Raw genomic sequence first — 57073 nt, 5'->3', positions numbered from 1 at the left:
CCTCGATTGAGGCCGTTTGAGATAAATGATAGACCATATGCAATCGCCGAGCTTGCGGATTGCACCTGACAAAATACAAGGAAAATCAATTTATTGATTTTCGGCTGATCGCCACAAAGAAGGAAAAACCACGCTTTTTCCTTCTTTGTCAGCAGCCTTAAACGGCCTCGATTGAGGCCGTTTGGTTTTATGGCCGGCTATTATTGTGAAAATCGCGCCAGCGAGAAGGGAGCCAGATCAAACTCCGTCGTTTCGCCTTGCGCAAATTGCGTCGCAATTTCGCCTAGTACCGGGGCAAACTTGAAACCGTGACCGCTTAACCCGGTAATGAGTAATGTATTGTCGTGACCGGGAAGCGTATCGATGATGAAGTCTTCATCGACCGTATTATCGTAAGTGCAGGAGGCGCCGTGCAGGCAGCCGCCAATCCCGGGTAGCACGTTGCGCAGGAAGTTGAACGACTCCGAGCCATCGCTGGCCACCGCGCCAAACGGTTTCCGCTCTTCCGGTTCGGAAATCAGCTGGCCGCCGTTATGCTTGCCGATCTTCAATTCGTTGTCTTCTGCCGGGAAGCCATAATACTGATCGCCATTCGGCAGTTCGCCGGTGAAAGCAGGGAAGTTGTTTTTCGCGCTATAGCGACCATCGGCCTGGAACCAGGCGAAGACTTTACGTACCGGTTGAATGGGCAGTTCCGGCAATAATTTTGTTACCCAGGTTCCGGCGCTGATCAGCAGTTTTTTGCCGCTGTAGCTACCATCGGCGGTATCGATGGTCACGCCGTCGGTGTGATGGTGAATTGCGGTAACCGGGCAGTTGAACAGTTGGGCGCAGCCCGCTTCGCGCGCCAGGCGAATCCAGGTTTCTACCGCCAGCTCGCTGCGTAACACGCCGGAAGCCGGTTCAAAAATAGCCCGGTAATCTTGCGGAATACGAATCTCCGGCCAACGTTTCATGACCGCCTCAGCATCCAACTCTTCCACGTTAAGCTCGAACTGACGCGCGCTGTGAGCCACGTTATTGAGAAAATCGGAGCTCGCGGGGCCAAGGTTAATAACCCCGGTTTTTTCGAATACGGCCTCGCCGCTACTTTGCGCAAATTCGTCCCAGAGCTGCTGGGCGCGTAGCACCAACGGCACGTATCTTTCGCCCTCGCCATAGGCGTGACGAATCAGCCGCGTACTGCCATGGTGGCTGCCTTCCTGGTGCGGCGGTTTGTGGGCATCGGTCATCAGGACATTCAGACCGGCGCGACGGGCGTAATAGCCGGCGGCAGCGCCAACGGAGCCACTACCGATAATGATGAGGTCGTATTGCATGGTGAGTTCCGGGTTATTGTTTTATTAGCAGGGTAATTAACATCAGCCGGATGTACAAGCGCGAAAAATAATTCAGGCACCCGCAGGTGCCTGTTCAGTGAATATTTAGACATCATCGGTGATACTAATGTCTGCGATACTCATTTTCCTGGTAATCGCCAGATTCTATCTTCGCTATTCCTGCTTCCAGAATAGAAATAAACTGACGTGCGACATCCGTCGTTAGCCATAGCGTCTGGCCAATTTCTGCTTCTTTATTGCTTTCTTGCGTGGGGTTTTGGTAGTGCAGGCGCAACATCAGCGCATCGTAGCTATCAACGGTGCTGATGTCCCATCCGACGAGGGGATGGGTCTGGATGACTTCATTATTCTTTTCCATCATAACCCCTTATTCATATGTTAAAAGACAACAATTCTCGAGGTTTAATGCTTGTTTTCTGAAGCACGTTAATTATATCAGCAGTTAAGTACAAACTCGAGAAAATAAATAATTAGAGACAAATTTTGCTCTGATTGGCGGTTTTTTGCGCGAGTTTCGTCCTGGGTCTCATTATTTTTTAAGGAATTTATCAGGATATTAAGGAAAGTCTTAGTTATAAGCGGAGATAAAAAAGCCGGGGCGACCCGGCAAAAAAAAGCACAATGAGGGAGCAAATTGATTTTGCGTAAGCAAACCCGGAGGCTTAGTCGTGGATAAACCAGTCGTCGGCGCTTTCCCAGGTTTCCTGCAGGATTTCGCTAATCCGGTCTTTGTCTTCTTTCAAACCACCGATGACCGACAAATTATTGCCGGCGGCATAACGTACCGTGACCTGGTTTTCACGTTCCGGATAGTGTTGAGCGATACGTTTAGATAGTTCGTTATTCAGCGCTTCCAGCGCGCCGCTGGGTAAGGCTGTGGTTTTGGCAATTGACACTTCGATGCGCATAATGGCCCCCTGGGTAATATACTGTTTATTTATACAGTAACGCTTGCGCATTTACAACAGGGGGCAAAAAACTTTATTTTTTCATCGTCCAACGCACGGTTTCACCGGCCAGGAACGGCACCAACGTATCGCCTGGAAGGGCGATGCTTTCGGCAACGGTGCTTTCTTCGCGTACCAGTTCAACGTAGCTTTCATTCACCGGCAGGCCGTAGAAACGCGGGCCATTCAGCGAGCAGAAAGCCTCAAAATGCGCCAGCGCGTTCATCTCTTCAAAGACGGTGGCGTAGCTGCCGAGCGCGGTTGGGGCATTGAAACAGCCCGCACAGCCGCAGCTGGCCTCTTTACGGTGGCGCGCGTGCGGGGCGGAGTCGGTGCCGAGGAAGGCGCGGCTGAACCCGCTGGCGACCAGTTCACGCAGCGCCTGCTGGTGGACATTGCGCTTGAGGATCGGCAGGCAGTATAGATGCGGACGAATACCGCCAACCAGCATATGATTGCGGTTAAACATCAGATGCTGCGGCGTGATGGTGGCGGCCAGCAGTTCGTTGCCGTCGCGCACGTATTCAGCGGCATCTTTGGTGGTGATATGTTCGAAGACCACTTTTAACCCCGGCAGCCGTTTGCGCAGCGGTTCCATCACCGTCTCGATAAAGCGCGCTTCGCGATCGAAGATATCAATATCAGCGTGGGTAACTTCGCCGTGCACCAGTAGCGGCATGCCCAGTTTTTCCATCCGTTCCAGCACCGGCATAATGGCATCGGTGCTGGTCACGCCGTGACTGGAGTTGGTGGTGGCGTTTGCCGGGTAGAGTTTGGCTGCGGTAAATACGCCTTCATGGAATCCGCGTTCCAGTTCGTTCGGGTCGAGCGTGTCGGTCAGGTAGCAGGTCATCAGCGGAGTGAAATCATGCCCGGCGGGAATCGCATCGATGATGCGCTGGCGATAAGCAATGGCAGCAGCGACGGTCGTTACCGGCGGTACCAGATTCGGCATCACGATCGCCCGGCCATAAAACTCACTGGTGTAAGGCACGACGGTTTTTAACATATCATCATCGCGAAGATGGATATGCCAGTCGTCAGGGCGGCGGATTTTCAATACCTGGGGTTGTGCTGTCATGGAAGGCTCCGGCTAATTGGTTCAGTCATCAGGGCTGTTTTTTGCCGGGCACTAAGGATAAGCGTAAACGTTTTCCTTTGCACTCATTTCCGTAAAAAATTAAGGGCGCTATATTCAGCGCCCTTATCGTTTAGTCAGTGAAGGGGATGATTATCTCGCCCGGTTTCACTTCAATGCCTTTCGCGTATTTCTTCGCTAAGGCCTCGCCGGTGCTGGCATCTTCACGCAGAACGTAGGCCGGTTGCTGGTTGAAATAGCTGCGCAGCGACTGATTCAGATAGGGGATCAGCGTCTGTACCACGGAGGTGAGCTTTTCCGGCTTAACTTTCGCATCGACGACTTCCATTTCACGCAGATAAATCGCGCCTTGATCTTTATTGAACACCGGCAGCGCTTTAAGCTTCAGGTCGATGGTCGCTTTCTGATTGCCAAACAGCGAATTCAGATCCAGATTAGCGGTTCCGCTCAGCGCCACTTTGTTAGGCTCTTCACGACCGATGGCGCTGGTCAGGTTTTGCAGTTCAATATGCGCATCCGCTACGCCAGGCAGGCCGATATCTTTGGCGAAGTGATTACGTTTCTGCAGCGCCTGGTTAATCTCCTGCTCGCTCACCGAGTATTGCGTAAGCTGGTTACATCCGCTCAGAAGGCCGCTGACAATCAGCGCGGCCGCGATCAACATCTTTTTCATTGGGTTCCTTAACGTCATGCCATGGCTAATCCTGACACAAAGCAGCATGGTCTGCTAGCCCCGCTTGTACTAGCGGAAAATGCTGAAAAAAAGGATTACCACTTTGGCCGCGCGTCAGATGCGCGGTTCCAGCATACCGGAAGCCGACCGTTTCTGGCTGAACTGCCACCACAATGCAATGAATGTCGCAAAGCCGATAATGCCCAACATCAACCACGGGAGTTCAGGCTGACTGAGCACTTTACCGGCATCAAACAGCCAGCCGCCGCCGGCGTACCCCAGTGCGCCGCCGAAGGCCAGGCCAAGGCGGCTAAAACCCATATAGCTGCCTCGGGCGCGGGCATCGGCTAGCGAAGCGCCCAACGTTTCGCGCGCAGGCTCGGCAATGATCGAGCCGATATAGAAAATACAGATTAAGGTAAACAGCTGCTGTAGCGTACTGGTTAAGCCAATCGGCAGCATCGCCGCCGTCATCACCAGTAAACCCGCCATCAGGCGATGCTCAAGACGAAAACGTTTTTCGCTCCAGCGGGCGATGGGGTACAGCAGGGTCAGGGAAATTGTCGCCTCAATGGCATACATCCATTTGACCGCCGCCGGAGAACCCGCAATATCGTTAACCATAATCGGCAGCATGAGCATCACCTGTACGGCCAGCATGTAGTAACCGGTCAGGGTCAGCACGTAAGTGACAAAGCGCTTATCGCGTAACACCAGCCCCAACCCTTCGCGGACCGGCGTTTTGACCGTCGAGAGTTTCCAGGCCGGTAGGTACCAGGCGTTAAACGCGGCGCAGGCAATAAAAAGCGCCGCCCCCGCGCTACACACCAGACGGAAATCGTACTGTAATAGCCAGCTGCCTAGCAGGGCGCCGATTACCGCGCCGGCGCTATCCTGCATCATCAGAATAGAGAAGAAGCGACCGCGTTGATGCGGGCGCACCAGCTTGACCACCAGCGCCGCTCGCGGCGGGTCGAACAGTGTGCCGCCGAGACCGGACAAAATGCACGAGAGCCAGAGTACCCAGGGCTCATGGGCGACGGCCATCGCCGCGAAACCGCCGGCGCGCATCAACATCCCGGTGACGATCATCGGTTTAGCGCCAAAACGATCGGCGATCGCCCCACCGAAGATGCCTAAACCTTGTTGCACCAGCTGACGCAGACCGAGGGCAATACCGACCATCAGCGCCGCCCAGCCCATCTGGTCGACAAAACGGATCGATATCAGGGGGAATACGACAAAAAAGCCGAGAACAACCAGCATGTTATCGACTAACAGGAAATATTTACCCAGGCTCCTTGCCTGCGATACGCGGGACATTTCCCCTCCAGGGAAAAAGAAAGATAAGCTTAGATATTCTGCGGGTGCGCCGGTTATTTTCCCAGCATACTGGCGACAATATTTTTTTATCAAAAAGCAAGATCGATTGAGGCTATTCATCGAAAAATGGAGATGGTGCAGAAAATGGTATGTTGCTGTTTTCACACCTTCACTCAGGGAAGGTATAGTGAAAGATATCAGTTTGGGGCAGGGAACAGGAGTGAGGAATGTTTGGCTATCGCAGTAACGTACCCAAGGTGCGTTTGACGACGGACCGGCTGGTGGTGCGGCTGGTTCACGATCGTGACGCCTGGCGTCTGGCCGATTACTACGCGGAAAACAAAGGGTTCCTGAAACCCTGGGAGCCGGTGCGCGATGAAAGCCACTGTTATCCCTCCGGCTGGCAGGCGCGATTGTCGATGATTACGGAATTTCATAAACAAGGTTCGGCATTCTATTTCGCGCTGCTCGATCCTGATGAGAAAGAGATTATTGGGGTAGCGAACTTCTCCAACGTAGTGCGTGGTTCATTCCACGCCTGCTATCTCGGCTATTCCATTGGTGAAAAGTGGCAAGGGCAGGGTCTGATGTTTGAAGCGCTGACCGCGGCGATTCGCTATATGCAGCGTACGCAGCATATCCATCGCATCATGGCCAACTATATGCCGCACAATAAACGCAGCGGTGACTTGCTCGCCCGACTGGGTTTCGAGAAAGAGGGTTACGCTAAGGACTATCTCCTCATTGATGGGCAATGGCGAGATCACGTATTGACGGCATTAACGACCACTGACTGGACCCCGGGGCGCTAAGGAGACAACATGAAATATCAGCTAACCGCGCATGAAGCGCGCATTATTGGTTGCCTGCTGGAGAAGCAAGTGACCACACCCGAACAATATCCGCTGTCGGTGAATGCGGTGGTCACCGCCTGTAACCAGAAAACCAACCGCGAGCCGGTGATGTCGCTGGCGGAAAGCGATGTTCAGGATTTGCTGGATGAACTGGTTAAACGCCACTATCTGCGTACGGTAAGCGGTTTTGGCAACCGAGTGACCAAATATGAACAGCGCTTCTGTAATTCCGAATTTGGCGACCTCAAGTTAACAGCGGCGGAAGTCGCCATCGTCACGACGCTGCTGCTGCGCGGCGCGCAAACGCCAGGCGAGCTGCGCAGCCGCGCGCAGCGGATGTATGAATTCCGCGATATGGCCGAGGTGGAAAGCACGCTCGACAATTTGGCCAGTCGCGAAGACGGCCCGTACGTCGCGCGCCTTCCGCGCGAACCGGGTAAACGCGAAAGCCGCTATATGCACCTGTTCTGTGATGACATGGATTCACTCATTACCGTCGTGGAAGCCGTGTCGCCGCCGAATGACGATCTACAGGCGCGCGTCGAGGCGCTGGAGGCGGAAGTGGCTGAGCTCAAAGTACGTCTTGATTCACTGCTGGCTCACTTAGGAGAGTAATTGTGACGGCAAAATTACGCGTTGGCGTGGTGGGGCTCGGCGGCATTGCGCAAAAGGCATGGTTGCCGGTGCTTGGCGCCGCCGATGGCTGGACGCTGCAGGCCGCCTGGTCGCCGGGGAAAGAGAAAGCGTTACGCATCTGTGAAACCTGGCGCCTACCTTATGCCGAGTCTCTGGATGCGCTGGCGGCGCAATGTGATGCGGTATTTGTCCATACCTCAACCGCTTCACATTATGAAGTGGTGCATCATCTGCTGAATGCAGGAGTTCATGTTTGCGTGGACAAGCCGCTGGCGGACAAGCTCAGCGAAGCCGAATCACTGGTTGAACTGGCGGCGCGTCGGCGTTTAACGTTAATGGTGGGTTTCAATCGCCGTTTTGCGCCGCTGTATCGTGAATTAAAAGCGCATCTCAACGATGCGGCGTCATTGCGTATGGATAAGCATCGTAGCGATAGCGTGGGCAAAGAGCTGCGTTTCACCCTGCTGGATGATTATCTGCATGTTGTCGATACCGCGCTGTGGCTGGCGGGAGATAAGGCGCGGGTGAATGGCGGGGTCCTGCAAACCACTTCTCAAGGGGAAATGCTCTACGCCGAGCATCACTTCAGCGCGGGGCAGCTGCAAATCACGACCAGCATGCATCGTCGCGCCGGAAGCCAGCGTGAGTGGGTACAGGCGGTGACCGATGGCGGGCTGTATGAGGTGAGCGATATGCGCGAGTGGCGTGAAGAGCGGGGCAGCGGTATCCTGCAGCGCCCGGCGCCCGGCTGGCAAACGACGCTTGAGCAGCGCGGATTCGACGGCTGCGCGCGGCACTTCATTGAATGCGTGCAAAATCAGACGGTTCCGGAAACCGCCGGCGAGCAGGCGCTCTTAGCCCAGCGGATCGTGGAAAAGCTCTGGCGTGAAGCGATGAGCGAATAACTGGTTGTAACAACTGACAGTAGTAATTCATTGCGAACCCGGTAGACTATCGCCACTTTCCAGCGCCCGCTTTTGCGGGCGTTTTACTCCATGGGTTGTGGAATAAGACAGTAATGAATCTATTAAAATCATTAGCGGCAGTCAGCTCGATGACCATGTTCTCGCGCGTACTGGGGTTCGCCCGCGATGCTATCGTCGCGCGTATTTTTGGCGCCGGGATGGCGACCGACGCCTTTTTTGTGGCCTTCAAACTGCCAAACCTTTTGCGGCGTATTTTTGCCGAAGGCGCCTTTTCTCAGGCCTTTGTGCCGATCCTCGCTGAATATAAAAGCAAACAGGGCGAAGACGCGACGCGGGTGTTCGTCTCCTATGTTTCCGGGCTATTGACCCTGGTTCTGGCGCTGGTCACGGTGGCGGGGATGCTGGCTGCGCCGTGGGTGATTACCGTTACCGCACCGGGCTTTGCCGATACGCCGGATAAGTTTGCCTTAACCACCCAGCTGCTGCGTATCACCTTCCCCTATATATTGTTGATCTCGCTGGCATCGCTGGTGGGGGCGATCCTTAACACCTGGAACCGCTTCTCGGTTCCCGCCTTTGCGCCGACCTTCCTCAACGTCAGCATGATTGGTTTTGCCCTGTTTGCCGCGCCTTATTTTCATCCGCCAATGCTGGCGATGGCCTGGGCGGTTACGGTTGGCGGTATCCTGCAACTGGCGTATCAACTGCCGCATCTGAAAAAAATCGGTATGCTGGTGCTGCCGCGGGTTAATCTGAAAGATGCCGGGGCGATTCGCGTGGTTAAGCAGATGGGGCCGGCGATCCTCGGCGTCTCCGTCAGCCAGATTTCGCTGATTATCAACACCATTTTCGCCTCCTTCCTGGTCTCAGGTTCGGTCTCCTGGATGTATTATGCCGACCGTCTGATGGAGTTCCCCTCCGGCGTGTTGGGCGTGGCGCTGGGAACTATCCTGTTGCCATCGCTATCAAAAAGTTTCGCCAGCGGCAACCATGATGAATATTGCCGACTGATGGATTGGGGGCTGCGCCTGTGTTTCCTGCTGGCCTTGCCGAGCGCGGTAGCCTTAGGCATTCTCGCTAAGCCGCTGACGGTATCGCTATTCCAGTACGGTAAGTTCAACGCTTTCGATGCGGCGATGACTCAACGCGCGCTGGTGGCTTATTCGGTTGGGCTGATGGGGCTTATCGTGGTGAAGGTGCTGGCGCCGGGCTTTTACTCGCGCCAGGATATCAAGACGCCGGTTAAAATCGCCATTGTTACTCTGATAATGACCCAGGTGATGAACCTGGCGTTTATTGGCCCGTTGAAGCATGCCGGCTTGTCGCTGTCTATTGGTCTGGCCGCTTGTCTGAACGCCGCGCTGCTTTACTGGCAACTGCGTAAGCAGAAAATCTTCACCCCGCAGCCGGGCTGGTTCGTCTTCCTGCTGCGTCTGGTCATCGCGGTGCTGGTCATGGCGGCAGCGCTCGTCGGCGTGATGTATCTGATGCCGGAGTGGTCGCAGGGGACGATGCCGTTCCGCCTGATGCGCCTGATGGTAGTGGTGGTGGCCGGCGTAGTCGCCTATTTCGCAACCTTGCTGCTGCTCGGTTTCCGCCTGAAAGAGTTTGCCCGCCGCACGATTTAAATTCATCGCTACGTCGGGCCTGACTAACCCGTTCCGCTATGCGGAGCGGGTTTTTTTTATCTCACGGCGCGGTCAGCGGCCTGTAGACGGGCATTTTCCAGCAGGCGGATAATCAGAGCAATCGCGCCGCTGCTCACCGCCAGAATCACCACGCCATTCCAGCCAGCCAGCACGTACAGTTTACTTCCCAGCACCGAACCCAGAGCCATACCAATGAAGACCACGGTAAACAGCAAGGCGTTAAGCCTGCCGCGGGCCTGGGGCTCCAGGCTGTAAACCAGATTTTGATGCGCCACCAGACTTGATTGCAGACCAAGGTCAAAACCGATAGCCGATAGTGCAATCAGCGCCAGTTGGCCATGTACCGGCAGGGCGGGCAGCAGCAACATCAGGGCAAAGGAGACGGTGACGAATGCCGCGCCGAGCTGGGTGACTCTCCCCGCGCCAACTTTATCCGCCAGACCGCCTGCCAGCGGTGCCGCCAGGGCGCCTGCCGCGCCCGCGATACCGAAGCCGCCGGCGACCGCGCTACCCATCTGGTAATGTTCGGCGAGCATCACCGCCAGCGTCGACCAGAACGCGCTAAAGGCGATAGATAAAAAGCCCTGGGCGAATGCCGCGCGGCGCAGCGCAGGATAGCGCTGCCACAGATGGGCCATCGACCTCATCAACTGCGGATAGCTGAGGGTAGAGTGGATCTCAAAACGCGGCAGAACACGCCACATTAACAGGCCGATGAAAGCGATACTGACTGCCGCAGCCTGGTACATGACTCGCCAGCCAAATAGCGCGCCGACCAGCCCGCTGACGGTACGCGAAAGTAGGATCCCCAGTAGCAGGCCGGTCATCACCGTACCGACCATTTTCCCCTGTTTGCCCGCCGGCGCAAGAATGGCCGCTGCCGGGACAATATCCTGCGCCATGGTCGCCGCCATGCCGATCAGCAGGCTGACGACCAGCAGCGAGGTCAGTTGTCCGGTCAGGCTGCAGAGCAGTAACAGCGCCGCCAGTACGGCGCTTTTCAGCAGGATAAGCGTTCTGCGATCGTGGCGATCGCCGAGCGGCAGCAGGAATAATATTCCCAATGCATAGCCTGCCTGGGTCAACGTGGGCACTAGCCCCATTCCTTCAACGCTGAGATGCAGGTTGGCGCCGATTAATGGCAGCAGCGGCTGGGCGTAGTAGATGGATGCGACGCTAAAGCCTGCGCCGAGCGCGAGAATAAATATAACCCAGCCGGCCTGGCGGGTGGATAAAGGAAGCGGTGTCATAGTAATGCCCTCGTAAATGCGTTGGCGCTATTGTTCCCCGAAGCGGACTGGCGCGGAAGATAGGGTAGTGGTAAAACGGTTATACGTAGCACGTATAGGCAAAATATAAATGAAGAAACAAGAGCGTATAGATCGGATTGAGCTGATGCGGACGTTTATTCGCATCGTCGAAGCGGGTTCGCTCTCGGCGGCTGCTCTGCAGATGAGTACGACTCAGGCGACCGTTAGCCGACGCTTGCAGTCGCTGGAGACGTTACTCGGCGCAAGGCTTATTCTGCGCACGACCCATGCTATGAAACTAACCGATGACGGCGAGCGCTGCTATCAACATGCGCGGCGGCTGGTGGACAGCTGGCTGGCGCTGGAAGATGATCTACGCATCGAGGAAGACCGGCCGGTTGGCGTGCTGCGGGTGCGGGCGCCGCACGCTTTTGGCCAACAGCAGCTGCTGGGCCCGCTGGTTAGCTTTCTGCAGCGTTATCCTGAGCTTTCCGTTGAGTGGATGCTGAATGATAAAACCGTCGATTTTCTTAGCGATAATATTGATTGCGCGATCCGCGTTGGTGCGGAAGTGGATCCGTCAACCGTCTCGGTACTATTGGCTGTGGTTCCCCGCAGCCTGGTGGTTGCGCCTGAGCTATTGGCGCGCCATCCGGAACTCGGCGAACCGCAGGCGCTTTCCGCGCTGCCCTGGGTCGCTATTAGCACCTTTTACCAGCATGAAGTCACACTACAGCATCAGGTGGGCGGGCAGTTGATGAGTTTCCCGATCGTTCCTTGTCTGAGTACCGATAGCGTCTACGTTGCGCGTAATACCGCTCTGGCGGGGTTGGGAGCGGCAATTGTTTCCAGCTGGGCGGTGGAGGAGGATATTGCGGCAGGCAGGCTGATTGAGCCGTTTGCGCAGTGGCGGGCTTCGCCGCTGCCGGTGCATCTGGTTTATCCCTGGGCGCGCTATTACCCAACGCGGCTGCGCAAGTTTCTCGATTTGATGCGCGAAGTGATGCCGCAGGTGGCGGGGATGCAGCGCCCGGACGAGAAGAAATAAAAAACCGGCCAGTTGGCCGGTTTTTTAGTCGTGCACCGTTACTCTACAGGTTGCGGGCGAGTCGCTTCCGCCGTGGCCTGATGAGTAGCGCTATGGCCGCCTGCGGACCCTTTACCCTCAAAGGCAAACGGTGGGCGAACCCAATCGCTTTGGCGCGGCGCTTCCGGCACGTATTCCGGCGCCGGGGCGCGGGTCATCGGCGCGGTCGCGTGTCGAGTTACGGTGGTTGCCGGTTGCGCTTTTACCACTGGCGCGGCGCTGACGACCGGCGTCGGTTCAACAACCGGCGCGGTTTCTTCAGCTGCGGTAACGGTCGTTTCTTCGACAACAGCGGTTTCTTCTGCGGCAATTGTTGGCTGCACAGTGTCGGTTTCTTCAGTCACCGGAGCTGGCGTGGTCTCAGTTTCTTCGACAACGGCCTCTGCTGGCGCACTGACCTCTGCCTGCGGCGCAACGGTTTCTGCTACAACTGCAGTCTCTTCAACCACTGCCGTTTCTTCGGCAACCGGGGCTTCAACTACGCTTGCTTCTGCGGTCGTTTCGCTGGTCACTGTCGGTGCGACAGTTTCAGCTGCGACGGTTTCCGCAACGACAACCGGAGCGATAGTCTCCGCGACGACTGGCGTGATGATAGGCTCAACGCTGCTGGTTTCCTGCACCGGTAACTCTTCCTGCAGCTGATCCTGCACGCGAGCAATCGGATAACGGATCCACGCTTTACCTGATGCCAGCTCAGGCGACGCGCAGGCGATAGCCAGCGGCATCGGCGACTGGGTCGGATAACGCTCATCGCGGTAACGACGGCGACGTTGGCCGCTTACGCGCAGGTGGCGCGGAGAGCGACGTGAACGACGCGGCATACCGTTAGATTCACGAGCGTCGCCGTTTTCATCCTGCTCAGCGGCAGTTTCAACGACGGCCGGCAGATCGACTTTTGCCAGTTCGGTACGCGGCGTAGTGGATTCCGCCTGCTGCTCGGCAACGGCTTCGACAACCTGCTCGGTTTCTACGGATTCAAAGCGGACTTTCTGCGCCAGCTGACGCGGCTTACGACGCGGCATGCTCTGAACGCGTTCTTCCTGCTCGGTCTCCTGCTGAACTACCGGTTCTTCGCGGGACTGAGATTTTGCTTCCTGCTGTGCCTGGCGCTTGTCATCATTCCGACGACGGTTGCGTTCACGGCGCGGTTGCTGCTGCTCATCGCGAGATTTACTGTTATCAGCCTCATTGCCAGCGGTTTGACGTGATTCGCGCTGTTCAGCGTTCTGCGGCTGTTTCTCACGGCGATTACGGCGGTTTTCCTCACGAGATTCGCGACCTTCCGCGTTTTCTCCGCGATTATCGCGATTGTCACGGTTATCGCGATTATCGCGGTTATCACGACGTTCATTACGATCGCGGCGATTATTAGAACGCGGTTTACGACGCTCTTGCTGACGTTCCGGTTTCTCTTCTGTTTTTTGCTCAGCCTTGACTTCCGCCGGTTTGACTTCTTCTGCGCCAGCAAAAATGTTTTTCAAAGCGCCAAAGAAACGGGACAGCAGGCCAGGCTGGGCAGGCGTTGCTACTTTTGCGGCTGGAGCGGCGGCGGCTTTCGCTGCGACCGGTGCGGCTGCGGTTTCTTCCTGTACCGGTACTGGCGGCGCATCCGGCATCACGAAAGCGGCAAGAGCTGGCTCTTCACGGCGCTTGCGTTCAGCTGGTTCATCGTCGGACGGCATCGCCATCTCTTCTTCGTGTAGTTTCGGCAGCAAGTAGCTCAGGGTTGAGGTCTCTTCGCCTTTACGCACGCGCAGCACGGAGTAGTGCGGGGTTTGCATCTCATCGTTCGGGACGATGATGACGCGAATGTCGCTCTGACGGGTTTCAATCGCGCTGACTGCGGCACGTTTTTCGTTAAGCAGATAGGAAGCGATAGGTACCGGAACGATCGCATGGACTTCTTTGGTGTTCTCTTTCAGTGCTTCTTCTTCAATCAGACGCAGGATAGAGAGCGACAGCGATTCGTTGTCACGCACGGTACCGGTGCCGCTACAGCGTGGGCACACGTGGTGGCTGGACTCGCCCAGCGACGGGCTCAGACGCTGGCGGGACATCTCCAGCAGGCCGAAGCGAGATATGTGGCTGATCTGGATACGCGCGCGGTCCTGACGAACGGCCTCACGCAGGCGGTTTTCAACCGCACGCTGGTGGCGCACCGGAGTCATATCGATGAAGTCGATAACGATCAGGCCGCCAAGGTCGCGCAGACGCAGCTGGCGCGCAATTTCGTCAGCCGCTTCGAGGTTAGTATTGAACGCCGTTTCTTCGATATCGCCGCCGCGGGTCGCGCGAGCGGAGTTGATGTCGATAGCGGTCAGCGCTTCGGTGCTATCGATAACGATAGAGCCGCCGGAAGGCAGGCGAACTTCACGCTGGAACGCGGATTCAATCTGGGATTCGATCTGGTAATGGCTGAACAGCGGGATTTCACCGGTGTACAGTTTGATTTTGCTGCTGAAATCCGGACGACCGAGGGCGGCGATATGCTGGCGCGCCAGCTCAAGCACTTTCGGGTTATCGATCAGGATTTCGCCGATGTCCTGGCGCAGATAGTCGCGGAAGGCACGTACGATAACGTTACTTTCCTGGTGGATCAGGAACGGAGCAGGGCGACTCTCAGCGGCTTTCTGAATCGCTTCCCAGTGCTTCAGGCGGAAGCTCAGATCCCACTGCAGCGCTTCAGCGGATTTGCCGACGCCCGCGGTACGTACGATAAGACCCATGCCGTCCGGCAACTGAAGGCTCGCCAGCGCTTCTTTCAGCTCGGTACGATCGTCACCTTCGATACGGCGCGAAATACCGCCGGCGCGAGGGTTATTCGGCATCAGTACCAGGTAGCTGCCGGCCAGGCTGATGAAGGTCGTCAGCGCAGCGCCTTTATTACCACGCTCTTCTTTATCAATCTGAACAATGACTTCCTGACCTTCACGCAGAACATCCTTAATGTTAGGACGACCATGAGAGCTGTAATTGGCAGGGAAGTATTCGCGGGCAATTTCTTTGAGGGGGAGGAAACCATGACGCTCAGCGCCGTAATCGACAAACGCGGCTTCAAGGCTAGGTTCAATACGAGTGATTTTGCCTTTGTAGATGTTCGCTTTTTTCTGCTCGTGCCCGGGGCTTTCGATATCCAGGTCGTACAGGCGCTGCCCATCAACAAGAGCGACGCGCAACTCTTCCTGCTGAGTTGCGTTGATTAACATTCTTTTCATCGTAACTTACTCATTATTCTTACATTGACGACTAAGCTACGGGCAGAGTAACGCCTTACCGGGTGAAAACCGATGGCCTCGAGTCTGGTTCACGTCGCCAACCTCACGGTTGTCGCGCGCTTAAGAGGCGCAGAGTGTCGGTCGCCTGTGTTTCAAACGGAAACACAGCGCAATTATTCAGGGGAACAGCCTGGGATGTATCACCAGAGAATATTCCATTTATACACTTCATCCTTTAAGTGATTTCGCGTTGGCCGCGCTTGTTCACTTCAATCGATTGCGTGTACAACCGACTGAAGATTCTCTCTTTTGCAGCCTTGACGCACCTCAAACGATGTTGCGTATATTCTCATCGTCTCTCACGTCGCAGGGGTAATGGCTTAACCTGTTCACCTCAATCGGAGGATTCAGATGAACTCCCGGTAGTCCCGGAGTCGTCGCCGTCCTGCCACGCAAAAATCTTATAGAGCCTGTGCCGGTAAGGACTGCAACCCGCAGCCCGCTAACTGTCTGAAAGATCAATACGTCTTACGCCATTGCTGCGTGGATGATCGGTCAGACAAAATTGGTCATTCCGCTAATTTCTTGTTCTAACAAGTGTCAACACGGAAAACGGCTTCATTATTCCATTGCTAACCTTGTTATAGCAAGTTCACTTTTACCTTTTATCACCGGGTTACTCACAGTTTTTTCACCAGCGTCTACAGATTGTTCTAATAACAAACAAAACGCCGATGAAGCATGCGATGAAATCCGGATACTGATAAATATAAGCATATAAAAATGAGTGGCGCTAATGCCCTCGGCTATTTAGAATCGCCGACCATGAAAACTGAGACTCCAACCGTAAAAATGGTTGCCATTTCCGCCGATGAAGCGGGGCAACGTATCGACAACTTTTTGCGTACGCAACTTAAGGGCGTACCGAAGAGCATGATTTATCGCATCCTGCGTAAAGGCGAGGTGCGGGTGAACAAAAAGCGCGTCAAGCCGGAATATAAACTGGAAGACGGCGATGAAGTGCGTATCCCGCCGGTGCGGGTCGCCGAGCGCGAAGAAGAGGCCGTTTCGCCGCATCTACAAAAGGTGGCGGCGTTGTCGGATGTGATCCTCTATGAAGACGATCATATCCTGGTGCTCAACAAGCCTTCCGGCACCGCGGTACACGGCGGCAGCGGTCTGAGCTTCGGCGTGATTGAAGGGCTGCGGGCGCTACGCCCCGAGGCCCGCTTCCTGGAGCTGGTTCACCGTCTTGACCGGGATACCTCCGGCGTTCTGTTGGTGGCGAAAAAACGCTCGGCGCTTCGCTCGCTTCACGAGCAGCTGCGTGAGAAAGGGATGCAGAAGGATTATCTGGCGCTGGTCCGCGGTCAGTGGCAGTCGCACACCAAGGCGGTACAAGCGCCGCTGCTGAAAAATATCCTGCAGAGCGGCGAGCGCATCGTGCGCGTGAGTCAGGAAGGTAAGCCGTCCGAAACGCGCTTTAAAGTGGAAGAGCGTTACGCGTTTGCCACCCTGGTGCGTTGTAGCCCGGTTACCGGGCGTACGCACCAGATTCGCGTTCACACGCAGTATGCGGGACATCCCATCGCTTTTGACGATCGCTATGGCGATCGCGAATTTGACAAGCAGCTTTCAGGGACGGGGTTAAACCGCCTGTTTTTGCATGCCGCAGCGCTGAAGTTCACTCATCCAGGCACCGGTGAAGTAATGCGTATTGAAGCGCCGTTGGATAATCAACTGAAGCACTGCTTGCAGGTTTTGCGCAATAGCAAATAACCACAGCGGCGGATTCATACTCCGCCGCTTTCTTTAATAGCTAGCTAAGCAGGGGGTTAAAGCCTTCCCGGCGCAGCATCTGGCATAGCGCGATCAGCGGTAGCCCCACCAGTGAATTAGGGTCGCGTCCTTCCAGTCGTTCAAATAGCGTGATGCCTAAGCCTTCGCTTTTAAAACTGCCGGCACACTGCAGAGGGTTCTCTTTACGGATATAGGCCTCGATCTCCTGATCGCTTAAATGACGAAAATGGACGTCGAAAGGTTCGCATTCCGTTTGCAGGTGTCCGTTGGCCGAATTATAGAGCGCAAGCCCGGTATAAAAAGTGACAATCGTGCCGCTGGCCTTGCGTAGCTGACGGTAGGCATTTTCTTCAGTGTGCGGTTTACCGGTGATGTCGCCGTCTAAGACACAAACCTGATCGGAACCTATAATAAGGTGTTGAGGGAAGCGGGATGCCAGCGCCTGGGCTTTGGCTTGCGCCAGACGCGTAACCAACTGGCGGGCGGATTCGCCGGGCAGAGGCGTTTCGTTAACCTCCGGCGCCGCGCATTCGAATGGCAGCGAGAGTTTTTCCAGCAGCATTCGCCGCCACGGCGAGGTTGAGGCCAGGAGAAGATTAGACATATTTTTTCATCCACATATAGCGCTTCGCAGAGCATCATTTTAAACTATGCGCCGCAATGTGTGCGAATAAATGGCAAAAGGCAACCTGAGGCTGCCTTTTTCTTTGACTCTATGACATTACAAAGTTAATATGCGCGCCCTATGCAAAAGGTAAAATTACCCCTGACTCTCGATCCGGTTCGCACGGCTCAAAAACGCCTTGATTACGAGGGTATCTACGCCCGTGATCAGGTTGGCCGTGTCGCCGATTCAGTCGTCAGCGTGGACAGTGATGTGGAATGCAGCATGTCGTTCGCTATCGATAACCAGCGTCTCGCCGTTATTACCGGTGATGCGAAGGTGTCGGTAACCCTCGAATGTCAGCGTTGCGGGAAACCGTTCCCTCATCATGTCCACACAACGTATTGTTTCAGCCCTGTCAGAAATGACGAACAGGCAGAAGCACTACCGGAAGCGTATGAGCCGATTGAGGTTAACGAATTCGGTGAAATCGATCTGCAGGCGATGGTTGAGGATGAAATCATTCTTTCCTTGCCGGTAGTTCCGGTGCATGATTCTGAACACTGTGAAGTGTCCGACGCGGACATGGTCTTTGGCGAACTGCCTGAAGAGGCACAAAAACCAAACCCATTTGCCGTATTAGCCAGCTTAAAGCATAAGTAATTGAGGAGTAAGGTCCATGGCCGTACAACAGAATAAACCAACCCGTTCCAAACGTGGCATGCGTCGTTCCCATGACGCTCTGACCGCAGTCACCAGCCTGTCTGTAGACAAAACTTCTGGTGAGAAACACCTGCGTCACCACATCACTGCCGACGGTTTCTACCGCGGTCGCAAGGTAATCGCTAAGTAATCACGCCTTACTCCGTGGATTTCACGTTGCAAGAAAACGTACCTAACGTCCTTGCAACGTGAAAGACAAGAGTAAAAGCGTGGTGAAGCTTAGTGAGGATCTCCCCGGGTAACTGGGGAATAACCGAACCGGGCAGCGACGAGACCTTGACACGTCTAACCCTGGCGTTAGATGTCATGGGGGGCGATTTTGGCCCATCCGTGACAGTGCCTGCAGCACTGCAGGCACTGAACTCTAATTCGCAACTCACTCTTCTTTTAGTCGGCGACCCCGACGCCATCACGCCATTACTTGCCAAAGCTGATTTCGAACAACGTTCGCGATTGCAGATTATTCCTGCACAGTCAGTTATTGCCAGTGATGCGCGACCCGCACAGGCTATCCGCAGTAGTCGCGGAAGCTCGATGCGCCTGGCGCTGGAGCTGGTAAAAGAGGGCCGAGCCGAAGCCTGCGTTAGCGCGGGAAATACCGGCGCGCTGATGGGGCTCGCGAAATTATTGCTCAAGCCCATTGAGGGGATTGAGCGCCCGGCGCTGGTGACGGTACTGCCGCATCAGCAAAAGGGCAAAACGGTGGTGCTGGATTTAGGCGCCAACGTCGATTGCGATAGCACGATGCTGGTGCAGTTCGCGGTGATGGGCGCGGTGTTAGCTGAAGAAGTCGTGGGGATTAAAAATCCGCGCATTGCGCTGTTGAATATCGGCGAAGAAGAGATGAAAGGCCTCAACAGCATCCGTGATGCGTCGGCGATTCTCAAAAAGCTGCCGTCGTTCAACTATATTGGTTACCTTGAAGCTAACGAGTTGCTGACGGGGAAAACGGATGTTCTGGTTTGTGATGGATTCACCGGCAACGTCACATTAAAGACGATGGAAGGTGTTGTCAGAATGTTCCTTTCGCTGCTGAAATCACAGGGAGAGGGAAAAAAAAGGTCGTGGTGGCTGATTTTATTAAAGCGTTGGTTACAAAAAAGCCTAAGCAGGCGATTCAGTCACCTCAACCCCGACCAGTATAATGGCGCCTGTCTGTTAGGATTGCGCGGTTCTGTGATCAAAAGTCATGGCGCTGCCAATCAGCGCGCATTTTGCGTCGCAATAGAGCAGGCAGTGCAGGCGGTGCAGCGGCAAGTTCCACAGCGGATCGCCGCTCGCCTGGAATCGTTATACCCAGCAGGTTTTGAACTGCCAGGGAGCAGCAGCGGTAACGGGAATGCCCGACAGCACACCGGGACCAACGGATACGACTGACGCCCTGCGGTTTTAACAACGCGGGTATATTACCCAAGAGTGACTGAGCGTACATGTATACAAAGATTATTGGCACCGGCAGCTACCTGCCTGAGCAAGTGCGTACTAACGCCGACCTGGAAAAAATGGTTGAAACGACTGACGAGTGGATTGTCACGCGTACAGGTATTCGTGAACGCCGTATTGCCGCAGCGAACGAAACAGTTGCTACGATGGGCTTCGAAGCCGCAAAGAAAGCGCTGGAAATGGCGAATGTCAACCCGGAGCAAATTGGTCTGATCGTTGTTGCGACCACCTCGGGCACACATGCCTTCCCGAGCTCTGCGTGCCAGATTCAATCTATGCTGGGGGTAAAAGGGTGCCCGGCGTTTGACGTCGCAGCCGCCTGCGCGGGCTTTACCTATGCCTTGAGCATCGCCGATCAGTACGTGAAAAACGGCGCCGTCGATTATGCGCTGGTGATCGGCGCTGATGTGCTGGCGCGTACCTGCGATCCAACCGATCGCGGCACGATCATTATCTTCGGCGACGGCGCGGGCGCGGTGGTGCTTGGTGCTTCCGAAGAGCCGGGCATTATCTCTACGCATCTGCACGCCGATGGCCGCTACGGCGACCTGTTAACGCTGCCGAATGCCGATCGCGTTGAGCCGGAAAACCCGATTTATCTGACGATGGCCGGCAACGAAGTGTTTAAAGTCGCGGTCACCGAACTGGCGCATATCGTTGACGAGACGCTGGCGGCCAACAACCTTGAGCGCTCGGCGCTGGATTGGCTGGTCCCGCACCAGGCTAACCTGCGTATCATCAGCGCGACGGCGAAAAAGCTGGGGATGTCGATGGATAACGTGGTGGTCACGCTCGATCGTCACGGTAATACCTCTGCTGCTTCGGTTCCTTGCGCGCTCGACGAAGCCGTGCGCGATGGCCGTATTCAACGCGGCCAGTTGATTCTGCTGGAAGCCTTCGGTGGTGGTTTCACCTGGGGTTCCGCGCTGGTTCGTTTTTAGTATAAGGATTTAAACATGACGCAATTTGCTTTTGTGTTCCCCGGACAGGGCTCTCAGGCTGTAGGTATGCTGGCAGATATGGCCGCGACCTGGCCTGTGATTGAAGAGACCTTCGGCGAAGCTTCCGCAGCGTTGGGTTACGATCTGTGGGCGCTTGCCCAACAGGGCCCGGCAGAAGAACTGAATAAAACCTGGCAAACGCAACCGGCGCTGCTGACCGCCTCCGTCGCGTTATATCGCGTATGGCAGCAGCAGGGCGGTAAAGCGCCAGCGCTGTTAGCCGGTCATAGCCTTGGCGAATACTCTGCGCTGGTCTGCGCAGGCGTTATCAATTTCGCTGATGCCGTTCGTCTGGTTGAACTGCGTGGTAAATTCATGCAGGAAGCGGTACCGGAAGGCACCGGCGCGATGTCTGCAATTATTGGTCTCGACGATGCGTCCATTGCGAAAGCCTGTGAGGAATCTGCGCAAGGGCAGGTGGTTTCGCCGGTGAACTACAATTCTCCGGGCCAGGTGGTTATCGCCGGGCACAAAGAAGCCGTTGAACGTGCTGGCGCCGCGTGTAAAGCCGCAGGCGCCAAACGCGCGTTGCCGCTGCCGGTCAGCGTACCGTCCCACTGCGCGCTGATGAAACCTGCCGCAGAAAAACTGGCGGTTGAACTGCAGAAAATCACTTTTAACGCGCCGACGATTCCGGTCGTGAATAACGTCGACGTGAAGTGTGAAACCGCGCCGGATGCTATCCGCGATGCGCTGATTCGTCAGCTGTACAGCCCGGTTCAGTGGACTAAGACCGTTGAGTTTATGGCATCTCAGGGCGTCGAGCACCTGTATGAAATGGGTCCGGGTAAAGTCCTCACCGGCCTGACCAAACGTATTGTTGACACCCTGACTGCTTCTGCGCTCAACGAGCCGGCTGCGATGTCTGCGGCGCTTGAGCAATAAAAGAGGAATACCATGAGTTTTGAAGGAAAAATCGCGCTGGTTACCGGTGCAAGCCGCGGTATCGGCCGTGCAATCGCTGAAACCCTCGCCGCGCGCGGCGCAAAAGTTATCGGTACTGCCACCAGCGAAAGCGGTGCGCAGGCGATCAGCGACTATTTAGGCGCCAACGGTAAAGGTCTGATGTTGAATGTGACCGACCCGGCATCTATTGAATCTGTTCTGGAAAATGTTCGCGCAGAGTTTGGCGAAGTTGACATCCTGGTCAATAATGCCGGGATTACTCGTGATAACCTGTTAATGCGAATGAAAGATGATGAGTGGAACGATATTATCGAAACCAACCTGTCATCTGTATTCCGTCTGTCAAAAGCGGTAATGCGCGCTATGATGAAAAAGCGTCATGGGCGTATTATCACTATCGGTTCTGTGGTTGGTACCATGGGAAATGCTGGTCAGGCTAACTACGCTGCGGCGAAAGCGGGTCTGATTGGTTTCAGTAAGTCACTGGCACGTGAAGTTGCGTCTCGCGGTATTACTGTAAACGTTGTTGCTCCGGGCTTTATTGAAACGGACATGACGCGTGCGCTGACCGATGAGCAGCGTGCGGGTACGCTGGCTGCAGTTCCTGCGGGGCGCCTTGGCTCCCCAAATGAAATCGCCAGCGCGGTTGCATTCTTAGCCTCTGACGAAGCGGGTTACATCACTGGTGAAACCCTGCACGTCAATGGCGGGATGTATATGGTCTGACCGAGATTTGCGCAAAATGTTCAGGAAGCGCGCAGTCTGCACGCTTGCGGGTACTGTTTTGTGCGAAATCATTTGCGTTATTAGGGCAAACAGCCGCAAAATAGCGTAAAATCGTGGTAAGACCTGCCGGGATTTAGTTGCAAATTTTTCAACATTTTATACACTACGAAAACCATCGCGAAAGCGAGTTTTGATAGGAAATTTAAGAGTATGAGCACTATCGAAGAACGCGTTAAGAAAATTATCGGCGAACAGCTGGGCGTTAAGCAGGAAGAAGTTACCAACAATGCTTCCTTCGTTGAAGACCTGGGCGCTGATTCTCTTGACACCGTTGAGCTGGTAATGGCTCTGGAAGAAGAGTTTGATACTGAGATTCCGGACGAAGAAGCTGAGAAAATCACCACCGTTCAGGCTGCCATTGATTACATCAACGGTCACCAGGCGTAAGTGAACATCTCCAGGCGGTCATTCGACCGCCTGAGTTTTATCTTTTTTTGTCCCACAAGAATCTATTTTCCCTCCCTGGAGGACAACCGTGTCTAAGCGTCGTGTAGTTGTGACCGGACTGGGCATGTTGTCTCCTGTCGGCAATACCGTAGAGTCTACCTGGAAAGCTCTCCTTGCCGGTCAGAGTGGCATCAGCCTGATCGACCATTTCGATACTAGCGCCTATGCAACGAAATTTGCTGGCTTAGTAAAGGATTTTAACTGTGATGATATCATCTCGCGCAAAGAACAGCGCAAGATGGATGCCTTCATTCAATATGGAATTGTCGCTGGCGTTCAGGCCATGCAGGATTCTGGCCTTGAAGTGACGGAAGAAAACGCAACCCGCATCGGCGCCGCTATCGGTTCCGGTATTGGTGGCCTCGGCTTGATCGAAGAAAACCACAGTTCGCTGGTAAATGGCGGACCGCGGAAGATCAGCCCGTTCTTCGTACCGTCCACAATTGTTAACATGGTGGCCGGTCATCTGACCATCATGTTTGGTCTGCGTGGACCGAGTATCTCCATCGCGACCGCGTGTACTTCAGGCGTACATAACATCGGCCACGCGGCGCGTATTATCGCTTACGGCGATGCCGACGCGATGGTTGCCGGTGGTGCAGAGAAGGCGAGTACGCCGCTGGGCGTAGGCGGCTTTGGCGCTGCGCGCGCGCTGTCTACCCGCAATGATAACCCGCAGGCGGCAAGCCGTCCGTGGGATAAAGAGCGTGATGGCTTTGTGCTGGGCGACGGTGCTGGTATGGTCGTGCTGGAAGAGTACGAGCATGCGAAAAAACGCGGCGCGAAAATCTACGCTGAGATCGTCGGTTTTGGTATGAGCAGCGATGCGTACCATATGACGTCTCCACCGGAAGATGGCGCTGGCGCTGCGCTGGCGATGGTTAACGCCATTCGCGATGCGGCGATTGAACCGGGCCAGATTGGCTATGTCAACGCCCACGGTACTTCGACGCCAGCCGGTGATAAAGCAGAAGCCCAGGCGGTGAAATCCGTGTTTGGCGATGCGGCAAGCCGCGTGATGGTGAGCTCCACCAAATCCATGACCGGCCACCTGTTAGGCGCGGCTGGCGCAGTAGAGTCTATCTACTCTATTCTGGCGCTGCGCGATCAGGCGGTTCCGCCGACCATCAACCTGGATAACCCGGATGAAGGTTGCGACCTCGACTTCGTTCCTCATGAAGCGCGTCAGGTTTCCGGTATGGAATACACCCTGTGTAACTCCTTCGGCTTTGGCGGTACTAACGGTTCGATTATCTTCAAAAAAGTATAATCAACCGCTAATGCTGGTTCAGCGTTGACGAAAAGACCCGCCTGGCGGGTCTTTTTTTATTCGGTTTTCTCCGCTTGTTCTCTGCTTTTTATCCTGAGACACTGTGCCACCGGTGAGAGGAGCCCCCTATGTTCTTGATAAATGGTGTCGAGCAGAGTGTACTGGCAGCTAACGACCGTGCTATTCAATTCGGTGATGGCTGTTTTACCACCTCACGAATCATCAACGGTCAGATAGCCTTCTTCAATGCCCATTTGGCCCGTTTGCAGGATACGTGCGAAAAACTCTTTATTCCTTTTACTGCGTGGCAAATGCTGGCCGCAGAGATGCAAGAACTCGCAAAGTCGCATCGTGAAGGCGTCCTCAAGGTGATCATTACGCGTGGTTCAGGAGGTCGGGGATATAGCGCGAGCGGATGCATTCAACCTACCCGCATGATGAGTGTGTCGTCTTTCCCCGCGCATTATGCGCGTTGGCGAGAAGAGGGAATAACTCTGGCGTTAAGCCCGATCCGCCTGGGGCGCAATCCTTCGCTGGCGGGGCTCAAACATCTTAATCGCCTCGAACAAGTCTTAATTCGTTCTCATCTTGAGCAGACGGACGCCGATGAGGCGCTGGTTCTTGACAGCGACGGGTGGCTTACGGAATGCTGTGCCGCGAATGTGTTCTGGCGTAAAGGAAGCCAGGTGTTCACGCCGCGCCTCGATCAGGCGGGCGTTAATGGCATTATGCGCCAGCACTGTATGGCTATGTTGGCACGTTCTTCTTTTGATGTTGTCGAAGTATCCATGCGCCCTGATGTACTGCGCGATGCCGATGAAGTGCTGATTTGCAATGCGCTTATGCCGCTGGTACCGGTTTGTCGTTGGGATGACGTCTGTTGGTCTGAACGCGATCTTTACCATTTTTTAGCCCCATTGTGTGAGCTGCCTGGTTAGTCATGAAGAAAATGTTACGTTTTGTCCTGCTGTTAGTCGTGGTGTTCGGTATTGCCGCAGCGGCAGGTATGTGGAAAGTCCGCCAACTGGCAGATAGTAAGTTGCTTATTAAAGAAGAGACCATCTTCACCCTTGAGCCAGGAACCGGGCGAGTGGTGCTTGGTCAGCAGCTGTATGGCGATAAAATCATTAATCGTCCACGCGTATTCCAGTGGCTGCTGCGCGTCGAACCTGAACTTTCTCATTTCAAAGCGGGTACCTATCGCTTCACACCGCAAATGACGGTGCGCGAGATGCTGCAGCTTTTAGCGAGCGGTAAAGAAGCGCAGTTCCCGCTACGGTTTGTTGAAGGGATGCGCGTTAGCGACTATTTGCGTCAGCTGCGCGATGCGCCGTATGTGAAGCACACTTTAGAAGACGACAGTTACGAAACGGTGGCCAAAGCGCTGGGTCTTGAGCACGCCGATTGGGTTGAAGGTTGGTTATGGCCGGATACCTGGATGTACACCGCCAATACCAGCGATATCGCCATTCTTAAACGCGCGCACCAGAAAATGGTCGCTGCGGTAGCGAAAGCCTGGGAAGGGCGGGCGGATAATCTGCCGTATAAAGATCAAAACCAGTTACTGACCATGGCCTCTATCGTTGAGAAAGAGACCGCGGTTCCTGCCGAGCGCGATCGCGTGGCGTCGGTCTTTATCAACCGTCTACGCATTGGCATGCGTTTGCAGACCGACCCTACCGTAATTTACGGCATGGGAGAGCGCTATAATGGTAAACTGTCGCGTAAAGATCTGGAGACGCCGACCGCTTATAACACCTATGTGATTAGCGGTATGCCGCCAGGGCCAATCGCCGTGCCGGGCGAAGCGTCTCTCAATGCGGCCGCGCATCCGGCGAAAACGCCGTACCTCTATTTTGTTGCCGACGGAAAAGGCGGCCATACGTTCAATACCAATCTGGCCAGCCATAACCGTTCGGTTCAGGACTATTTAAAAGTACTTAAGGAAAAACATGCGCAGTAACTATATCGTCATCGAAGGCCTGGAAGGGGCGGGGAAAACGACCGCACGCAATCTGGTCGTTGAGACACTCGAACAGCTGGGTATCCGCGATATGGTGTTTACCCGTGAGCCGGGCGGTACCATCCTGGCTGAAAAACTGCGCAGCCTGGTGCTGGATATCCAGTCTACCGGCGATGAAGTCATTAACGATAAAGCGGAAGTGCTGATGTTTTACGCCGCCCGCGTACAGCTGGTCGAAACCGTTATCAAGCCAGCGCTGGCCCGCGGTCAATGGGTCATTGGCGACCGTCACGATCTCTCAACTCAGGCCTACCAGGGCGGCGGACGCGGTATCGATCAGCGAATGCTGGCGACGCTACGCGATGCGGTGCTCGGCGATTTCCGCCCTGATTTAACGCTCTACCTTGACGTGACGCCGGAGGTCGGCCTCAAGCGCGCGCGAGCGCGCGGCGATCTGGATCGTATCGAGCAGGAGTCGATGAATTTCTTTAATCGTACCCGCGCGCGCTACCTTGAGCTGGCGGCGCAGGATCCGACTATCCGCACGGTGGATGCGACGCAGCCGCTGGAAGCGGTTGAGCGCGACATTCGCGCGGTTATCACGCAATGGGTTGCGGAGCAGCGCGCATGAAATGGTATCCGTGGTTACGCCCGTCCTTCGAGCAGCTAGTCGCTGGTTATCAGGCAGGACGGGGTCACCATGCGTTATTACTGCAGGCGTTGCCGGGAATGGGGGGCGATGCGCTTATCTACGCATTATGCCGATTCCTGATGTGCCGTCAGCCGGAGGGGCATAAAAGTTGCGGCCATTGCCATAGCTGTCAGCTTATGCAGGCCGGCACCCATCCTGATTACTACACGCTTGTCCCGGAGAAAGGCAAGAGCGCGCTAGGCATCGATGCGGTGCGCGGCATCACTGAAAAACTCTATGAGCGCGCGCGTCTTGGCGGCGCGAAGGTGGTGTGGATCAACGATGCGACGTTGTTAACCGATGCTGCCGCGAATGCTTTGCTGAAGACGCTGGAAGAGCCGCCGGAAAACACCTGGTTTTTCCTGGCCTGTCAGGAGCCAGCGCGCCTGCTTGCGACCTTGCGCAGCCGTTGCTTCTCATATCATCTTGCTCCGCCTTCTGAAGCCTGGGCATTAGGGTGGTTAGAGCGCGAAGTGACAATGTCACAAGATGCTCTACTGGCAGCGCTGCGCCTCAGCGCTAACGCACCCGCGGCAGCGCTGGCGTTACTGCAAGAAGCCAACTGGGCGCCGCGACAACAGCTCTGCCAGGCGCTAGCGAGCGCGTTAACCAGCGGCGACTGGCTGTCATTATTACCGGTTCTGAATCACGAACAGGCTCCGGTGCGCCTGCACTGGCTGGCATCGCTGCTGTTGGATGCGCAAAAAAGGCAGCAGGGCATTTCGCTTCTGAGTAATCCGGATGCCTGGACGCTGGTTAACCAGCTGGCGCAAACACTTTCGGGCCCACGTCTTGAGGCTATCACGCGCGATGTGAGCGCCTGTCGCGAACAGTTGCTGAGCGTGGTCGGCGTCAATCGCGAACTGCTGCTCACCGAGCGCCTTCTGCGCTGGGAACATTACCTGCAACCCGGGGCGGTTCTGCCCGTCTCGCATCTCTGAGAATAAGAATATGTTTTTAGTCGATTCCCACTGCCATCTTGATGGCCTGGATTATCAAACGTTGCATAAAGACGTCGATGATGTTCTGGCGAAAGCCGCCGCGCGTGATGTCAGGTTTTTCCTGGCTGTCGCCACGACGCTGCCGGGATACCGCGGGATGCGTGAATTAATCGGCCAGCGCGATGACGTTGTCTTTTCTTGCGGCGTGCATCCCCTGAACCAGGATGAAGCGTATGACTATGAGGAGCTGCGTACGCTGGCGGCGGAAGAGGGCGTAGTGGCGATGGGGGAAACCGGGCTCGATTACTTCTATACCCCGGAAACCAAACTGCGCCAGCAGGAGTCTTTCCGTCAGCATATTCGCATTGGCCGCGAATTAAATAAACCGGTGATTGTGCATACCCGTGATGCGCGCGCCGACACGCTGGCAATTTTGCAGGAAGAAAACGTGACGGATTGCGGTGGCGTACTACACTGTTTCACAGAGGATAGAGAGACCGCAGGTAAACTGCTCGATATGGGGTTCTATATTTCGTTTTCCGGTATCGTCACGTTCCGTAATGCCGAACAGCTGCGAGATGCAGCGCGTTATGTGCCGCTCGATCGCCTGCTGGTAGAGACCGACTCGCCCTATCTGGCGCCGGTACCGCATCGCGGTAAAGAGAATCAGCCGGCGATGGTGCGTGATGTCGCCGAATACATGGCGGTCTTGAAGGGCGTGTCGCTGGAGCAACTTGCGCAACAAACCACCGAAAACTTTGCCAGCTTGTTCCACATCGACCCTGCCAGACTGCAACCTGCCTGATCTTTCTATTATTTTAAGGCTCGTAATTAATACTCAAAGCGAGTAAAGTTCACCGCCGCGACAGAGGCGGTGAACGCATTTCTGCAACATACAGATACACATTATGTAAATCAGTGTAAATTTTTATATGTTGACTGAATGAAACGTGATAGCCGTCAAACAATCTCCGCGTTAATTATTTTACTCTGTGTAATAAATAAAGGGCGCTTAGATGTCCTGTCCACGGCACGGTTCTCCCCCCGGGCCAATGCGTGAAAACGTAAAAAAGTACCAAATACTCAGGAGCACTCTCAATTATGTTTAAGAATGCATTTGCTAACCTGCAGAAGGTCGGTAAATCGCTGATGCTGCCAGTATCCGTACTGCCTATCGCAGGTATTCTGCTGGGCGTCGGTTCTGCCAACTTCAGCTGGCTGCCTGCCGTGGTTTCCCACGTCATGGCAGAAGCAGGCGGTTCAGTTTTCGCCAATATGCCGCTGATCTTCGCAATCGGTGTTGCGCTTGGCTTCACCAATAACGACGGTGTATCCGCACTGGCTGCAGTCGTAGCTTACGGCATCATGGTGAAAACCATGGCGGTAGTCGCGCCGCTGGTTCTGCATTTACCTGCTGAGGAAATCGCAGCGAAACACCTGGCTGATACCGGCGTGCTTGGCGGTATTATTTCCGGTGCGATTGCAGCCTACATGTTCAACCGCTTCTACCGTATCAAGCTGCCTGAATATCTCGGCTTCTTCGCGGGCAAGCGCTTTGTGCCGATTATCTCTGGTCTCGCCGCTATCTTCACCGGCGTGATCCTATCCTTCATCTGGCCGCCGATCGGTTCCGCCATCCAGACCTTCTCTCAATGGGCGGCTTACCAGAACCCGGTTGTGGCGTTCGGTATCTACGGCTTCATTGAGCGCTGCCTGGTACCGTTTGGTCTGCACCATATCTGGAACGTACCTTTCCAGATGCAGATTGGTGAATACACCAACGCTGCAGGTCAGGTGTTCCACGGCGACATCCCGCGTTACATGGCCGGCGACCCGACTGCGGGTAAACTGTCTGGCGGCTTCCTGTTCAAAATGTACGGCCTGCCGGCTGCAGCTATCGCGATTTGGCACTCTGCTAAACCAGAGAACCGCGCCAAAGTCGGTGGTATCATGATCTCCGCTGCGCTGACCTCGTTCCTGACCGGTATTACCGAGCCGATCGAGTTCTCCTTCATGTTCGTTGCGCCGATCCTGTATATCATTCACGCGATTCTTGCAGGCCTGGCATTCCCGATCTGTATCCTGCTGGGTATGCGTGACGGTACTTCATTCTCTCACGGTCTGATCGACTTTATCGTTCTGTCCGGCAACAGCAGCAAGCTGTGGCTGTTCCCGATTGTCGGTATTTGCTACGCGATCGTGTACTACGTGGTCTTCCGTGTGCTGATTAAAGCGCTGGACCTGAAAACTCCGGGTCGTGAAGATGCCACTGAAGACAGCAAAGGCGCCGCTACCAGTGAAATGGCTCCAGCTCTGATTGCTGCTTTCGGCGGTAAAGAGAACATCACTAACCTCGACGCATGTATTACTCGTCTGCGCGTGAGCGTGGCTGACGTAGCGAAAGTTGATCAGGCTGGTCTGAAAAAACTGGGTGCTGCTGGCGTAGTTGTTGCAGGTTCTGGCGTTCAGGCCATTTTCGGTACCAAGTCCGATAACCTGAAAACTGAAATGGATGAATACATCCGCAACAGCTAAGACGTAGTGTGGGGAGACTAAGGCAGCCAAATGGCTGCCTTTTTTACGTCGGTATTCTGCTCATTGTTGGCAATGGCAGGAAAATGGGGAGAAATGCTTATTCCCTCAGCAGCTAAGTCTATAGTTGAATAAGAAAAACTGCATTCAGGTTGAAAGAGAGGGAGGAAGTCGCTCATACTCTTAGCTGATCCTGTGCATTCGTGTTTATCTGCAGAGGCAGGCCGGAGCACGGTATAAAACTAATAAGGAATCAGTCATGGCAGAAGAAACGATTTTCAGCAAAATCATTCGCCGGGAAATCCCGTCGGATATTGTTTATCAGGATGAGCTGGTCACCGCTTTTCGCGATATCTCTCCGCAGGCGCCGACCCATATTCTGATTATCCCGAATATCCTGATTCCGACCGTGAACGACGTTACGAGCGAGCACGAACTGGCGCTGGGCCGTATGATGACCGTCGCGGCCAGGATTGCCCGTGATGAAGGCCTGGCTGATGACGGCTACCGCCTTATCGTTAACTGCAACCGCCACGGCGGCCAGGAAGTCTACCATATTCATATGCACCTGCTGGGCGGCCGTCCGTTAGGCCCGATGCTGGCGCATAAAGGCTAAACCGATGCGCGCTGCTTATTCAGGCGTTTTGATTCTGGCGGCGCTGCTGGCCGGATGTAGTTCGCGCCCGGAAATTCCGGTTGGCGAACAGCAGACTTTGGTGATGGAATCCAGCGTTCTGGCGGCGGGTATCAGCGCCGATCCACCGTCGGTCACCGCCTCGGAAATTCAGGCCACCGCTACCTCAAGATTATTTAACGAACGGCAACAGCCCATTACTGTGCACTACCGTTTTTTCTGGTATGACGCTCATGGGCTGGAGATGCATCCGTTGGAACCTGCGCGAAGCGTGACGGTTCCCGCCCACTCGTCCGTTGTGCTCTACGGCAGTGCAAATATTCTCGGGGCGCACAAAGCCCGCCTTTATCTTTATCTCTAAGAGGTCATCATAATGATTAAAATGTGTCGCTATGCGTTAATCACTGCACTGGCGATATTCCTGGCAGGCTGTGTGGGACAACGTAATGAACCTGCGCCAGTCGAGGAGGCCAAGCCGAAGCCGGAACAACCTGCGCAGCCGCAGCCGACGGTGCCTGCCGTGCCGACGGTGCCAACGCAGCCGGGTCCAATCGAACACGGCAGCGAGCAGCCTTCACAGCCCTCTCAGCCTGCGCCGCGCGTGCGCCACTACAACTGGGACGGCGCTGTGCAACCGATGATCGGCCAGATGCTGCAGGCGGGCGGCGTGAACGCGGGCAGTATTCTGCTGGTGGATAGCGTCAATAACCGTACCAACGGATCGCTGAACGCGTCTGAAGCGACCTCCGCGCTGCGCAATGCGCTGGCGGGCAACGGCAAGTTTACGCTGGTCTCCCCGCAGCAGCTCTCCGTAGCGAAACAACAATTAGGTCTTTCGCCGCAGGATAGTCTCGGCAGCCGCAGCAAAGCGATGGGAATTGCGCGCACCGTTGGCGCTCAGTACGTGCTGTACTCGAATGCCACCGGTAACGTCAACTCGCCGGAGCTGAAAATGCAACTGATGCTGGTGCAGTCCGGCGAGATTATCTGGTCAGGCAAAGGTGCGGTTCAGCAACAATAAGCTTACGCGCGACGAGCTCTTGTCGCGCTTTTTCCCCCGCTATTCACCTGTCGCCGCGCTGACTGAAAATGGTCTTAGCGGCGGCAGCTGTATTATCAGCGATGGCGTCCGCCGGCTGGTGCTGCGCCAGCCGCACGATCCGCAGGCGCCGCTCAGCCATTTTTTACGCCAGTACCGCGCGCTTCAGCGCCTCCCCGCGACGCTGTCGCCGGCACCGGTATTCTTTTCGCCGTGCTGGATGGTGGTGGAGTATTGCGCAGGGGAGGTGAAAAGCGCGCTGCCGGAGTGCCCTTCACTTACCGGCTTATTGTATCATCTGCATCAACAGCCGCGTTTTGGCTGGCGTGTCGAGCTGGCGCCATTACTTGAATTGTACTGGCAGCAGTGCGATCCGGCCCGGCGTACGATTTTGTGGTTACGCTGGCAGAAACGGTTATTACGCCGGCGAGAACCACAGCCGTTGCGTTTGGCGCCTCTGCATATGGACGTCCACGCCGGCAATATCATTCACCGCGACGACGGCCTGCGCTTGATTGACTGGGAGTATGCCGGAGACGGCGATATCGCGCTTGAACTGGCAGCGGTATGGTGCGATGCCCCTACGCGTTGCCAGCTGCTTAAAGACTATTCACGGCTCGCGCAGCTTGATGAGCGACAGCTGCGGCGGCAAATACAACGCTGGCGACCGTGGGTGCTCATGCTGATGGCGGGATGGTATGAACGGCGCTGGCAGCAGAGCGGCGACCGGCAATTTATTACGCTGGCGGATGCGACATGGCGTCAGTTAGAAACAGAAAACAAAGGATAAGAGAGGTCTGTGTGGGTCCGGTAATGTTGGATGTCGAAGGTTTTGAACTGGATGCGGGAGAGCGTGAGATTCTGGCTCATCCTTTGGTTGGCGGCTTAATTTTGTTTACCCGCAACTACCACGATCCGGCGCAATTGCGTGAACTGGTACGCCAAATCCGCGCGGCCTCGCGGAATCATCTCGTGGTGGCGGTTGATCAAGAAGGCGGGCGCGTGCAGCGTTTCCGCGAAGGTTTTACTCGCCTGCCCGCCGCGCAGTCTTTTGCGGCGCTGTTGGGGATGGAAGAGGGCGGTAAGCTTGCCGTAGAAGCCGGTTGGCTGATGGCCAGTGAAATGATCGCTATGGATATTGATATCAGCTTTGCGCCGGTGCTGGATGTCGGCCATATCAGCGCCGCGATCGGCGAACGCTCCTGGCATGAAGACCCGCAAAAGGCGCTGGCGATGGCTCGCCATTTCATTGACGGTATGCATGCTGCGGGCATGAAAACCACCGGTAAACACTTCCCTGGCCACGGCGCGGTGACGGCGGATTCACACAAAGAGACGCCGATTGATCCGCGTCCGGCGGCGGAAATTCGCGCCAAAGATATGGCGGTGTTCAAAAGTCTGATCGATGAACAACGGCTGGATGCGATTATGCCGGCGCACGTGATTTATCCTGATATCGATCCGCGTCCGGCCAGTGGTTCCGAATACTGGCTGAAGACGGTGTTGCGCGGCGAGCTGGGCTTTGACGGCGTCATCTTCTCTGACGATCTGTCGATGGAAGGAGCGGCGATCATGGGCAGCTATGCTGAACGTGGGCAGGCATCGCTCGATGCCGGTTGCGATATGATCCTGGTCTGCAATAATCGTAAAGGCGCGGTGAGCGTATTGGATAACCTGTCCCCGATCAAAGCAGAGCGTGTTACAAAATTGTATCATAAAGGTTCATTTACCCGTCAGGAACTGCGAGATTCCGCGCGTTGGCAGACGGTCAACGCACAGCTGGAGGCGCTCCATGCGCGCTGGCAAGAAGCGAAGTCTGCGTAATTAACCTGAAGGGCGTTGTTGTCTGGTGAGGATACGATGATTATCTATTTACACGGTTTTGACTCTAACAGCCCCGGTAACCATGAAAAGGTGCTGCAGCTGCAGTTTATCGACCCTGACGTACGGTTGATTAGCTACAGTACGCTCCATCCAAAACATGATATGCAGCATTTGTTGAAGGAAGTCGACAAAATGCTGCAGCTCACTGCCGACGATCGGCCGCTGATATGCGGTGTCGGGTTAGGTGGCTACTGGGCGGAAAGGATTGGTTTTCTCTGTGATATTCGCCAGGCCGTGTTCAACCCGAATCTGTTCCCTCACGAGAACATGGAAGGGAAAATCGACAGGCCGGAAGAGTATCAGGATATCGCCACCAAGTGCGTGAACAACTTCCGTGAAAAAAATCGCGACCGCTGCCTGGTGGTGCTATCACGCCATGATGAGGCGCTGGATAGCCAACGCTCGGCTGACTTGCTGCATCATTATTACGAAATCATTTGGGATGAAGAACAGACGCATAAATTTAAAAGTCTTTCGCCGCACCTGCAGCGAATAAAGGCTTTTAAGACCCTCGGTTAATCCTGTTTTCACTTATTCAGCCCGCGGCGTGCAAACGCCGCGGGCTTTTTCTTGTCCATAATTGACGTTGTTCGTTTAAAAAATATGCGGTAAAACTTGATGCACATCAATTTTGGTATGACCAATGTTCCGTTCATGCTATTCTCGGTGCTGCTGAATGGTTTCATCGCTGCAACCTATTGTTAACTAAGAGCTATTTGGATAACTTTTAATTAACAATTGGTTAATAATTTTAGGGGGTCTTGTGACTACGCCATTGAAAAGAATCGTTATTGTAGGTGGTGGTGCCGGCGGACTGGAACTGGCTACTCAGTTGGGTAGAAAGCTGGGCCGCAACAAAAAAGCGAAAATTACGCTGGTGGACCGCAACCATAGCCACCTGTGGAAGCCGTTGCTGCACGAAGTGGCGACCGGTTCTCTGGATGAAGGCGTTGACGCGCTGAGCTATCTGGCGCACGCGCGCAACCACGGTTTCCAGTTCCAGCTAGGCTCGGTGGTGGATATCAATCGCGAAGGGAAAACCATTACCCTCGCGGAACTGCGTAACGAGAAAGGCGAGCTGTTGGTTGCCGAGCGTAAGCTGCCGTACGACACGCTGGTGATGGCGCTGGGCAGCACCTCCAATGACTTTAATACTCCTGGGGTGAAGGAAAACTGCATTTTCCTTGATAACCCGCACCAGGCGCGCCGTTTCCATCAGGAAATGCTTAACCTGTTCCTCAAGTATTCTGCAAACCTCGGCGCGAACGGTAAGGTCAATATCGCTATCGTCGGCGGAGGGGCCACCGGGGTTGAGCTGTCCGCTGAGCTACATAATGCGGTGAAACAGCTGCATAGCTATGGCTATAAAGGATTGACCAACGAAGCGCTGAACGTGACGCTGGTCGAAGCCGGCGAACGTATTCTTCCGGCGCTGCCGCCGCGTATTTCCGGCGCCGCGCACAATGAGCTGACCAAACTTGGCGTTCGTGTCCTGACCCAGACTATGGTGACCAGCGCAGACGTTAACGGCCTGCATACTAAAGACGGGCAGTTTATTGATGCCGACCTGATGGTGTGGGCAGCGGGCATCAAAGCGCCTGATTTTATGAAAGAGATTGGCGGCCTGGAGACCAACCGCATTAACCAACTGGTGGTTGAGCCAACGCTGCAGACCACCCGTGATCCGGATATTTACGCTATCGGCGATTGCGCCTCCTGCGCTCGTCCGGAAGGCGGCTTTGTACCTCCACGCGCCCAGGCGGCGCACCAGATGGCAACCTGCGCGCTGAATAACATTCTGGCGCAGATGAAAGGCAAAGCGCTGAAACCGTATGTCTACAAAGATCACGGTTCACTGGTGTCGCTGTCGAACTACTCCACCGTTGGCAGCCTGATGGGCAACCTGATGCGCGGCTCGATGATGGTTGAAGGGCGAATTGCGCGCTTCGTGTATATCTCGCTGTATCGCATGCATCAGATTGCGTTACACGGCTATTTCAAAACCGGCCTGATGATGCTGGTGGGGCGTATTAATCGTATTATTCGTCCGCGTCTCAAGCTGCACTAAGCGGCAAGTAATCAGGATAGCGTCATCGCGACGCTATCCTGAAAACACAGCATATCCTTCTGCCTGAATCGCAACTTCCCGTTAGGAATCCTCTGAATCCCCTTGATTTGCCGTAGGTTCCCGCATTTTTCATCCGCTTTCTGATTTGCATACCCCCTGAGCAGAACGCAGAATTGCTAGTAACAGCAATGAAGGAGGAACTCCCGTGAATAAATCAATGTTGGCGGGTATTGGGATTGGCGTTGCCGCCGCGTTGGGCGTCGCCGCCGTTGCCGGTCTCAATGTATTAGATCGTGGCCCGCAATATGCGCAAGTGGTGTCCAGTACGCCAATAAAAGAAAGCATAAAAACGCCGCGTCAGGAGTGCCGTAACGTCACCGTTACCCATCGTCGCCCGGTTCAGGATGAAAACCGTATTGCCGGTTCCGTTCTCGGCGCGGTCGCCGGCGGCGTGATTGGCCATCAGTTTGGCGGCGGTCGCGGTCGTAGCGTGGCAACCGTCGTCGGCGCGCTGGGCGGCGGCTATGCTGGTAACCAAATTCAGGGCTCGATGCAGGAAAACGACACCTATACCACCACCCAGCAGCGCTGTAAGACGGTCTACGACAAGTCGGAAAAAATGCTTGGTTATGACGTCACCTATAAAATCGGCGACCAGCAGGGCAAGATTCGCATGGATCATCAACCGGGGGCGCAAATACCTCTCGATAGCAACGGTCAGCTGATTCTGAATAACAAAGCGTAAAATAGCAGTTTTAAGCGATTAGCCCCTCAATCACTCAGGCTGAGGGGCTTTTTTTATCAGAACGTTAACGCGTAGTTCAGGCCGAAGGTCCGGCCGCGTCCTTTATATTCGTACAGCCCGGCGCTGCCATAGGTTGGGCTATACAACAGCGGCGCACGCTGTCCCCAGATGGTGACGTAATCTTCGTTCAGCAAGTTTTCGATGCTAAAGGTCAGTTTACCCACCGGGAGCAGATAGCTACCGATAAAATCGACGGTGTTGTACCCATCAAGCTTATTGCCACTGGCGTCGCTTAAATCAAATACCTGCTGGCTCTGCACACGCAGCGACCACGGGTCCGGCGCCCAGCCGACCCAGGCGGTGGCTTTCGACGGCGAGGCCAGGGTGACGTCCCACTTCTGCCAACTGCCATCGGTTTTAACTTGCGATTTCAGCACGTTGAAGTTAGCGCCCAGACTCCAGTCGCTATCAGGCACGAAGTAGTCCACCGCGCCTTCCACGCCGTAAATGCGACGTTTATCCGATTGCACATCAATGGTCATGTCGCTGCGGTTAACTACGATGGTTTTGTCTGATGTCGAATAATAAGCGGCAAGCTGCGTGCGCAGGTTGTCGCCGGTGTAGCGCCAGCCCAGCTCCCAGGAGTTAACTTTGATCCCCTGCAGCGGCGAGTCGCCGACGTTAACGCTCGAGATCAGCGGCAGATGGCCGTTAACCGCCGCGCCGTAGCTGCCGATACCATAATATTTTCCCGGATCCGGCAGTTCGACGCCCTGAGAGAAGTTAAACCAGGTCTGCTGGCGTTCGGTAATGTGGGCGACGATCCCGGCATTAAAGAGGAAGTTATCATAATCGGTCTTGCCGCCAGGAATGGCGTCAGCCGACCGGTATTTGCCTTTAGCGACATCCTGCTGCTGCGCGTAGCCGACAAAATCATCGACCCGGTTTTCCGTCCACTGATAACGCACGCCGCCGCTAAGGGTGAAGATGTCGTTCAGGTCGTAACTGCTTTGCAGGAACGGCGCAAGATTGGTGATGCTGTAGCCGGGATAACGGCCGGTGGTATAGGCAGACTGATTATTCAGGCCGCCGGAAGCCATCGCCTTATCCAGATCGAAGAACATCTGGTTGGAATTAAAGGTTTCATGGTCGGCGTCAACGCCCCAGGTCAGATCCCATCCCGTTAGCGGCTGGCTGTTGAAGGTGATCTTAGCGCCGTACTGATCGGTATCCTGCTGTGAGGCGGAAAAACTGCTGATTTTGCCTTTGCTCAAGGCCGGGAAGGGGTAGAAGGTCAGCGACTCATCGCGGTAGTAAATCTGGCTGACCAGATTCTGGCCGAAGAAGTCGGCGTCGGAATATTGCAGGCTGATCAAATGACGCTCGGTGCCGGGCACGCGGTCAGAGTTAAGCCCGTCAGAGGTCCAGGCTTTACTTTCACCAAGCACCGCCGACATATCTTTGCCCAGATTCAGACCATAATCATCGCCCTGGCTTTTATAGTACTGCGTGACCAGCTGGAGCTGGCGCTGGTCATCGATTTCTATGGTTCCGGTGCCCATCACGTCGAGTCGGTCCGAATGTTGTAAGCCGGTTTGCGTATTATCGAGGATCAGCGCGTCATTGTTGGCGTCATACCAGCCGCCGAAGCGTTGATACGCCACTGATAGACGGCCGGAAGCATGATCGGTACCGCCGCTGACGGCCGCCGCCACCCGTTCATCACGATCGTTGCTATTGGCAAAGCCGGTTTTACCACCCAGCTCCAGATCCACCTGGCGTTCCTGTTGGCCCTTTTTCGTGACGATATTAATCAGACCGCCGGTACTGCCGCCGCCGTATAACGATGTGGCGCCGGAAATAACTTCAATATGTTCGATGTTAAACGGATCGATGGCATCAAGCTGGCGGCTATCGGTGCGCGATGAATTGAGGCGCACGCCGTCGATCAGTACCACGATGGCGCGTCCGCGCATGTTCATGCCGTAGTTGGTACGCCCCTGGCTGCTGACATCTATTCCGGGGATTAACTGCGCGAGGACGTCTTTAAACTCTTTACCACCCTGAACCTGTTGCTCAATTTCCTGGCCTTCAATCACCCAGGTGGTTTGCGCCATCTCGGCGACGGTACGGTGGTTACGGTTGGCGCTGACGATGATATCGTCTTCATCGGCGGCCTGCGCGGCAAAGGCAGGCAGGGCGGTGGCCAGCAGCAGGGGATTGAGCAGCCAGAGGCGCTTGTTCATTCGCATTCCTTGATATGAGTTAGTCATTACTGTTGTTATTTTTTTCAGCCACAGGCGCGGCTGTTACAGCGTGAAACATATAGAAAGACAAATGCGAATTTTGCACATATTGATTATCGTTATCAATATCATTTACAACAAATCAACATAATGAAAATATTGAGAAAAGTAAGGGTATTTAGCAGAAGGGGAAAAAACCGGCGAGCGAGGGCCGCCGGTAGGGGATTAAGGTTGCAGGATTTGCGGCCACAGGCGCAGCGTAGTGTCGCTAATTTGTTTCAGGGTGGCGAAATCAGCGCCTTCGCGCGCGCTGATTGACATTCCTTGCAGCACGCAGTTTAAAAACTGCGCCAACTGCAAGACATTGCCCTGCGCAGGGAGTTCGCCGCGCTGCTGGCGCTGCTGTAAAAATTGCGTCAACGTTTGTTCCTGCACCGCGTGCCGCGACTTAATAGTGTTGGCGATATCGGTTGAAGAGGCGGCCAGCGCCGCGGAGGTGTTAATCATAAAACAGCCTGCCGGGGTATCTTTGCTGGTAAAGCAGGTAGCGACAGCGGTGAAATAGTCGCGCAGCGCCTGATCGACGGTTTTTTGGTCATCGAATAGCAGTGCTTCATGTTTCGCGGCAAAGCGGGAGATGTAGCGATCCAGCACCGCGCGGAATAAGCCTTCTTTGTTCACGAACTCGGCGTACAGCGTCGGGGCTTTCGCGCCGGTCGCTTCGACGAGATCGGCAAGCGAAGTTGCTTCATAGCCGTGCTGCCAGAAAAGTGTCATGGCCTTGTCCAGCGCCGCGTCCCTGTCGAACACTTTAGGTCGGCCACGGCTTTTTTTTGCGCAACTTTGAACGTCAGTTGTCATGATGCCGTTGTACCTATGTTGGGTTGTTGAACGGCCATTATAAAAATAAACGTGTCATGCTGCCAGCGGCAGAAGTCCAAAAATAAATAATTCATATATGTATGAAAATTAAGCATTTTATAAATAGTTAAATGATCGTTATAAAAATGAGTTGACCTGTGACATGGATCACATTATCATTTACCTATCGATCGTTAAGTTAATTCTTACGACCCTACTATAAAAATCATCTGCATAGGTATAATAATCATGAAAAACGTCCAAAAACTGGCACTTGCTGCCGTACTGAGCTCACTCTCATTTGCAAGTTTCGCCGCTGTTGAGGTGCAATCCACCCCAGCAGGCCAACATAAAATCGGTACCGTTTCCGCATCCGCCGGCACCAATCTGGGTTCGCTCGAAGATCAGCTGGCGCAGAAAGCCGACGAAATGGGGGCGACCTCTTACCGCATTACTTCGGTAACCGGTCCTAATACCCTGCACGGTACCGCAGTTATCTATAAATAAATGTTGTAACCCCTGTCATGCCACTGACAAAACGCGTTCCTGACCCCCTTCAGCAGAACGCGTGTAGTAAGCAGTAAACGTAGTTCCCTTTGTTATGCCACTCTCGCGACGCGGTCCACACCCCTTCATGGGACCGCGCCCCGCGAAACCTCGTCAGCGAAGCTGGCGATTGCCACAAAAAAACCCGCCGTGCCTGGCGGGTTTTTACTTTCTGCAATTCGCAAATGTATTACAAGGCTTGCTCGGCGGAAAGCTGGTGGTGGGTCACATCGACCGGCATTCCGGAACGCAGCGCCATCGCGCTTTCCATTACCTGCTGATTGGTCTGCGGCGCCTGCTTAAAGTTTTTCATGCTGGCGTTCAGGATGATTGGCAGCGTTTGCGGATCGTCATTGATATGTTCGGAGAGCGGCTGGTGGACTTCCACCAGACGGGTACCGTTTGGTTCTACCGAAACTTTGATAGGTTCGTTGATGATATTCACCCTGGTGCCCGGCGTGATTTTGTTATACAGAGACTTTATATCAGCATCGCGCAGGCGGATACAGCCTGAACTGACGCGCATCCCGATGCCAAAATCGGCGTTGGTGCCGTGCAGTAGATAGACACCGCCGTAGGCTGCAAGACGAATCGCGTGATGTCCCATCGGGTTATTCGGCCCGGCCGGAACCACTGCCGGCAAATCGATCCCCATCGCTTTATAACGCGCGCGAATGTTGGCGGTTGGCGTCCAGGTCGGGTTGGCGCGCTTATCTGAAACGGTAGTGACCATCGTCGGAGTCAGGGTATCGCCGCCAAGCTGGCCGATACCGATCGGGTAAACGGTCACGCTATTCTGTCCCGGTGGATAATAGTACAGACGCAGCTCGGCGATATTGAGCACCAGACCTTCACGGGGGGCGTCAGGCAGCAGTGTCTGCAGCGGGATGGTCAGCACGCTCCCGGCGCGCGGCACATAAGGATCGACACCGGGATTAGCCTGCAGCAGCGCGAGAAAACCAACGTTGTATTTTTTGGCAATCGCTTCCAGCGACCCGCCGTTATCCTGCACTACATGAAACTGATTCTGCCCGACCAGTCGGCTACCGCTCGGCGGTAACGGCCAGGTATTGGCACGGGCGGGAAGGGCCAGCGTCGCCGCGAGAGCGAATGCCGTCAGCCAGGTTGAAACACGCGAGATATTTATCATTACCATAATTCCACAATAAACAAACGGTTATTTTTATAAGATAATCAATGTCAATTATGGCGCGGGAGAGTGTTGGGAAATCCAGGTGGATTGCAAAATGTTTGTAAAGTTTGCTAACTGTGACAGGTAAAGAGATGCGGTTTTGACAACCGCATCTCTTCGTTCTCAAGCGGTAGCGTTTTCTTCCAGCTGACGCATAAACTGGCGTACCCAGTCCATGCGCGTTTTACGCTCATCAAGCTCCTGGAAGAATTTGAGCCTTGTCGGCCCATCCAGCCGGTAATGCTGCGGCTGCTTCTGCAATAGACCGATAAGCCAGACCGGATTAACGTTATTTTTCTCGTTAAACTCGATCACGCCGCCTTTTTCATTGCACTCCAGCTTGCGGATCCCCAGCTTTTGCGCCTGCTGGCGTAGGCGCGTGATATCCAGCAAATTACGCGCCGCATCCGGCAATGTACCAAAGCGATCGATCAGCTCGACTTTGATCTCATCGAGATCGTGTTCGTTTTTGGTGCTGGCGATACGCTTATAGAACGACAGACGGGTGTTAACGTCGGGAATAAAGTCATCCGGCAGCAGCGCCGGCATGCGCAGCTCCACTTCCGTCTGCTGGCTGGTGAGATCTTCCAGCGACGGCTCGCGACCCTCTTTCAGGGCATCGACGGCGTTCTCCAGCAGTTCCATATACAGCGAGAAGCCAATGGTTTCCATCTGTCCGCTCTGACCTTCTCCCAGCAGTTCGCCGGCGCCGCGAATTTCAAGATCGTGGGTCGCGAGGGCAAAACCGGCGCCGAGGTCTTCCAGCGACGCGATAGCTTCCAGGCGTTTCTGCGCGTCGGTAGTCATCGCTTTTGGATGTGGGGTGAGCAGCCAGGCGTAGGCCTGATGGTGCGAACGACCCACGCGGCCGCGCAGCTGGTGCAGCTGGGCAAGGCCGAAGTGATCGGCGCGCTCAATGATGATGGTATTGGCGGTCGGGATATCGATGCCGGTTTCAATGATTGTCGTACAGACCAGCACGTTAAAACGCTGGTGATGGAAATCATTCATCACCCGTTCCAGTTCGCGTTCGCGCATCTGGCCGTGACCGATGGCAATTCGCGCCTCCGGTACCAGTTCAGCCAGACGATCCGCCGCTTTCTGAATATTTTCAACATCGTTATACAGATAGTAAACCTGACCGCCGCGCAGGACTTCACGCAGGATCGCCTCGCGAACCACCAGCGCGTCATATTCGCGGACAAAGGTTTTTACCGCCAGACGGCGAGCTGGCGGGGTGGCGATAATGGACAGATCGCGCATTCCGCTCATCGCCATATTCAGCGTACGCGGAATAGGCGTGGCGGTCAGCGTCAGGATATCGACGTCCGCGCGCATCGCCTTGATGCGTTCTTTATGACGCACCCCGAAGCGGTGTTCTTCATCGACGATAAGCAGACCCAGGTCGCGCAGCTTGACTTCATTTTGCAGCAGCTTATGGGTACCGATCAGAATATCGATTTTACCTTCTGCCGCCTGTTCAAGTATCTGCGCCTGCTCTTTGGCGCTGCGGAAACGGGATAGCATCTCAATACGTACCGGCCAGTTGGCGAAGCGGTCGCGGAAGTTATCGTAGTGCTGCTGGGCGAGCAGGGTGGTAGGCACCAGCACGGCCACCTGTTTGTGGTTTTCGACGGCGAGGAAGGCGGCGCGCATCGCCACTTCGGTTTTCCCGAAGCCAACGTCGCCGCAGACCAGGCGGTCCATTGCCAGCGGCTGGCACATATCGCTGAGAACGGCGTTAATTGCCTGCGCCTGATCCGGCGTGGTTTCGAACGGGAAACCGTCGCAGAATAATTGATACTGCTCGCGGTCATGCTTAAAGGCGAAGCCTTCTTTGGCCGCGCGCTGGGCGTAGATATCCAGCAGTTCGGCGGCCACGTCGCGCACTTTCTCCGCCGCTTTTTGCCTTGCCCGCGCCCAGGCGTCGCCGCCCAGTTTGTGTAGCGGCGCATTTTCTTCCGCGCCGCCGGCGTAGCGGCTAATCAAATGCAGTGACGATACCGGGACGTACAGTTTGGCGTCGTTGGCGTAGGTCAGCATCAGATATTCGCCTTTGATGCCCCCGGCTTCGAGGGTGGTCATCCCTGCATAACGACCCACCCCGTGTTCAAGATGCACCACCGGCTGTCCGATATGCAGTTCCGCCAGGTTGCGAATGAGCGTGTCGGGGTTAATGGTACGGCGGGAATCCTGACGGCGGCGGGCGACGCGTTCGCCCAGCAGATCGCTTTCGCAAATCAGCGCCAGATTTGCCTGGCTGTCGATAAATCCGTGCTCGGCGGCGCCAATCATCAGGAAGCGGCCATTTCCGCTGGCTTCCTGCAGGCGCAATATATGTTTTGGCGCAACTTTGATGCGTGCCAGCATTTCGCTCAGCGCCTCGCGGCGGCCTTCGCTTTCCACTGAGAAAATCACCGGGCCGCTGAAGGATTCAAGGAAGCGACGCAGGTTGTCCAGCGGCGCTTTATTTTGCGCCTGAATCGCCAGCTCGGGCAGGGGTTGATAGCCGAGGTTAGTATGAGCGGCTTTCTCCGCCAGACGTTCAGTTTTTAACTGGACCCGCGGCCATTTTTTCAGCTCGCTAAAAAGCTCGTCGCTGCGCAGCCACAGCTGCTCCGGCGGTAGCAGGGGGCGCATCGGATCGACGCCGCGGTTTTCAAAGCGGGCGCGGGTCTCATTCTGGAAACGCTCGGCGCTGTGCTCCAGATCGCCGGTATTCACAATCAGCGTACTGGGCGGGAAATAGCTAAACAGCGGCGGCAGCGGCTCGTTGAAGAACAGCGGTTGCCAGTATTCGATCCCGGCGGGCAGGGTACCTTTGCTCACCTGCTGGTAGATATGTTCCGGGTCGCGCTTCACGTCAAAGCGATCGCGCCACTGGCTGCGGAACAGTTCGATCGCCGCCTGGTCGGTCGGGAACTCATGCGCCGGCAGCAGATTGATGGCCTCGACTTCTTCCAGAGTACGCTGGCTATCAACATCGAATAACCGCAGGCTGTCTATTTCGTCATCAAAGAAATCGAGGCGATAGGGCTGCTCGCTGCCCATCGGGAAGAGATCGAGCAGGGCGCCGCGGGTCGCGTATTCGCCGTGTTCCATTACCTGATCGACATGGCGGTAACCGGCGCTGTCCAACTGCGTGCGTAGCGCATCGCGCGACAGACGCTGCCCTTTTTTCATTACCAGCGCGTGACCGTGCAGATAATTATGCGGGCAGACCTTCTGCATCAGAGTGCTTACGGGAACGATAAGCACTCCGCGCTGCATGGTCGGCAACTGATATAAAGTCGCAAGGCGCGAAGAGATAATATCCTGATGTGGCGAAAAGCTATCGTAGGGCAGGGTTTCCCAGTCAGCGAGGCCGATCACCATGCTATCGGTAAATTGCCTGATTTCATCATTCAAACGCAGGGCGTTTTGCATGTCGGGCGCAACCAGCACCACCGGGCCATGATGGCGTTCGGCCATTTCGGCTACCAGCGTGGCGCAGGCGGCGCCGGTGAGTTCGCCAAGCTGGCGCTGATCGCCGGCTTTGACCGGCAGAGTATAGCGATATTGTTCAGGCATAACGGTTGTCAGGATCCCTTAGCGCCTATCCCATCAGGCGATTGTTTGTACTGTTTGGCCGCAGTCGGCCAACTCGCTCTACGATGTAGGGGCAAATTGCTGATATTCAATGTCTCTGATTATCCGCAATTGGTCTGATTTCGCCAACCCGATTGGCCTCCTGCGCCATGTTTTCTACAGCGCAAGGCGATTGATAAATATATACACTCTAAATTAACCCTCTGATTTAAAACTATTACTTTGTTATTTTGGCGAAAAAATCTACCGTATCAGCGATTTACGCGTTGGGCTATGCCATATATACTCGAACATCGGCTATCAGCAACCAGATGGATTACATGTACCAACCTGCCGCACTATTTATCGGCCTTCGCTACATGCGCGGGCGCGCAGCCGACCGCTTCGGCCGTTTCGTCTCCTGGCTTTCGACCATCGGCATTACGCTTGGCGTGATGGCGCTGGTGACCGTCCTGTCGGTGATGAACGGTTTTGAGCGTGAGCTGCAAAACAACATCCTGGGGCTGATGCCGCAGGCTATCATTAGCGCCCAGCAGGGCTCTATCAACCCGCAAAAAATGCCGGAAAGCGCCGTTAAGCTGCAGGGCGTGACGCGCGTCGCGCCGCTCACCACCGGTGATGTGGTGCTGCAAAGCGCCCGCAGCGTCGCCGTCGGCGTGATGTTGGGTATCGACCCGGCGCAAAAAGATCCGCTGACGCCTTACCTGGTGAACGTGAAACAAAGCGATCTGCAGGCCGGCAAATATAACGTCATTCTCGGTGAACAGCTGGCCGGCCAGTTGGGGGTTAACCGTGGCGATCAAATTCGCGTGATGGTGCCTTCCGCCAGCCAGTTTACGCCGATGGGCCGTGTCCCGAGCCAGCGTTTGTTTAACGTCATCGGCACCTTTGCCGCTAACAGCGAAGTCGATGGCTATCAAATGCTGACCAACATTGATGACGCCTCCCGCCTGATGCGCTATCCGCTGGGCAATATTACCGGCTGGCGTCTGTGGCTCAGCCAACCGCTGCAGGTTGATACGCTCAGTCAACAGAAGCTGCCCGACGGCACCAAATGGCAGGACTGGCGCGAGCGCAAAGGCGAGTTGTTCCAGGCCGTGCGAATGGAGAAAAATATGATGGGGCTGCTGCTGAGCCTGATCGTCGCCGTCGCCGCTTTCAACATCATTACCTCTCTTGGCATGATGGTGATGGAGAAGCAGGGCGAGGTGGCTATTCTGCAGACCCAGGGGCTGACGCCGCGGCAGATCATGGCCGTCTTTATGGTACAGGGCGCCAGCGCTGGTATTGTCGGCGCGCTGCTTGGCGCGCTGCTCGGCGTGCTGTTGGCCAGCCAGCTGAATAATTTGATGCCGATTATCGGCGCGTTTTTGGACGGCGCGGCCCTGCCGGTGGCGATTGAGCCGCTGCAGGTGATTATTATCGCTCTGGTGGCGATGGCGCTGGCCCTGTTGTCTACGTTGTATCCTTCCTGGCGCGCTGCCGCCACCCAACCCGCTGAGGCTTTACGTTATGAATAAGATCCTGCTGCAATGCGACAACCTGTGCAAACGCTATCAGGAAGGCAACGTGCAAACCGATGTGCTGCACGATGTCAGCTTCAGCATTCAAGAGGGTGAAATGATGGCGATTGTCGGCTCTTCAGGTTCCGGCAAAAGTACGCTACTGCACCTGCTTGGCGGGCTGGATACGCCGACCTCCGGCGATGTTATTTTCTCCGGTCAGCCGATGAGCTCGCTCTCCGCCGCGGCTCGCGCCGATCTGCGTAATCGCGAGCTCGGGTTTATCTATCAGTTCCACCACCTGCTGCCGGACTTTACCGCGCTGGAAAATGTGGCGATGCCGCTGCTGATTGGCAAGAAAAAAGCGGCGGATATCGAACGCCAGGCGAAAGCGATGCTGCAGGCGGTGGGCCTGGAACACCGTAGCCACCATCGTCCGTCTGAGCTTTCCGGCGGCGAGCGCCAGCGCGTGGCGATTGCTCGCGCGCTGGTGAACAAACCGCGGCTGGTACTGGCTGATGAACCGACCGGCAACCTCGACGCCCGCAACGCCGACAGCATTTTTGAGCTGCTGGGCGAGCTCAACGTGGCGCAGCGTACCGCTTTCCTGGTGGTGACTCATGACCTGCAGCTGGCGAAACGGATGAACCGCCAGCTGGAGATGCGCGATGGCCGCCTGACGGCCGACCTGACCCTGATGGGGGCCCAGTAATGGCTTCACCGTTATCGTTACTGATTGCGCTGCGTTTTAGCCGCGGCAGACGCCGCGGCGGCATGGTTTCGCTGATTTCCGTCATCTCTACTATCGGCATCGCATTAGGCGTGGCGGTACTGATCGTCGGCCTGAGCGCGATGAACGGTTTCGAGCGCGAGCTCAATAATCGCATTCTGGCGGTGGTGCCGCACGGCGAAATCGAGCCGGTTAACCAGCCGTGGAATAACTGGAACGAGGCGCTGTCGAAGGTTGAAAAAGTGAAAGGCATCGTCGCCGCTGCGCCCTATATCAACTTTACCGGGCTGGTGGAGAGCGGCAGCAATATGCGCGCTATTCAGGTCAAGGGTGTCGATCCGCAGCAGGAGAGCCGCCTGAGTTCGCTACCAAACTTTGTGCAGAACAACGCCTGGGCCAACTTTAAGGCCGGCGAGCAGCAGGTGATTCTGGGCAAAGGCGTCGCCGATGCGCTGCATGTGAAGCAGGGCGATTGGGTGTCGATCATGATCCCCAATTCAGATTCCGAGCACCAGCTGTTGCAGCCGAAACGCGTCAGGCTACATGTGACCGGGATTCTGCAACTGAGCGGCCAACTGGACCATAGCTTCGCGATGATCCCGATGGCGGACGCCCAGCAGTATCTGGATATGGGCAGCAGCGTGACCGGCATCGCCATTAAAGTCACCGACGTCTTCCACGCCAATACGCTGGTACGCGACGCCGGCGAGGTGACCAACAGCTACGTCTATATCAAGAGCTGGATCGGCACCTACGGCTATATGTACCGTGATATTCAAATGATTCGCGCCATTATGTATCTCGCCATGGTACTGGTTATCGGCGTCGCCTGTTTTAACATCGTCTCGACGCTGGTGATGGCGGTAAAAGATAAAAGCGGCGATATTGCGGTGCTGCGCACGCTTGGCGCGAAAGACGGCTTAATCCGCGCGATTTTCGTATGGTATGGTTTATTGGCCGGTTCGGTCGGGAGCCTGATCGGGGTGGTTATCGGCGTGGTAGCCGCGCTGAAGCTGACATCGATTATCAACGGTATCGAAACGTTGATCGGGCATAAATTCCTTTCCGGCGACATCTATTTTATTGACTTCCTGCCGTCTGAATTGCACTGGCTGGACGTCGTTTATGTGCTGGTGACAGCACTGTTGCTGAGTTTGCTGGCCAGCTGGTATCCCGCCCGCCGCGCCAGTCGTATTGACCCGGCGAGGGTGCTGAGTGGCCAGTAATTTATCGTCGTGGCCCGTCAAACGCCGCATCCCTTAGGCCAGTGCTGTGAAAGCAGATACAGCCCAAAGGATGAGGGGTTGGGGCCAATAAGAGGAATGGCTGAAATGTACTACGGATTTGACATTGGCGGCAGCAAGATAGCGTTGGGCGTATTTGATAACGCCCGACAACTGCAGTGGGAAAAACGCGTCCCCACTCCGACGGAAAGCTATGAGGCTTTCCTGCAGGCGATTGAAGCGCTGGTTCGCGAAGCCGATCGGCGCTTTGGCGTAGAGGGCGCGGTCGGTATCGGTATCCCCGGTATGCCGGAAACCGCGGACGGCAAGCTGTATGCCGCTAACGTTCCCGCCGCCAGCGGCCAACCGCTGCGCGTTGATCTCAGCGCACGCCTGGGGCGTGAAGTTCGTCTTGATAATGACGCCAACTGCTTTGCGTTATCTGAAGCGTGGGATGATGAATTTACCCAATATCCGCTGGTGATGGGGTTAATCCTCGGCACCGGCGTCGGCGGCGGGATCGTGCTTAACGGCAAATCGATAACCGGTCACAGCTACATCACCGGCGAGTTCGGCCATATTCGTCTGCCGGTGGACGCCCTGGAAGTAGTGGGGCGCGATTTTCCGCTAACCCGCTGCGGCTGCGGTCAGCTCGGCTGCATCGAGAACTATCTTTCCGGCCGCGGATTCGCCTGGCTGTATCAGCATTTTTATCATCAATCCTTAACTTCTCCAGAGATCGTCGATCTGTGGCTGCAGGGTGATGCGCAGGCGCGGGAGCACGTCGAACGTTACCTCGATCTACTGGCCGTTTGTCTGGGCAATATCCTCACCATTGTCGATCCGGATCTGCTGGTGTTAGGTGGCGGATTATCTAATTTTACTGCTATAACCGAAGGGCTGGCGCAGCGCCTGCCGCGTCATTTGCTTCCGGTCGCCCGGGTGCCGCGCATTGAGCGCGCGCGTCACGGCGACGCCGGAGGTATGCGCGGTGCGGCCTTCCTTCATTTGACTCATTAATTACAGGGGTAGCTATGCTGTCGCGCCGCTTACATCGCTTAAGCCGTTTCCGCCGTAAAAAACGCCAGTTGCGCGATCGCTTACGGCAACGTGTCTTCTTCGGCGAAGACAAAACGCCGCCGCAGGCAATAGACAAACCGCGGGTGGTGGTGTTAACCGGCGCCGGTATTTCGGCGGAGTCGGGGATTAAAACCTTCCGCGCCGCCGATGGCCTGTGGGAAGAGCACCGGGTGGAAGATGTGGCGACGCCGGAAGGTTTTGCCCGTGACCCGGCGCTGGTGCAGGCGTTTTATAACGCCCGCCGCCGCCAGTTGCAGAGCGCGGAAATCGCGCCCAATGCCGCGCATCTGGCGCTGGCGAGGCTGGAAGAGGCGCTGGGCGATCGTTTTCTGCTGGTGACGCAGAACATCGATAATCTGCACGAGCGCGCGGGTAACCGCCGGGTTATCCATATGCACGGCGAGTTACTGAAAGTGCGCTGTTCGTGGAGCGGACAGGTGCTGGAGTGGACCGGCGACGTGACGGCGGATGACAAATGCCACTGCTGCCAGTTCCCGGCGGCGCTGCGCCCGCACGTGGTATGGTTCGGCGAGATGCCGCTGGGCATGGATGAGATCTACAGCGGGTTGGCCGAGGCCGATATCTTTATCGCGATTGGGACTTCCGGTCACGTCTACCCGGCGGCTGGGTTCGTCCATGAAGCCCGCCTGCACGGCGCGCATACCGTCGAGCTTAACCTTGAACCAAGCCAGGTCGGCAGCGAATTCGCCGAAAAGCATTATGGGCTGGCGAGTGAAGTGGTGCCTGAGTTTATTGACAAGCTGCTGCAGGAAAACAGATTATAGAAGGAACGTAGTGTAAAAGCGTGCAGAGGCGTTAGTTTAACCACTTCGCCTTGGTACGCTCTTTTTTTTCGCCATATGGAATGGCTGATGATGACAGGAGTCAAAAATGAACAATCCGCTAGTTGTCGAGACGAGTATGCTGATCGCGGCCGTTGCCGTTGGTGTTATTAGCCAAAATGGCTTGTCCAAACAATCTGATGCAAGAAATATTCTCTTTCTCGTCTGTCTTTTAGTCGGCGTGGCTAGCGCCTTGAGCCTATTATTTGATGGCCTTCTTCTGCTTTTTACTGGCGATTTAGCTACAGGCGGCATGCGAATTATAGGGCCATTCGTGTTACTTATTATTCTGTGGAAACCCGTCAACGTCCTGGTGGGAAAAATCGATGATTTTTTGCAGCGCAAAGAAGCCAACAGCAAGCGCGACCGTTAAAACTGGAATGGGAAACACATGAGCGGTCGGAGGCACCCGACCGTCATGAGCGCTTAAGGACACGACTTGCGTTTAACTTTCTGAGGTTGATTCAGCTTGCGCGGAATCAGACCAGACCGTATCCGGAAGTCTTCGCATAATCCAGCGCATTGCAAATGCATCTAATAAAATGAAGGGGACAATAATTATAGAAAATGTTAAGAAAAATGGGTCTCTGATGGGAAATATAGTGGTCCATTTGTCATCCTTATTAGCGTGCAGCACTATTCTACTGCTGATTGCCGTGACGCAGTATTTATAACTGTATTCGTTTTCAGGTGATATTAAGTTCAAGTCGGGCAACGCGCCATTCATATAGTGGTTACACCACTCCCATGATTCTTCATAGCTAGAGATAATTGTATTGATATCGGCTTTAAATCGGGAATAGGGAGACCATGCCGGTAAGATATCTTCGCTAACGGTAAAGCTGGTTTTGTTGCCACTGGATGAAGTCGCATGCCAGCGGTACCAGGAAAGGTGACCATAATATCTACTGATACGATGGCCAAAATGTGCCTCTATAAGATTCCAGTCATAAATGAGCGTTTCAATGGACCATTTGGCGAATATATTAAATGTACGATGATGTTTTTGAATATAAACTTTCTTCTGTTGACGATTTAACCTGATGATGAGCATTTTAGGGTGTGTTAAAGCGCATCGTAATGCGTAAATACAAAAACAAATTAATACAGTCCCTGCCAAACCGAGGAAAAGAAAAAGGTCATTTTCCTCCAGTAGACTAAAGCAAAGGTATATAAAAGGTAAGGTTATAATTATCATCAGCAGCGGCATTATCACATTCCGCGTAATGCTATTCATGCTCATTCCGACATTCATATTCGTTATTATATCACAATAAACATTATTCACTGTTGTTACGCCGAAAAGTGGTGTCATTGTTCTCTTTATTTTCAATGTGGTACTCCTTATGTTTTTTAACATCGTCCATATACATCTACGGATTCAAGCTATTTAATTGCCCGGCATTGATTCAGTATGTGCGGAATCAGATCAAGGGGTATCGGGTTTTGTTCGTAACACCCAATGACTGAAATATGCATCAGCTATTATCATTGATAGCATAAATAGAGCCAGAAACCAGAAAGAAAGATTTTTTGAAGGGGGGAGGCATGTATCATGGTCTTGAATATACACCCACTGTTGCTTGCGATTCAGCCTGATGATTAATTGTTTAGGCGGCGTTAGGGGTGTACGCAGAATATATATATTGTATTCTGATATAAAAATCACAGCTAACCCCATGAACAATATTGGAGCAGAATGGATTAGCCGTGAAGTCACCAGGAAAGAAGATGAAATGTTTTCAGTTATTGCAGGCAACCATATGTTAATACCAGTTTCATTTTCTCGGGGGGTGTTTCTATGAATATCGCAATAAACATCATTAACTGCGACTACGCCAAAAAGCATTGGTGCTTTAATCTTTTCTTTTTTTGACATTAATCGTAACTCTTTGTGGTATCAGTAATTAGTTATTGATTTTATCCTCAATGATTTCCGGCCAGACCGTATCCGGAAGTCTTCGCATAATCCAGTACAGCGCCAGAGCGTCTACTAAAATGAGCGGAACGATGAAAAATGATATCACCCAGAATAATGGGTTGCAGATGGGAAAAATGGTGGTCCAGCGATCGCTCTCATCGGCGCGTGACAACATTCTATTGCTCAGCGTAGTTACGCAATATTTAAAGGAGTAGCGGTGTGTTGGCAAGATATAAACGGGAGAATTAATACCGCGCATATAGTCGTTACACCATTGCCAGGATATGGCATAGTTTAGAATCGTATCTTCAAGGTTTATGGAATAGCGAGAGGCGTTATAAAACAAAGGTATATTATCATCGCTGATGACAACTTTGACCCTTGGGCTAGCTGGTGGGCTGATATGCCAGGTATACCAGGTTCGTGAACTTGCAGAACCGGAACCGTTTCTAAAACTGGGGTGAATAACCTCATGCCAGTTGAAAACTAACGTTTCGACGGGCCATTGAGAAAAAATATTATAGTTGATGCAATGCTTCTGGACATAAATTTTCTGCTCCTGGCGATTTAGTCGAACCATCAACGATTTTGGCTTGATGATGAATAGTCTTACTGCATGTATGCCGCTATATAATAATAAGAGAAGTATAGGCACAAGAAATATAAGCTCCTGGAGATAACCGAACAACGGAGTGAGAATAAACAGGGCTGTCAGAGAAACCAGTACCATAGTAAAAGGCAGCGTGATGCCTAACCATTCACTTCGTGGTATATTCCTGCTGATATCACAGTAAATATCATTAACTTCAGTAACACCGAAGAGTGGTGGGGCTTTAGTTTTTGCGCGGGCCATCATTCCATTTCCTTATGGGGAACCTACGGTGAATCTTTTAAATATTGCTAACGGGTTGTATTGGGGATGTTAAGTAATTCAGGGTATCTCTTTCGTGATTAGCCTCTTTTATTTACCCCAGACGAGACCGGCAGCAAAGCGGCAGTATCGATGCAAAACATCGACGACGGCGAGACAGCTGCAAAGCATATAATTATTGAATAAATTCGGATAAAGTGAATAACCCGCAGCGCTTAATTAACGCATGCATTTAAGCAGATATTGGCAGTGAATATATTATTTTTTATATGCTGGATAGCATCGACGCTATCCAGCATATTATTACAATTAACGACCGGCTTTCAACTTCTGGTAATACTCTTCATAAATAGCGCTGGCGCTGCCGACATCATTTTGCCATTCGCCTTTTTCGATAGTGGCGGCATCCGGATACAGCGATTTATCGTTGGCGACTTCCGGGCTGAGCATTTTGCGCGCGGCCAGGTTCGGCGTCGGATAACCGATAGTTTCAGCTACCTGTTTCGCGACATCAGGGCGCAACAGGAAGTTAATTAGCTTCAGCGCGCCGTCAACGTTTTTGGCATTCGCCGGAATAGACAGGCTATCCATCCAGAAGATGCCGCCTTCTTTTGGCCAAATCACTTCCAGCGGAGTACCTGCCTGACGCGCGACATAAGCGGAACCGTTCCATACCATGCCGAGGTTCACTTCGCCTTCCATATACGGGTTTGCCGGGTTATCGGAGTTGAACGCCGCGACGTTTGGCATCAGTTTTTTCAGCTCGTTATAAGCCGCTTCAATCTCTTTTGGATCGGTGGTGTTACCGGAATAGCCCAGTTTACGCAGCGCCATCTGGAACACCTCGCGCGCGTCGTCGGTCAGCAGCAGGCTGCTTTTATATTCCGGTTTCCACAGGTCGGCCCAACTGGTCACGGTTTTCGGGTCGATAGCATCGCTATTGACGCCGATTGCCGTCGCGCCCCAGATGTAGGGAATAGAGTAGTCGTTATTCGGATCGAAAGGTTTATTCAGCATCTGCGGATCGAGGTTGCTGAAGTTACTCAGCTTGCTCTTATCAATCTTTTGCAGCATGCCTTCTTTACGCATTTTGTCGACGAAATAGGTCGATGGCACCACCAGATCGTAAGCGCCGTCTTTATAGGTTTTGAGCTTGGCGTACATGGTTTCATTCGACTCGTAGGTCGAATAGATCACCTTGATGCCGGTCTCTTTGGTGAACTGTTCCAGCAGGCCTGGCGGCACGTATTCGGTCCAGTTATAGAAGTAGAGCGTTTTGCTATCGTCTGCCTGCGCGGCGCCCATGCCTAAAGCCAGAGCGCCCGCAGCGAGCAGGTGGCGTGACCATTTTTTCATTTTGACGTCCCCTGAGTTTTATCACGTGCAATTAACTGACTGGCGATGACCATCACCAGCGAAAGAACCAACAGAATCGTCGCCAGCGCGTTCACTTCTGGCGAAACGCCGACCTTAACCATGGAATAGATCTTCAGCGGCAGGATTTCATAACCCGGACCGGTGACAAACGAAGAGACCACCACGTCATCCATCGACAGGGTAAAGCTCAACAGCCACCCGGCGGCCACTGCCGGCAACGCCAGCGGCAGAATGATTTTGCGCAGGATGGTCATCTCGCTGGCGCCGAGGTCTTTCGCCGCTTCCAGCATGCGCACATCAAAGCCTTTCAAGCGTGAGAACACGGTTACCACCACGAAGGGCAGGCAGAAGGTGATATGCGAAAACAGCAGCGACCAGAAACCCAATTGAATACCGATCAGCATAAACAGCACCAGCAGGGAGATAGCCATCACGATATCCGGCGACATCATCACGACGAATAGCATTCCGCTGACGAACGGCTTACCGCGAAAACGGTAGCGATACAGCGCCACGGCGGTGAGCGAGCCGATAAGCGTGGCGAAGGTCGCCGACAACACTGCCATGGTCAGCGAATGCTGGGCGGCCTGCAGCAGGCTATCGTTATTCATCAGCAGGCTATACCAGTCGGTGGTGAAGCCTTGCCAGTTGATGCCAAAGCGCGAGCGGTTAAACGAGTTAACGATCAGAATAATAATAGGGATGTAGAGATACGCGTAAATGGCGGTCATAAAGCCGCCGCGCAGCAGTCGACCGATCATTCCAGTTCCACCTTTTTATTCAGCAGGCGCGCCGCGCGCCAGTAAATCAACAACATCAGCCCCATCACCAGCGTTAAGGTGATACTGGTCGCCGCGCCGAACGGCCAGTCGCGGATATTCAGGAACTGACTCTTGATAACGTTGCCGATCAGCAGGTTTTTGGCGCCGCCCATCAGGTCTGAAACATAAAAGAGCCCCATTGCCGGCAGCATCACCAGCAGACAGCCGGCGATAATTCCCGGCATGGTGAGCGGTATAATGATGCGGATAAAGGTCTGCAGCTTGCTGGCGCCGAGGTCTTTTGCCGCCTCCAGCAGCGGACGATCCAGTTTTTCAATGCTGGAGTAGAGTGGCATCACCATAAACGGCAGCAAAATGTAGACCAGGCCGATGATCACTGCTGACGGCGTGTACATAATGCGTACCGGCGTATCGATAACCCCTGACCACAGCAGGAACTCGTTCAGATAGCCTTTGGTACTGAGGAAAATCTTCAGCCCATAGATACGGATAAGCGAGTTAGTCCAGAACGGAACGATCAGCAGGAACAGCAGCAGCGGGCGTACTTTTTGCGGCAAGCGCGCCAGAAACCACGCGAACGGATAGCCCAACGCCAGGCAGGCGAGGGTCGCCAGCAGCGCCATATTCAACGAATGCAGCAGCACATCGTAATAGAGCGGATCCAGCAGCCGCGAGTAGTTATCGAGCGTGAAGACCATTTTGACGAAGTTCGCATCGTCGCGGGTCAGGAAGCTGGTGGCGATGATCATCAGGTTGGGCAGAAAGACGAACAGTACAAGCCAACCCACGATGGTGGCGATCACCACATTCTGGAATTTACTGGTGTTCTTCATCGGCCAGCACAACCTCCCAGCTTTCTACCCAATTAATGGCCATTTTCTGGTCGAGCGAGTGGTCAAAGTCCGGATCGTCTTCATTGAAGAATTCGCTGACCATGACCATCTTGCCGTTTTCCAGCTCAACAACCGACTCAAGGGTCATTCCCTTGTAGTTGCGCTCGCGCACGTAGCCGATAAGGCCGTCCGCTTCGCTACCGTGATGAATTTCATCAACGCGTAGATCTTCCGGACGGAGCAGTACGTTCAGCTGTTGCCCTTTTTCAACGGCGAAGTTGACGTAGATATTGCACTCGCGGCCTTCGACGCAGGCGCGTACGCGCTGTTCATCCAGGCGTTCAATAACGGTCGCGTTGAAAATGTTGATTTCGCCGATAAAACTGGCGACGAACAGATTCTTCGGCTCTTCGTAGATTTCACGCGGGGTACCGTCCTGCTCGATTTTGCCATCGCGCATTACCACAATGCGGTCGGACATGGTCAGGGCTTCTTCCTGGTCATGGGTGACGAAAACAAAAGTGATGCCGAGCTTGCGCTGTAGCGCTTTGAGTTCGTTCTGCATCTGCTTACGCAGCTTGTAGTCGAGCGCCGAGAGCGACTCATCAAGCAGCAGCAGACGCGGTTTGTTGACCACCGCCCGGGCGATGGCGACGCGCTGCTGCTGGCCGCCGGAGAGCTGGTGGGGTTTGCGCTGGGCAAATGCCTCCAGCTGTACCATTTTCAATGCGTCCACCACCCGCGGGGTGATTTCTGCCGCCGGGGTTTTTTGCATCCGCAGGCCGAAGGCGACGTTTTCAAACACCGTCATGTGCGGGAATAGCGCGTAGCTTTGGAATACGGTATTGACGTGGCGGTTTTCCGCCGGGACATGGGTGATATCCTGGTCTTCCAGGTGGATACGTCCGACATCGACGCTTTCCAGACCAGCGATTAGACGAAGAACGGTTGTTTTACCGCAGCCAGAGGGGCCAAGCAGGGTGAGAAATTCACCATTATTGAT

General features: G+C 54.6%; 56 protein-coding genes (1 of these 56 only partly in view). 35 read left to right on the top strand and 21 right to left on the bottom strand.

Features of this window, described 5'->3' with window-relative positions; genetic code table 11:
* Positions 1 to 200 precede the first annotated feature (200 nt).
* The 6 genes from solA to mdtH form a co-directional block, all read right to left on the bottom strand.
* On the bottom strand, positions 201 to 1319 hold the full coding sequence (solA, locus tag PGR23_RS16510; protein WP_045393642.1) for an N-methyl-L-tryptophan oxidase: 1119 nt from the start codon (positions 1317 to 1319) through the stop codon (positions 201 to 203).
* Between the two features lie 124 nt (positions 1320 to 1443).
* A complete protein-coding gene (bssS, locus tag PGR23_RS16505; protein ID WP_045393644.1) occupies positions 1444 to 1698 on the bottom strand; it encodes a biofilm formation regulator BssS in 255 nt (84 codons plus the stop codon).
* 304 nt (positions 1699 to 2002) lie between these two features.
* Positions 2003 to 2248, bottom strand: a complete 246-nt coding sequence (dinI, locus tag PGR23_RS16500; RefSeq protein WP_045393647.1) for a DNA damage-inducible protein I — start codon at positions 2246 to 2248, stop codon at positions 2003 to 2005.
* A 73-nt stretch (positions 2249 to 2321) separates the two neighbouring features.
* Positions 2322 to 3368: a dihydroorotase gene (gene pyrC, locus PGR23_RS16495; protein WP_213797665.1), complete on the bottom strand. Its 1047-nt coding sequence runs from the start codon at positions 3366 to 3368 to the stop codon at positions 2322 to 2324.
* A gap of 130 nt (positions 3369 to 3498) precedes the next feature.
* Positions 3499 to 4059, bottom strand: coding sequence for a lipoprotein (locus PGR23_RS16490; RefSeq protein ID WP_396279763.1), 561 nt, complete (start codon positions 4057 to 4059; stop codon positions 3499 to 3501).
* Positions 4060 to 4173: 114 nt separating this feature from the next.
* Complete coding sequence (gene mdtH, locus PGR23_RS16485; protein WP_045393652.1) at positions 4174 to 5382, bottom strand: multidrug efflux MFS transporter MdtH; 1209 nt, start codon at positions 5380 to 5382, stop codon at positions 4174 to 4176.
* Between the two features lie 227 nt (positions 5383 to 5609).
* On the opposite strand from mdtH, the gene rimJ reads away from it, so the two are divergent.
* The 4 genes from rimJ (at position 5610) to murJ (ending at position 9426) form a co-directional block, all read left to right on the top strand.
* The gene (rimJ, locus tag PGR23_RS16480) at positions 5610 to 6194 is read left to right on the top strand and encodes a ribosomal protein S5-alanine N-acetyltransferase (protein ID WP_045393654.1); all 585 of its coding nucleotides are present in this window, start codon (positions 5610 to 5612) and stop codon (positions 6192 to 6194) included.
* 9 nt (positions 6195 to 6203) lie between these two features.
* Complete coding sequence (locus PGR23_RS16475; protein WP_045393656.1) at positions 6204 to 6851, top strand: YceH family protein; 648 nt, start codon at positions 6204 to 6206, stop codon at positions 6849 to 6851.
* 2 nt (positions 6852 to 6853) lie between these two features.
* A complete protein-coding gene (locus PGR23_RS16470; protein ID WP_047078743.1) occupies positions 6854 to 7777 on the top strand; it encodes a Gfo/Idh/MocA family protein in 924 nt (307 codons plus the stop codon).
* A gap of 113 nt (positions 7778 to 7890) precedes the next feature.
* Positions 7891 to 9426, top strand: a complete 1536-nt coding sequence (gene murJ / locus PGR23_RS16465) for a murein biosynthesis integral membrane protein MurJ (protein WP_015367200.1) — start codon at positions 7891 to 7893, stop codon at positions 9424 to 9426.
* A gap of 56 nt (positions 9427 to 9482) precedes the next feature.
* Here murJ and PGR23_RS16460 read toward each other — a convergent pair whose 3' ends face one another.
* On the bottom strand, positions 9483 to 10697 hold the full coding sequence (locus tag PGR23_RS16460; protein WP_047046896.1) for an MFS transporter: 1215 nt from the start codon (positions 10695 to 10697) through the stop codon (positions 9483 to 9485).
* A 109-nt stretch (positions 10698 to 10806) separates the two neighbouring features.
* Here PGR23_RS16460 and PGR23_RS16455 point away from each other — a divergent pair, with 109 nt between their 5' ends.
* Positions 10807 to 11745, top strand: coding sequence for a LysR family transcriptional regulator (locus PGR23_RS16455; RefSeq protein ID WP_047078746.1), 939 nt, complete (start codon positions 10807 to 10809; stop codon positions 11743 to 11745).
* A gap of 38 nt (positions 11746 to 11783) precedes the next feature.
* On the opposite strand, the gene rne is transcribed toward PGR23_RS16455, so the two are convergent.
* The gene (gene rne, locus PGR23_RS16450; protein ID WP_396279761.1) at positions 11784 to 14999 is read right to left on the bottom strand and encodes a ribonuclease E; all 3216 of its coding nucleotides are present in this window, start codon (positions 14997 to 14999) and stop codon (positions 11784 to 11786) included.
* A gap of 825 nt (positions 15000 to 15824) precedes the next feature.
* Between rne and rluC the strand changes: the two genes are divergently transcribed.
* Complete coding sequence (rluC, locus tag PGR23_RS16445; protein ID WP_072251500.1) at positions 15825 to 16778, top strand: 23S rRNA pseudouridine(955/2504/2580) synthase RluC; 954 nt, start codon at positions 15825 to 15827, stop codon at positions 16776 to 16778.
* Positions 16779 to 16818: 40 nt separating this feature from the next.
* Here the strand turns inward: rluC and PGR23_RS16440 are convergent, their stop codons facing one another.
* Positions 16819 to 17403, bottom strand: coding sequence for a Maf family protein (locus tag PGR23_RS16440; RefSeq protein ID WP_047046888.1), 585 nt, complete (start codon positions 17401 to 17403; stop codon positions 16819 to 16821).
* A 141-nt stretch (positions 17404 to 17544) separates the two neighbouring features.
* On the opposite strand from PGR23_RS16440, the gene yceD reads away from it, so the two are divergent.
* The 22 genes from yceD (at position 17545) to PGR23_RS16330 (ending at position 36476) form a co-directional block, all read left to right on the top strand.
* On the top strand, positions 17545 to 18066 hold the full coding sequence (gene yceD, locus PGR23_RS16435) for a 23S rRNA accumulation protein YceD (RefSeq protein WP_015705036.1): 522 nt from the start codon (positions 17545 to 17547) through the stop codon (positions 18064 to 18066).
* A 16-nt stretch (positions 18067 to 18082) separates the two neighbouring features.
* Positions 18083 to 18256: a 50S ribosomal protein L32 gene (rpmF, locus tag PGR23_RS16430; protein ID WP_000290724.1), complete on the top strand. Its 174-nt coding sequence runs from the start codon at positions 18083 to 18085 to the stop codon at positions 18254 to 18256.
* Between the two features lie 146 nt (positions 18257 to 18402).
* On the top strand, positions 18403 to 19503 hold the full coding sequence (gene plsX / locus PGR23_RS16425) for a phosphate acyltransferase PlsX (protein WP_088389843.1): 1101 nt from the start codon (positions 18403 to 18405) through the stop codon (positions 19501 to 19503).
* A gap of 53 nt (positions 19504 to 19556) precedes the next feature.
* Positions 19557 to 20510: a beta-ketoacyl-ACP synthase III gene (locus PGR23_RS16420; RefSeq protein WP_045393676.1), complete on the top strand. Its 954-nt coding sequence runs from the start codon at positions 19557 to 19559 to the stop codon at positions 20508 to 20510.
* Between the two features lie 15 nt (positions 20511 to 20525).
* Complete coding sequence (gene fabD / locus PGR23_RS16415; protein WP_015367191.1) at positions 20526 to 21455, top strand: ACP S-malonyltransferase; 930 nt, start codon at positions 20526 to 20528, stop codon at positions 21453 to 21455.
* Positions 21456 to 21467: 12 nt separating this feature from the next.
* A complete protein-coding gene (gene fabG / locus PGR23_RS16410; RefSeq protein ID WP_015367190.1) occupies positions 21468 to 22202 on the top strand; it encodes a 3-oxoacyl-ACP reductase FabG in 735 nt (244 codons plus the stop codon).
* 210 nt (positions 22203 to 22412) lie between these two features.
* Complete coding sequence (gene acpP, locus PGR23_RS16405) at positions 22413 to 22649, top strand: acyl carrier protein (protein WP_000103754.1); 237 nt, start codon at positions 22413 to 22415, stop codon at positions 22647 to 22649.
* An 88-nt stretch (positions 22650 to 22737) separates the two neighbouring features.
* Positions 22738 to 23979: a beta-ketoacyl-ACP synthase II gene (fabF, locus tag PGR23_RS16400; protein WP_015705037.1), complete on the top strand. Its 1242-nt coding sequence runs from the start codon at positions 22738 to 22740 to the stop codon at positions 23977 to 23979.
* Between the two features lie 128 nt (positions 23980 to 24107).
* Positions 24108 to 24917: an aminodeoxychorismate lyase gene (gene pabC, locus PGR23_RS16395; protein ID WP_045393682.1), complete on the top strand. Its 810-nt coding sequence runs from the start codon at positions 24108 to 24110 to the stop codon at positions 24915 to 24917.
* A 2-nt stretch (positions 24918 to 24919) separates the two neighbouring features.
* A complete protein-coding gene (yceG, locus tag PGR23_RS16390) occupies positions 24920 to 25942 on the top strand; it encodes a cell division protein YceG (protein WP_047046881.1) in 1023 nt (340 codons plus the stop codon).
* The gene (gene tmk / locus PGR23_RS16385) at positions 25932 to 26573 is read left to right on the top strand and encodes a dTMP kinase (protein WP_125991484.1); all 642 of its coding nucleotides are present in this window, start codon (positions 25932 to 25934) and stop codon (positions 26571 to 26573) included. The genes yceG and tmk overlap by 11 nt, the downstream gene beginning before the upstream one ends.
* Positions 26570 to 27574, top strand: coding sequence for a DNA polymerase III subunit delta' (holB, locus tag PGR23_RS16380; RefSeq protein WP_047066461.1), 1005 nt, complete (start codon positions 26570 to 26572; stop codon positions 27572 to 27574). The genes tmk and holB overlap by 4 nt, the downstream gene beginning before the upstream one ends.
* A 10-nt stretch (positions 27575 to 27584) precedes the next feature.
* The gene (locus PGR23_RS16375) at positions 27585 to 28379 is read left to right on the top strand and encodes a metal-dependent hydrolase (protein ID WP_047046875.1); all 795 of its coding nucleotides are present in this window, start codon (positions 27585 to 27587) and stop codon (positions 28377 to 28379) included.
* A gap of 296 nt (positions 28380 to 28675) precedes the next feature.
* Complete coding sequence (ptsG, locus tag PGR23_RS16370) at positions 28676 to 30109, top strand: PTS glucose transporter subunit IIBC (protein ID WP_045393695.1); 1434 nt, start codon at positions 28676 to 28678, stop codon at positions 30107 to 30109.
* A 256-nt stretch (positions 30110 to 30365) separates the two neighbouring features.
* Positions 30366 to 30722: a purine nucleoside phosphoramidase gene (gene hinT / locus PGR23_RS16365; protein WP_047046872.1), complete on the top strand. Its 357-nt coding sequence runs from the start codon at positions 30366 to 30368 to the stop codon at positions 30720 to 30722.
* Between the two features lie 4 nt (positions 30723 to 30726).
* Positions 30727 to 31101 (top strand): YcfL family protein, encoded by a 375-nt coding sequence (locus tag PGR23_RS16360; protein WP_045393699.1) that lies wholly within the window; start codon positions 30727 to 30729, stop codon positions 31099 to 31101.
* Between the two features lie 21 nt (positions 31102 to 31122).
* Positions 31123 to 31761 carry a penicillin-binding protein activator LpoB gene (gene lpoB / locus PGR23_RS16355; RefSeq protein ID WP_161801944.1) on the top strand — a complete coding sequence of 213 codons (639 nt, stop codon included), beginning with the start codon at positions 31123 to 31125 and terminating at the stop codon, positions 31759 to 31761.
* Complete coding sequence (thiK, locus tag PGR23_RS16350; RefSeq protein WP_213797669.1) at positions 31742 to 32569, top strand: thiamine kinase; 828 nt, start codon at positions 31742 to 31744, stop codon at positions 32567 to 32569. Before lpoB ends, thiK begins: the two co-directional genes overlap by 20 nt.
* Positions 32570 to 32592: 23 nt before the next feature.
* On the top strand, positions 32593 to 33603 hold the full coding sequence (nagZ, locus tag PGR23_RS16345) for a beta-N-acetylhexosaminidase (protein WP_396279760.1): 1011 nt from the start codon (positions 32593 to 32595) through the stop codon (positions 33601 to 33603).
* 36 nt (positions 33604 to 33639) lie between these two features.
* Positions 33640 to 34182, top strand: a complete 543-nt coding sequence (gene ycfP, locus PGR23_RS16340) for an alpha/beta hydrolase YcfP (protein WP_047046860.1) — start codon at positions 33640 to 33642, stop codon at positions 34180 to 34182.
* A 244-nt stretch (positions 34183 to 34426) separates the two neighbouring features.
* Positions 34427 to 35731 (top strand): NAD(P)/FAD-dependent oxidoreductase, encoded by a 1305-nt coding sequence (locus PGR23_RS16335; RefSeq protein WP_015367177.1) that lies wholly within the window; start codon positions 34427 to 34429, stop codon positions 35729 to 35731.
* A gap of 205 nt (positions 35732 to 35936) precedes the next feature.
* Positions 35937 to 36476 carry a glycine zipper 2TM domain-containing protein gene (locus PGR23_RS16330; protein ID WP_052671546.1) on the top strand — a complete coding sequence of 180 codons (540 nt, stop codon included), beginning with the start codon at positions 35937 to 35939 and terminating at the stop codon, positions 36474 to 36476.
* 56 nt (positions 36477 to 36532) lie between these two features.
* On the opposite strand, the gene PGR23_RS16325 is transcribed toward PGR23_RS16330, so the two are convergent.
* The 3 genes from PGR23_RS16325 to PGR23_RS16315 form a co-directional block, all read right to left on the bottom strand.
* The gene (locus PGR23_RS16325) at positions 36533 to 38722 is read right to left on the bottom strand and encodes a TonB-dependent siderophore receptor (protein ID WP_316423301.1); all 2190 of its coding nucleotides are present in this window, start codon (positions 38720 to 38722) and stop codon (positions 36533 to 36535) included.
* A 225-nt stretch (positions 38723 to 38947) separates the two neighbouring features.
* Positions 38948 to 39583: a TetR/AcrR family transcriptional regulator gene (locus tag PGR23_RS16320; protein ID WP_045393711.1), complete on the bottom strand. Its 636-nt coding sequence runs from the start codon at positions 39581 to 39583 to the stop codon at positions 38948 to 38950.
* Entirely contained in the window at positions 39580 to 39699 is a 120-nt protein-coding gene (locus PGR23_RS16315; protein WP_161801890.1) for a hypothetical protein, read from the bottom strand. The genes PGR23_RS16320 and PGR23_RS16315 overlap by 4 nt, the downstream gene beginning before the upstream one ends.
* A gap of 133 nt (positions 39700 to 39832) precedes the next feature.
* Between PGR23_RS16315 and bhsA the strand changes: the two genes are divergently transcribed.
* Positions 39833 to 40090 (top strand): multiple stress resistance protein BhsA, encoded by a 258-nt coding sequence (gene bhsA / locus PGR23_RS16310; RefSeq protein WP_045375056.1) that lies wholly within the window; start codon positions 39833 to 39835, stop codon positions 40088 to 40090.
* A 229-nt stretch (positions 40091 to 40319) separates the two neighbouring features.
* On the opposite strand, the gene ldtC is transcribed toward bhsA, so the two are convergent.
* A complete protein-coding gene (gene ldtC, locus PGR23_RS16305; RefSeq protein ID WP_396279759.1) occupies positions 40320 to 41279 on the bottom strand; it encodes a L,D-transpeptidase LdtC in 960 nt (319 codons plus the stop codon).
* 165 nt (positions 41280 to 41444) lie between these two features.
* Positions 41445 to 44891: a transcription-repair coupling factor gene (gene mfd, locus PGR23_RS16300; RefSeq protein WP_396279758.1), complete on the bottom strand. Its 3447-nt coding sequence runs from the start codon at positions 44889 to 44891 to the stop codon at positions 41445 to 41447.
* 338 nt (positions 44892 to 45229) lie between these two features.
* On the opposite strand from mfd, the gene lolC reads away from it, so the two are divergent.
* From lolC to PGR23_RS16270, 6 genes are all read left to right on the top strand, one after another.
* Positions 45230 to 46429, top strand: coding sequence for a lipoprotein-releasing ABC transporter permease subunit LolC (gene lolC, locus PGR23_RS16295; RefSeq protein WP_072251518.1), 1200 nt, complete (start codon positions 45230 to 45232; stop codon positions 46427 to 46429).
* Positions 46422 to 47123, top strand: coding sequence for a lipoprotein-releasing ABC transporter ATP-binding protein LolD (gene lolD, locus PGR23_RS16290; RefSeq protein ID WP_015367168.1), 702 nt, complete (start codon positions 46422 to 46424; stop codon positions 47121 to 47123). The genes lolC and lolD overlap by 8 nt, the downstream gene beginning before the upstream one ends.
* Positions 47123 to 48367, top strand: a complete 1245-nt coding sequence (lolE, locus tag PGR23_RS16285) for a lipoprotein-releasing ABC transporter permease subunit LolE (protein ID WP_396279757.1) — start codon at positions 47123 to 47125, stop codon at positions 48365 to 48367. The genes lolD and lolE overlap by 1 nt, the downstream gene beginning before the upstream one ends.
* 105 nt (positions 48368 to 48472) lie before the next feature.
* Entirely contained in the window at positions 48473 to 49384 is a 912-nt protein-coding gene (gene nagK, locus PGR23_RS16280) for an N-acetylglucosamine kinase (protein WP_396279756.1), read from the top strand.
* Between the two features lie 14 nt (positions 49385 to 49398).
* A complete protein-coding gene (gene cobB / locus PGR23_RS16275; protein ID WP_047046845.1) occupies positions 49399 to 50229 on the top strand; it encodes a Sir2 family NAD+-dependent deacetylase in 831 nt (276 codons plus the stop codon).
* 106 nt (positions 50230 to 50335) lie between these two features.
* Positions 50336 to 50659: a hypothetical protein gene (locus tag PGR23_RS16270; RefSeq protein WP_063414913.1), complete on the top strand. Its 324-nt coding sequence runs from the start codon at positions 50336 to 50338 to the stop codon at positions 50657 to 50659.
* A 72-nt stretch (positions 50660 to 50731) separates the two neighbouring features.
* Here PGR23_RS16270 and PGR23_RS16265 read toward each other — a convergent pair whose 3' ends face one another.
* The 7 genes from PGR23_RS16265 to potA all read right to left on the bottom strand — a co-directional run.
* Positions 50732 to 51496 (bottom strand): DUF6708 domain-containing protein, encoded by a 765-nt coding sequence (locus PGR23_RS16265; RefSeq protein ID WP_396279755.1) that lies wholly within the window; start codon positions 51494 to 51496, stop codon positions 50732 to 50734.
* 219 nt (positions 51497 to 51715) lie between these two features.
* On the bottom strand, positions 51716 to 52165 hold the full coding sequence (locus PGR23_RS16260) for a hypothetical protein (protein ID WP_396279754.1): 450 nt from the start codon (positions 52163 to 52165) through the stop codon (positions 51716 to 51718).
* 28 nt (positions 52166 to 52193) lie between these two features.
* Complete coding sequence (locus tag PGR23_RS16255; protein WP_396279753.1) at positions 52194 to 53063, bottom strand: DUF6708 domain-containing protein; 870 nt, start codon at positions 53061 to 53063, stop codon at positions 52194 to 52196.
* A gap of 324 nt (positions 53064 to 53387) precedes the next feature.
* The gene (gene potD, locus PGR23_RS16250) at positions 53388 to 54434 is read right to left on the bottom strand and encodes a spermidine/putrescine ABC transporter substrate-binding protein PotD (RefSeq protein ID WP_020079135.1); all 1047 of its coding nucleotides are present in this window, start codon (positions 54432 to 54434) and stop codon (positions 53388 to 53390) included.
* Entirely contained in the window at positions 54431 to 55216 is a 786-nt protein-coding gene (gene potC / locus PGR23_RS16245; RefSeq protein ID WP_045393735.1) for a spermidine/putrescine ABC transporter permease PotC, read from the bottom strand. The genes potD and potC overlap by 4 nt, the downstream gene beginning before the upstream one ends.
* Positions 55213 to 56070 (bottom strand): spermidine/putrescine ABC transporter permease PotB, encoded by an 858-nt coding sequence (gene potB / locus PGR23_RS16240; RefSeq protein WP_041908286.1) that lies wholly within the window; start codon positions 56068 to 56070, stop codon positions 55213 to 55215. The genes potC and potB overlap by 4 nt, the downstream gene beginning before the upstream one ends.
* On the bottom strand, positions 56054 to 57073 hold the 3' portion of the coding sequence (gene potA, locus PGR23_RS16235) for a spermidine/putrescine ABC transporter ATP-binding protein PotA (RefSeq protein ID WP_042892246.1). 117 nt of this gene lie beyond the right edge of the window; 1020 of the gene's 1137 nt are visible here — the last part of the coding sequence; its start codon lies beyond the right edge, outside the window; it ends in the stop codon at positions 56054 to 56056. The genes potB and potA overlap by 17 nt, the downstream gene beginning before the upstream one ends.

Source organism: Klebsiella sp. 141162 (genome assembly GCF_050600755.1).
Lineage (GTDB): Bacteria > Pseudomonadota > Gammaproteobacteria > Enterobacterales > Enterobacteriaceae > Klebsiella > Klebsiella aerogenes.
The sequence above is the reverse complement of the archived record's forward strand: the minus strand, read 5'-3'. Positions and strand labels throughout refer to the sequence as shown.

Bases quoted from the DNA above. Each gene is read 5' to 3' on its own strand.
- solA (WP_045393642.1), bottom strand. From the start codon at position 1,319: ATGCAATACGACCTCATCATTATCGGTAGTGGCTCCGTTGGCGCTGCC.
- bssS (WP_045393644.1), bottom strand. From the start codon at position 1,698: ATGGAAAAGAATAATGAAGTCATCCAGACCCATCCCCTCGTCGGATGG.
- dinI (WP_045393647.1), bottom strand. From the start codon at position 2,248: ATGCGCATCGAAGTGTCAATTGCCAAAACCACAGCCTTACCCAGCGGC.
- pyrC (WP_213797665.1), bottom strand. From the start codon at position 3,368: ATGACAGCACAACCCCAGGTATTGAAAATCCGCCGCCCTGACGACTGG.
- PGR23_RS16490 (WP_396279763.1), bottom strand. From the start codon at position 4,059: ATGAAAAAGATGTTGATCGCGGCCGCGCTGATTGTCAGCGGCCTTCTG.
- mdtH (WP_045393652.1), bottom strand. From the start codon at position 5,382: ATGTCCCGCGTATCGCAGGCAAGGAGCCTGGGTAAATATTTCCTGTTA.
- rimJ (WP_045393654.1), top strand. From the start codon at position 5,610: ATGTTTGGCTATCGCAGTAACGTACCCAAGGTGCGTTTGACGACGGAC.
- PGR23_RS16475 (WP_045393656.1), top strand. From the start codon at position 6,204: ATGAAATATCAGCTAACCGCGCATGAAGCGCGCATTATTGGTTGCCTG.
- murJ (WP_015367200.1), top strand. From the start codon at position 7,891: ATGAATCTATTAAAATCATTAGCGGCAGTCAGCTCGATGACCATGTTC.
- PGR23_RS16460 (WP_047046896.1), bottom strand. From the start codon at position 10,697: ATGACACCGCTTCCTTTATCCACCCGCCAGGCCGGCTGGGTTATATTT.
- PGR23_RS16455 (WP_047078746.1), top strand. From the start codon at position 10,807: ATGAAGAAACAAGAGCGTATAGATCGGATTGAGCTGATGCGGACGTTT.
- rne (WP_396279761.1), bottom strand. From the start codon at position 14,999: ATGAAAAGAATGTTAATCAACGCAACTCAGCAGGAAGAGTTGCGCGTC.
- rluC (WP_072251500.1), top strand. From the start codon at position 15,825: ATGAAAACTGAGACTCCAACCGTAAAAATGGTTGCCATTTCCGCCGAT.
- PGR23_RS16440 (WP_047046888.1), bottom strand. From the start codon at position 17,403: ATGTCTAATCTTCTCCTGGCCTCAACCTCGCCGTGGCGGCGAATGCTG.
- yceD (WP_015705036.1), top strand. From the start codon at position 17,545: ATGCAAAAGGTAAAATTACCCCTGACTCTCGATCCGGTTCGCACGGCT.
- rpmF (WP_000290724.1), top strand. From the start codon at position 18,083: ATGGCCGTACAACAGAATAAACCAACCCGTTCCAAACGTGGCATGCGT.
- PGR23_RS16420 (WP_045393676.1), top strand. From the start codon at position 19,557: ATGTATACAAAGATTATTGGCACCGGCAGCTACCTGCCTGAGCAAGTG.
- fabD (WP_015367191.1), top strand. From the start codon at position 20,526: ATGACGCAATTTGCTTTTGTGTTCCCCGGACAGGGCTCTCAGGCTGTA.
- fabG (WP_015367190.1), top strand. From the start codon at position 21,468: ATGAGTTTTGAAGGAAAAATCGCGCTGGTTACCGGTGCAAGCCGCGGT.
- acpP (WP_000103754.1), top strand. From the start codon at position 22,413: ATGAGCACTATCGAAGAACGCGTTAAGAAAATTATCGGCGAACAGCTG.
- pabC (WP_045393682.1), top strand. From the start codon at position 24,108: ATGTTCTTGATAAATGGTGTCGAGCAGAGTGTACTGGCAGCTAACGAC.
- yceG (WP_047046881.1), top strand. From the start codon at position 24,920: ATGAAGAAAATGTTACGTTTTGTCCTGCTGTTAGTCGTGGTGTTCGGT.
- tmk (WP_125991484.1), top strand. From the start codon at position 25,932: ATGCGCAGTAACTATATCGTCATCGAAGGCCTGGAAGGGGCGGGGAAA.
- holB (WP_047066461.1), top strand. From the start codon at position 26,570: ATGAAATGGTATCCGTGGTTACGCCCGTCCTTCGAGCAGCTAGTCGCT.
- PGR23_RS16375 (WP_047046875.1), top strand. From the start codon at position 27,585: ATGTTTTTAGTCGATTCCCACTGCCATCTTGATGGCCTGGATTATCAA.
- ptsG (WP_045393695.1), top strand. From the start codon at position 28,676: ATGTTTAAGAATGCATTTGCTAACCTGCAGAAGGTCGGTAAATCGCTG.
- hinT (WP_047046872.1), top strand. From the start codon at position 30,366: ATGGCAGAAGAAACGATTTTCAGCAAAATCATTCGCCGGGAAATCCCG.
- PGR23_RS16360 (WP_045393699.1), top strand. From the start codon at position 30,727: ATGCGCGCTGCTTATTCAGGCGTTTTGATTCTGGCGGCGCTGCTGGCC.
- lpoB (WP_161801944.1), top strand. From the start codon at position 31,123: ATGTGTCGCTATGCGTTAATCACTGCACTGGCGATATTCCTGGCAGGC.
- nagZ (WP_396279760.1), top strand. From the start codon at position 32,593: ATGTTGGATGTCGAAGGTTTTGAACTGGATGCGGGAGAGCGTGAGATT.
- ycfP (WP_047046860.1), top strand. From the start codon at position 33,640: ATGATTATCTATTTACACGGTTTTGACTCTAACAGCCCCGGTAACCAT.
- PGR23_RS16325 (WP_316423301.1), bottom strand. From the start codon at position 38,722: ATGAACAAGCGCCTCTGGCTGCTCAATCCCCTGCTGCTGGCCACCGCC.
- PGR23_RS16320 (WP_045393711.1), bottom strand. From the start codon at position 39,583: ATGACAACTGACGTTCAAAGTTGCGCAAAAAAAAGCCGTGGCCGACCT.
- PGR23_RS16315 (WP_161801890.1), bottom strand. From the start codon at position 39,699: ATGCTTAATTTTCATACATATATGAATTATTTATTTTTGGACTTCTGC.
- bhsA (WP_045375056.1), top strand. From the start codon at position 39,833: ATGAAAAACGTCCAAAAACTGGCACTTGCTGCCGTACTGAGCTCACTC.
- ldtC (WP_396279759.1), bottom strand. From the start codon at position 41,279: ATGATAAATATCTCGCGTGTTTCAACCTGGCTGACGGCATTCGCTCTC.
- mfd (WP_396279758.1), bottom strand. From the start codon at position 44,891: ATGCCTGAACAATATCGCTATACTCTGCCGGTCAAAGCCGGCGATCAG.
- lolC (WP_072251518.1), top strand. From the start codon at position 45,230: ATGTACCAACCTGCCGCACTATTTATCGGCCTTCGCTACATGCGCGGG.
- lolD (WP_015367168.1), top strand. From the start codon at position 46,422: ATGAATAAGATCCTGCTGCAATGCGACAACCTGTGCAAACGCTATCAG.
- lolE (WP_396279757.1), top strand. From the start codon at position 47,123: ATGGCTTCACCGTTATCGTTACTGATTGCGCTGCGTTTTAGCCGCGGC.
- nagK (WP_396279756.1), top strand. From the start codon at position 48,473: ATGTACTACGGATTTGACATTGGCGGCAGCAAGATAGCGTTGGGCGTA.
- cobB (WP_047046845.1), top strand. From the start codon at position 49,399: ATGCTGTCGCGCCGCTTACATCGCTTAAGCCGTTTCCGCCGTAAAAAA.
- PGR23_RS16270 (WP_063414913.1), top strand. From the start codon at position 50,336: ATGAACAATCCGCTAGTTGTCGAGACGAGTATGCTGATCGCGGCCGTT.
- PGR23_RS16265 (WP_396279755.1), bottom strand. From the start codon at position 51,496: ATGCCGCTGCTGATGATAATTATAACCTTACCTTTTATATACCTTTGC.
- PGR23_RS16260 (WP_396279754.1), bottom strand. From the start codon at position 52,165: ATGTCAAAAAAAGAAAAGATTAAAGCACCAATGCTTTTTGGCGTAGTC.
- PGR23_RS16255 (WP_396279753.1), bottom strand. From the start codon at position 53,063: ATGATGGCCCGCGCAAAAACTAAAGCCCCACCACTCTTCGGTGTTACT.
- potD (WP_020079135.1), bottom strand. From the start codon at position 54,434: ATGAAAAAATGGTCACGCCACCTGCTCGCTGCGGGCGCTCTGGCTTTA.
- potC (WP_045393735.1), bottom strand. From the start codon at position 55,216: ATGATCGGTCGACTGCTGCGCGGCGGCTTTATGACCGCCATTTACGCG.
- potB (WP_041908286.1), bottom strand. From the start codon at position 56,070: ATGAAGAACACCAGTAAATTCCAGAATGTGGTGATCGCCACCATCGTG.